This window comes from Myroides gitamensis, from assembly GCF_029894455.1.
Taxonomy (GTDB): domain Bacteria; phylum Bacteroidota; class Bacteroidia; order Flavobacteriales; family Flavobacteriaceae; genus Flavobacterium; species Flavobacterium odoratum.
The window spans coordinates 2,997,605-3,055,275 of sequence record NZ_JARYHN010000001.1; the positions used below are offsets into that span (position 1 = coordinate 2,997,605).

46 protein-coding genes, 2 tRNA genes and 1 pseudogene (2 of these 49 running past the window's edge) are annotated in these 57,671 nt (G+C 37.1%); 19 read left to right on the top strand and 30 right to left on the bottom strand.

Going from position 1 to position 57,671, the window contains the following annotated elements; genetic code table 11:
* A protein-coding gene (locus M2306_RS13360) for an SDR family oxidoreductase (protein ID WP_259187602.1) crosses the window boundary here: on the bottom strand, positions 1–316 show its beginning. 755 nt of this gene lie to the left of the window's left edge; the window shows 316 of its 1,071 coding nt (coding positions 1–316); its start codon is at positions 314–316; its stop codon lies off the left edge, out of view.
* Positions 317–404: 88 nt separating this feature from the next.
* Positions 405–983, bottom strand: a complete 579-nt coding sequence (locus M2306_RS13365) for a Crp/Fnr family transcriptional regulator (RefSeq protein WP_115092266.1) — start codon at positions 981–983, stop codon at positions 405–407.
* 146 nt (positions 984–1,129) lie between these two features.
* Here M2306_RS13365 and M2306_RS13370 point away from each other — a divergent pair, with 146 nt between their 5' ends.
* The 3 genes from M2306_RS13370 to M2306_RS13380 all read left to right on the top strand — a co-directional run bounded on the left by M2306_RS13370 (position 1,130) and on the right by M2306_RS13380 (position 4,031).
* Positions 1,130–1,600: an Lrp/AsnC family transcriptional regulator gene (locus tag M2306_RS13370; protein WP_002989261.1), complete on the top strand. Its 471-nt coding sequence runs from the start codon at positions 1,130–1,132 to the stop codon at positions 1,598–1,600.
* A gap of 191 nt (positions 1,601–1,791) precedes the next feature.
* A complete protein-coding gene (locus M2306_RS13375) occupies positions 1,792–2,547 on the top strand; it encodes a PdaC/SigV domain-containing protein (protein ID WP_115092265.1) in 756 nt (251 codons plus the stop codon).
* 26 nt (positions 2,548–2,573) lie between these two features.
* The gene (locus tag M2306_RS13380) at positions 2,574–4,031 is read left to right on the top strand and encodes an oligosaccharide flippase family protein (RefSeq protein WP_259187601.1); all 1,458 of its coding nucleotides are present in this window, start codon (positions 2,574–2,576) and stop codon (positions 4,029–4,031) included.
* Positions 4,032–4,067: 36 nt separating this feature from the next.
* Here M2306_RS13380 and M2306_RS13385 read toward each other — a convergent pair whose 3' ends face one another.
* From M2306_RS13385 to M2306_RS13410, 6 genes are all read right to left on the bottom strand, one after another.
* Positions 4,068–5,732: a DUF4139 domain-containing protein gene (locus M2306_RS13385; RefSeq protein WP_259187600.1), complete on the bottom strand. Its 1,665-nt coding sequence runs from the start codon at positions 5,730–5,732 to the stop codon at positions 4,068–4,070.
* Positions 5,733–5,751: 19 nt separating this feature from the next.
* Positions 5,752–7,122, bottom strand: coding sequence for a DNA repair protein RadA (gene radA / locus M2306_RS13390; RefSeq protein WP_115092262.1), 1,371 nt, complete (start codon positions 7,120–7,122; stop codon positions 5,752–5,754).
* A gap of 123 nt (positions 7,123–7,245) precedes the next feature.
* Complete coding sequence (locus M2306_RS13395; RefSeq protein ID WP_259187599.1) at positions 7,246–7,818, bottom strand: hypothetical protein; 573 nt, start codon at positions 7,816–7,818, stop codon at positions 7,246–7,248.
* Between the two features lie 19 nt (positions 7,819–7,837).
* Positions 7,838–8,434 (bottom strand): LytR/AlgR family response regulator transcription factor, encoded by a 597-nt coding sequence (locus tag M2306_RS13400; protein WP_498882885.1) that lies wholly within the window; start codon positions 8,432–8,434, stop codon positions 7,838–7,840.
* On the bottom strand, positions 8,415–8,567 hold the full coding sequence (locus tag M2306_RS13405) for a hypothetical protein (protein ID WP_498882886.1): 153 nt from the start codon (positions 8,565–8,567) through the stop codon (positions 8,415–8,417). Before M2306_RS13405 ends, M2306_RS13400 begins: the two co-directional genes overlap by 20 nt.
* Positions 8,564–9,610 carry a sensor histidine kinase gene (locus M2306_RS13410; protein WP_259187598.1) on the bottom strand — a complete coding sequence of 349 codons (1,047 nt, stop codon included), beginning with the start codon at positions 9,608–9,610 and terminating at the stop codon, positions 8,564–8,566. The genes M2306_RS13405 and M2306_RS13410 overlap by 4 nt, the downstream gene beginning before the upstream one ends.
* Before the next feature lie 174 nt (positions 9,611–9,784).
* Here M2306_RS13410 and M2306_RS13415 point away from each other — a divergent pair, with 174 nt between their 5' ends.
* Entirely contained in the window at positions 9,785–12,136 is a 2,352-nt protein-coding gene (locus M2306_RS13415; RefSeq protein ID WP_259187597.1) for a TonB-dependent receptor domain-containing protein, read from the top strand.
* Positions 12,137–12,138: 2 nt separating this feature from the next.
* Here M2306_RS13415 and M2306_RS13420 read toward each other — a convergent pair whose 3' ends face one another.
* From M2306_RS13420 to panC, 3 genes are read right to left on the bottom strand one after another with little or no spacing between them, the layout of a single operon-like run.
* Positions 12,139–13,056 (bottom strand): lysylphosphatidylglycerol synthase transmembrane domain-containing protein, encoded by a 918-nt coding sequence (locus M2306_RS13420; protein ID WP_374759758.1) that lies wholly within the window; start codon positions 13,054–13,056, stop codon positions 12,139–12,141.
* Positions 13,057–13,113: 57 nt separating this feature from the next.
* Positions 13,114–13,464 (bottom strand): aspartate 1-decarboxylase, encoded by a 351-nt coding sequence (gene panD / locus M2306_RS13425; RefSeq protein ID WP_002989232.1) that lies wholly within the window; start codon positions 13,462–13,464, stop codon positions 13,114–13,116.
* An 11-nt stretch (positions 13,465–13,475) separates the two neighbouring features.
* Complete coding sequence (panC, locus tag M2306_RS13430) at positions 13,476–14,324, bottom strand: pantoate--beta-alanine ligase (protein WP_259187596.1); 849 nt, start codon at positions 14,322–14,324, stop codon at positions 13,476–13,478.
* 109 nt (positions 14,325–14,433) lie between these two features.
* Here panC and M2306_RS13435 point away from each other — a divergent pair, with 109 nt between their 5' ends.
* From M2306_RS13435 to M2306_RS13455, 5 genes are all read left to right on the top strand, one after another.
* The gene (locus M2306_RS13435) at positions 14,434–15,237 is read left to right on the top strand and encodes a glycogen/starch synthase (RefSeq protein ID WP_036462935.1); all 804 of its coding nucleotides are present in this window, start codon (positions 14,434–14,436) and stop codon (positions 15,235–15,237) included.
* Positions 15,238–15,264: 27 nt separating this feature from the next.
* Positions 15,265–16,917 carry a DUF4270 domain-containing protein gene (locus M2306_RS13440; RefSeq protein WP_259187595.1) on the top strand — a complete coding sequence of 551 codons (1,653 nt, stop codon included), beginning with the start codon at positions 15,265–15,267 and terminating at the stop codon, positions 16,915–16,917.
* Between the two features lie 6 nt (positions 16,918–16,923).
* Positions 16,924–18,768: a glutamine--fructose-6-phosphate transaminase (isomerizing) gene (gene glmS / locus M2306_RS13445; protein WP_115092255.1), complete on the top strand. Its 1,845-nt coding sequence runs from the start codon at positions 16,924–16,926 to the stop codon at positions 18,766–18,768.
* A 153-nt stretch (positions 18,769–18,921) separates the two neighbouring features.
* Positions 18,922–20,433: a F0F1 ATP synthase subunit beta gene (atpD, locus tag M2306_RS13450; protein ID WP_115092254.1), complete on the top strand. Its 1,512-nt coding sequence runs from the start codon at positions 18,922–18,924 to the stop codon at positions 20,431–20,433.
* Positions 20,434–20,456: 23 nt separating this feature from the next.
* The gene (locus tag M2306_RS13455; RefSeq protein ID WP_002989214.1) at positions 20,457–20,738 is read left to right on the top strand and encodes a F0F1 ATP synthase subunit delta/epsilon; all 282 of its coding nucleotides are present in this window, start codon (positions 20,457–20,459) and stop codon (positions 20,736–20,738) included.
* Between the two features lie 644 nt (positions 20,739–21,382).
* On the opposite strand, the gene M2306_RS13460 is transcribed toward M2306_RS13455, so the two are convergent.
* The 4 genes from M2306_RS13460 to M2306_RS13475 form a co-directional block, all read right to left on the bottom strand.
* A tRNA-Asn gene (locus M2306_RS13460) sits at positions 21,383–21,456 on the bottom strand.
* 49 nt (positions 21,457–21,505) lie between these two features.
* A tRNA-Asn gene (locus tag M2306_RS13465) sits at positions 21,506–21,579 on the bottom strand.
* An 82-nt stretch (positions 21,580–21,661) separates the two neighbouring features.
* A complete protein-coding gene (locus M2306_RS13470; RefSeq protein WP_115092253.1) occupies positions 21,662–22,312 on the bottom strand; it encodes a trimeric intracellular cation channel family protein in 651 nt (216 codons plus the stop codon).
* Between the two features lie 23 nt (positions 22,313–22,335).
* On the bottom strand, positions 22,336–23,628 hold the full coding sequence (locus tag M2306_RS13475) for an aldehyde dehydrogenase family protein (RefSeq protein WP_259187594.1): 1,293 nt from the start codon (positions 23,626–23,628) through the stop codon (positions 22,336–22,338).
* A gap of 195 nt (positions 23,629–23,823) precedes the next feature.
* Here M2306_RS13475 and M2306_RS13480 point away from each other — a divergent pair, with 195 nt between their 5' ends.
* The gene (locus M2306_RS13480) at positions 23,824–24,000 is read left to right on the top strand and encodes a hypothetical protein (protein ID WP_181816749.1); all 177 of its coding nucleotides are present in this window, start codon (positions 23,824–23,826) and stop codon (positions 23,998–24,000) included.
* 145 nt (positions 24,001–24,145) lie between these two features.
* Here M2306_RS13480 and M2306_RS13485 read toward each other — a convergent pair whose 3' ends face one another.
* Entirely contained in the window at positions 24,146–25,099 is a 954-nt protein-coding gene (locus M2306_RS13485; protein ID WP_002989203.1) for an NAD-dependent epimerase/dehydratase family protein, read from the bottom strand.
* 196 nt (positions 25,100–25,295) lie between these two features.
* Between M2306_RS13485 and M2306_RS13490 the strand changes: the two genes are divergently transcribed.
* Together M2306_RS13490 and mfd are read left to right on the top strand one after the other, a co-directional pair.
* Complete coding sequence (locus M2306_RS13490) at positions 25,296–25,898, top strand: hypothetical protein (protein ID WP_115092252.1); 603 nt, start codon at positions 25,296–25,298, stop codon at positions 25,896–25,898.
* Positions 25,899–25,901: 3 nt separating this feature from the next.
* Entirely contained in the window at positions 25,902–29,261 is a 3,360-nt protein-coding gene (gene mfd / locus M2306_RS13495; RefSeq protein ID WP_259187593.1) for a transcription-repair coupling factor, read from the top strand.
* A gap of 512 nt (positions 29,262–29,773) precedes the next feature.
* Here mfd and M2306_RS13500 read toward each other — a convergent pair.
* Both M2306_RS13500 and pafA read right to left on the bottom strand, forming a co-directional pair.
* Positions 29,774–32,698, bottom strand: a complete 2,925-nt coding sequence (locus M2306_RS13500; protein WP_259187592.1) for a M16 family metallopeptidase — start codon at positions 32,696–32,698, stop codon at positions 29,774–29,776.
* 116 nt (positions 32,699–32,814) lie between these two features.
* Positions 32,815–34,461, bottom strand: coding sequence for an alkaline phosphatase PafA (gene pafA / locus M2306_RS13505; RefSeq protein WP_115092801.1), 1,647 nt, complete (start codon positions 34,459–34,461; stop codon positions 32,815–32,817).
* A gap of 304 nt (positions 34,462–34,765) precedes the next feature.
* Between pafA and M2306_RS13510 the strand changes: the two genes are divergently transcribed.
* The 3 genes from M2306_RS13510 to M2306_RS13520 all read left to right on the top strand — a co-directional run bounded on the left by M2306_RS13510 (position 34,766) and on the right by M2306_RS13520 (position 36,625).
* Positions 34,766–35,326: a Crp/Fnr family transcriptional regulator gene (locus tag M2306_RS13510; RefSeq protein ID WP_002989188.1), complete on the top strand. Its 561-nt coding sequence runs from the start codon at positions 34,766–34,768 to the stop codon at positions 35,324–35,326.
* Between the two features lie 84 nt (positions 35,327–35,410).
* Positions 35,411–36,097 carry an HAD family hydrolase gene (locus M2306_RS13515; protein WP_259187591.1) on the top strand — a complete coding sequence of 229 codons (687 nt, stop codon included), beginning with the start codon at positions 35,411–35,413 and terminating at the stop codon, positions 36,095–36,097.
* Positions 36,098–36,142: 45 nt separating this feature from the next.
* Entirely contained in the window at positions 36,143–36,625 is a 483-nt protein-coding gene (locus tag M2306_RS13520; RefSeq protein ID WP_259187590.1) for a hypothetical protein, read from the top strand.
* Between the two features lie 183 nt (positions 36,626–36,808).
* Here M2306_RS13520 and M2306_RS13525 read toward each other — a convergent pair whose 3' ends face one another.
* From M2306_RS13525 to M2306_RS13565, 9 genes and pseudogenes are all read right to left on the bottom strand, one after another.
* Positions 36,809–37,510: an outer membrane beta-barrel protein gene (locus M2306_RS13525; RefSeq protein ID WP_115092247.1), complete on the bottom strand. Its 702-nt coding sequence runs from the start codon at positions 37,508–37,510 to the stop codon at positions 36,809–36,811.
* A 10-nt stretch (positions 37,511–37,520) separates the two neighbouring features.
* On the bottom strand, positions 37,521–38,819 hold the full coding sequence (locus M2306_RS13530; protein ID WP_181816748.1) for a TolC family protein: 1,299 nt from the start codon (positions 38,817–38,819) through the stop codon (positions 37,521–37,523).
* 7 nt (positions 38,820–38,826) lie between these two features.
* Positions 38,827–41,941: pseudogene (locus tag M2306_RS13535) on the bottom strand (efflux RND transporter permease subunit).
* A 23-nt stretch (positions 41,942–41,964) separates the two neighbouring features.
* A complete protein-coding gene (locus tag M2306_RS13540; protein ID WP_259187588.1) occupies positions 41,965–43,080 on the bottom strand; it encodes an efflux RND transporter periplasmic adaptor subunit in 1,116 nt (371 codons plus the stop codon).
* 200 nt (positions 43,081–43,280) lie between these two features.
* A complete protein-coding gene (gene mgtE, locus M2306_RS13545; RefSeq protein ID WP_259187587.1) occupies positions 43,281–44,678 on the bottom strand; it encodes a magnesium transporter in 1,398 nt (465 codons plus the stop codon).
* Positions 44,679–44,696: 18 nt separating this feature from the next.
* Positions 44,697–45,392 carry an MgtC/SapB family protein gene (locus tag M2306_RS13550; protein ID WP_002989162.1) on the bottom strand — a complete coding sequence of 232 codons (696 nt, stop codon included), beginning with the start codon at positions 45,390–45,392 and terminating at the stop codon, positions 44,697–44,699.
* 228 nt (positions 45,393–45,620) lie between these two features.
* Complete coding sequence (locus tag M2306_RS13555) at positions 45,621–46,979, bottom strand: sensor histidine kinase (protein ID WP_002989159.1); 1,359 nt, start codon at positions 46,977–46,979, stop codon at positions 45,621–45,623.
* Entirely contained in the window at positions 46,969–47,670 is a 702-nt protein-coding gene (locus tag M2306_RS13560; RefSeq protein ID WP_259187586.1) for a response regulator transcription factor, read from the bottom strand. Before M2306_RS13560 ends, M2306_RS13555 begins: the two co-directional genes overlap by 11 nt.
* Positions 47,671–47,768: 98 nt before the next feature.
* Entirely contained in the window at positions 47,769–48,092 is a 324-nt protein-coding gene (locus tag M2306_RS13565; RefSeq protein ID WP_115092241.1) for a single-stranded DNA-binding protein, read from the bottom strand.
* A gap of 136 nt (positions 48,093–48,228) precedes the next feature.
* Between M2306_RS13565 and M2306_RS13570 the strand changes: the two genes are divergently transcribed.
* The 3 genes from M2306_RS13570 to M2306_RS13580 all read left to right on the top strand — a co-directional run bounded on the left by M2306_RS13570 (position 48,229) and on the right by M2306_RS13580 (position 51,669).
* A complete protein-coding gene (locus M2306_RS13570; RefSeq protein WP_259187585.1) occupies positions 48,229–49,755 on the top strand; it encodes a GNAT family N-acetyltransferase in 1,527 nt (508 codons plus the stop codon).
* 443 nt (positions 49,756–50,198) lie between these two features.
* Positions 50,199–51,074: a methylated-DNA--[protein]-cysteine S-methyltransferase gene (locus M2306_RS13575; protein WP_259187584.1), complete on the top strand. Its 876-nt coding sequence runs from the start codon at positions 50,199–50,201 to the stop codon at positions 51,072–51,074.
* A complete protein-coding gene (locus tag M2306_RS13580) occupies positions 51,061–51,669 on the top strand; it encodes an alpha-ketoglutarate-dependent dioxygenase AlkB family protein (RefSeq protein WP_115092239.1) in 609 nt (202 codons plus the stop codon). Before M2306_RS13575 ends, M2306_RS13580 begins: the two co-directional genes overlap by 14 nt.
* 112 nt (positions 51,670–51,781) lie before the next feature.
* Here M2306_RS13580 and M2306_RS13585 read toward each other — a convergent pair whose 3' ends face one another.
* Positions 51,782–53,200: an MBL fold metallo-hydrolase gene (locus M2306_RS13585; RefSeq protein WP_259187583.1), complete on the bottom strand. Its 1,419-nt coding sequence runs from the start codon at positions 53,198–53,200 to the stop codon at positions 51,782–51,784.
* A gap of 161 nt (positions 53,201–53,361) precedes the next feature.
* On the opposite strand from M2306_RS13585, the gene acnA reads away from it, so the two are divergent.
* On the top strand, positions 53,362–56,094 hold the full coding sequence (gene acnA, locus M2306_RS13590) for an aconitate hydratase AcnA (RefSeq protein ID WP_259187582.1): 2,733 nt from the start codon (positions 53,362–53,364) through the stop codon (positions 56,092–56,094).
* A gap of 34 nt (positions 56,095–56,128) precedes the next feature.
* On the opposite strand, the gene M2306_RS13595 is transcribed toward acnA, so the two are convergent.
* Complete coding sequence (locus tag M2306_RS13595; RefSeq protein ID WP_002989135.1) at positions 56,129–56,788, bottom strand: response regulator; 660 nt, start codon at positions 56,786–56,788, stop codon at positions 56,129–56,131.
* 267 nt (positions 56,789–57,055) lie between these two features.
* On the bottom strand, positions 57,056–57,671 hold the 3' portion of the coding sequence (locus M2306_RS13600; RefSeq protein ID WP_115092235.1) for an aspartate-semialdehyde dehydrogenase. The gene runs 374 nt beyond the window's last position; the window shows 616 of its 990 coding nt (coding positions 375–990); its start codon lies beyond the right edge, outside the window; it ends in the stop codon at positions 57,056–57,058.

Consider the following 57,671-nt stretch of genomic DNA (forward strand, 5'->3'; position numbering starts at 1 on the left):
CATGTTGTAGGGATTTTTTATGTGATAAAGCGGTTAGAACATGGCGAACTAATGCACTATTTCTTTGAATATTTTCTTCTTCTGAAGCACCGCGTACCCAAGAGGTAAAAAAGACATGTGTCGGTGCAAGATTAGCCAATGCTTCCTGTACTTGTGTTGCATCTAAAAGGTCTACTACCACGGGAATCACTCCAGCAATCCCCACATTTGGATTGCGTGCCAATCCATACGTTACCCATCCTTGAGTAACTAATTCTTCAGCCAAATTACTTCCCGCAATTCCGCTTACTCCTATTACTAAAGCACTTTTTTTCATCTGTTCCATATTTATAGAACAAAGCTAGCTCGACTTTTAGTGCTATCCTTTGATCTACAATAAGAACGTCCCTTGATCTAGATCAAGGTTATTCTCTTTTTTTATGCTTAATCCGGCTAAATGTTTCTGGGGTAAGACCTAAAAAAGAAGCGAGTAAACTCTGTGGAATTCGCTGTATCAATTCGGGATAGGTTTGGATTAAATGGTTGTACTTTTCTTCAGCAGAATAAGTTTGAGCAGTGACTAAGCGTTGATCTTTCGTTGCCAAACTCCTCTCATATACCAAGCGAAAATAGCGTTCCATTGCAGGAACTTCTTCTAACATTTGGTCATAATTTTCACGAGACAACAGTAATAATTCACAGTCTTCTATCGCTTCGATAGCCAGCGTAGCAGGTGATTGAAATAGAAAACTCTGAAAATCAGCAATCCACCACCCCTCCCATCCAAAGAGATTGATGTTTTCATTGCCTTTTTCATCCAATACATACGATTTTAAAAGCCCATGACTCACAAAGGCAAAGTCCTTACAAACATCTTCTTCCTGTAATAAAAACTGACGTTTTCTCAATTTCTTTACACGAAAAAAAGACGAAATCTGTTCCTTTTCTGTTGGAGTTAATCGAACTTTTTGTTCAATATGTGCAAATAGATTTTCATATATCATGATTCGTCCTATCGATAGTCAAAGATACAAATCCTTCTACTGAAATGCGATCTTTTTTGACCTTCCGTTATAAATCCTATGGCACTTTTTACCAATCCTATTCGTTTTCTCCTACCTTTGCATGACACTCTTAAAAACAAAACAGCATGCATAACTTAGACGACATAGATTTAAAGCTACTCAACTTATTATCAGAAAATTCCAATGTCACAACCAAGGAATTAGCTCAACAGGTAAATCTATCCTCTACCCCTGTTTTTGAGCGTGTAAAACGATTGGAACAAGAAGGCTTCATCAAAAAGTACATTGCATTAATTGATGCGGAAAAGCTGAATCGCGGTTTTGTTGTTTTTTGTAATGTCAAGCTCAAACAACATGAACGCATCATCAACAATAAGTTTATTGAAGATATTCTAAATATAGAGGAAGTAGTAGAATGTTATAATATTTCTGGTGAATACGACTTTTTATTAAAAGTATATGCCAATGATATGCGTCATTATCAAGACTTTGTATTCAATAAGTTGGCTATGGTGGACAGTATCGGAAGTACACATAGTTCTTTTGTGATGCGTGAAATTAAAAATGATCACAACATCAAAATCAGCTTGCTGTAACAAGATAAAACAACGGTGTAATAGCACAATTACCCTCGTTATAATAGCAAAAAAACATGGTGTTATTGGTACGATAAAAAAGTACATCACAATATGCGTGCTGACAGGATACTGAAATAAAAAACAAGCATTTTACAAATTCTCTTAACTTTCAGCACATTAATTCTTAGTTTTGTAAGAAAAGAAAGTCTATGAAAAAAGTTATTTATTTATCATTACTACTCGTTTTTATGATGAGTTGTAATACCAAAGACAAATCTTCAGAGGCACTCCAATTTGAACAAAAAGAATTTGTTCAATCCTCAGATAATTGTATAGCAGATGAATGCACAACAATTAAGCTGAGTCTTCCGGTGATGACCAATGAAGATCACGAAATTGCAGCAAAAATCAATCAACATCTTGTATCAGAAATTGACAATATTGTAGCGGTTGATGACACCACTGCAACCAGTGCTTCTCTAGAAGAACTCACGCAGAACTACATCCAAAACTACAACGCTTTTGTTGCTAAATATCCTGATGAAACACTTGCTTGGAAAGCAGAAGTAGAAGGAGATATTACTTTTTACAATGCAGATTTACTCTCTATTTCCTTAGAATACTACACTTTTGCAGGTGGAGCCTATGGTTTTAAGAGTGAAAAGGCTTTAAATTTCAACCCCAAAACAGGGGATTTATATCAGGTTGAAGATTTAATAGGCAATTGGGAGGAGCTGCAAAAACTGATGGCGCTTCAACTGAAAGATAAAATGGACATTTGGACAGCAAACAACCAATTGAAATACCCCGAAAGTATTTTCTTTTATGAAGATATGGTAGGATTTATCTACAATGCGGTTGATGATGATGCACATTACAATGGTCCAACAAAAATTGATTTCCCGAAAGACCGTGTTCTTCCTTTTTTAAAGATAAACTTGGATCCCGTAAAAGCCGAAAAATAAAGCATTGACCCTTAACGCTCGACACTGTGAGTATTTATAAAAAAATTTTTCAACAGACTGCTATCTATGGTTTAGCTGCTGTTTTCCCTAAAGTAATTGGTTTCTTTTTAGTTCCGTTTCACACGGATTTGATGAAAAATGACGCATACGGAGAATATAGCGTAATTTTTTCCATCATGATGTTGTTGAATGTGATTCTATCTTTTGGTATGGAAACCGCTTTCTTTCGATTTTATAATACTCGAGACAATAAGCAAGAAGTCATCAACAATAGTATGCTCTTTTTAGGGGCAACTACTGTTCTTTTTGCCGTATTCGGGTTCTCTTTCCTTGATTTTTGGTCGACGCTCCTCCATATTCCAACCAATATTCTACACTATGTACTGTGGATTTTGATATTGGATGCTTTGGTGATTGTACCTTTCGCCAAGTTAAGAGCTGATCAACGCCCCCTGTATTACAGCGCTATTCGAATTGGAAATGTTTGCATTTATTCAGTATTGAATGTGCTATTTTTATATTTCTTGCCACAATGGGCAGAACAGGCTCCTTCATCGATTTTTGCATCCCTCTATATTGAAAATTTTCAAGTAGAATATATTTTCATCGCCAATTTAGTGGCTAGTGCCGCTACGTTCTTCGTATTTACTAAGAATTATTGGCAGCTGAATTTTAATATCAACAAGGAATTATTACAGCAAATGTTGCGCTATAGTTTTCCTGTGATGGTTGCTGGATTGGCTTTTGCCATCAATGAAAGTTTTGACAAAATCTTATTACAGCGTTTATTACCCGCAGATATTGCTTCTGCTGAAGTTGGTAAATATGCCGCTTGTTACAAACTAGGTCTTTTTATGGTGCTCTTTAGACAGGCCTATACCTTAGGAATCGAGCCTTTCTTTTTTAACTACGCCAAAAATGACGATGCACCAACTAAATACGCCACTGTAACCAAATACTTTATTTTAATGGGAAGTGCTATTATGCTTGGGGTTGTAGTATTTTCGGATGTATTAAAAGTACTGTTTATTCGCAATGAGAGTTATTGGGATGCCATGATTGTGGTGCCACTTATTATCTTAGCCAATCTATGCATGGGTATTTACACCAACCTATCCGTTTGGTATAAATTGCGCGATAAAACCAGCATGGGGGCTTATATCTCCATTTTTGGAGCGGTATTGACTTTGATATTCAATTATGCATTAATTCCTTTATGGGGTTATATGGGATCCGCTATCGCTACCTTATTAGCTTATGGATCGATGATGTTAGTATCTTATGTATTAGGACAAAAATATTACCCCATTCCTTATGATAAAAAAGCCATTGGTTTATATATGGGGTTATCTATGCTCTTGTCGTATATCTATTTCTACCACTTTAGAGAAAACTATTTCGTAGGTTTCGCTGCGATTCTCCTTTTCGGTATAGTTGTGTTTAGCCAAGAGAAAAATACCCTAAAACGAATGCTTAAAAAATAAGAAAAGCCACGCTAAGCGTGGCTTTTATATTTTAACCTAATAGGCTGTTTCTAATTTTTTGTCTTTGCTATACTTGATGGTATAACTCATTCTCACTTTTTTCACTTCATTCGGTTGTAATTGAACATCCCACGTAACTAAACCTTTCTCTGCATCCAATTTTCCTTTTGGCGATTCATCTAACGTAATCTCAATTGAATTATCCGTACTGATTGGATATTGGTCTTCTACTTGAATAGCAACTGCTTCTTTTTTATTGTTTTTTATTGTAATCTCATACGTGAACGTTTGCTCTTTTTTCGATGATAATGTTTTCGTTCCTGATTTATCTGAAATCAACGTACGACTAATTGAAATATTAGGATCTTTTCCAATGTTCAGACGTAATTTCTCTTCTGTATTTTCAGTAGATAGATACGTTTGTCCGATATTCATACCATCATAAATCACATTGGCTTGTCCTGATAATAAATTGTGTTTCCCATAATCCTTTATTTCCGCAACTAAATACGCATTAGCATCTAATTTTGGTGCAGTATAAAACTTATAGTCTCCACTAATATCAAACGTATTCAAATCAACACTGTGGCGTTTGCCATTGCTTAAGATCGAATACGGGATTGCAATGTCAAAAGTTATATTTAATTCACTCTGATTTACTGTAGTATACTCTGCCAGTGTTTGTCTATTTTCATAAGACACCTCATCTAAAGCAGCGACATAACCTTGGTTTTTTCTTACATCTTTGCGACTCATAGAAGCTGTTTCATAACTAGCACTCACTCCTACATCACCTTGAGCCATTCTCTCCATGATACGTATTTCTCCCCTATCGTTTTCATACTGAACAAACCAAGTATTCCAAGTCGGAATGGTATAATTTTGGTTTAATTTACCTGAAGTCAAACTCAATCTTACATTACGCCAATCAATACCCGAAGTTTGCACCACTTGGGCTTTATACATCATCTTAATTGGCGCGTTTATTTTATCAATACGCAAATCATACGAAGGAACCCATTGCGCTTGATTGGTGGCATAGTTAATTCGGAAAGGAACATTTCCTTCTCTCCCATTCATCACTTGTACAATTAGTTTTCCGCGACTGATGCGTTCTGATTTATCCCCACCCAACGTTAATTGTCCCTTCAAATCATTCCATTTGGCTTCAATCACTACTTTCTCCTTTTTCTTTAAGAATAAAGCATTTTGCAGTTCTTGACGCTTCTTTCCGTAGTATTCTACCCATTTAGTCACATCAGTAAACCCAAAGCTTGTAAATGTTTCGCTTGCACTTGTGCGATCCAATAAATTAATGGTTTGAGTATCCGCATTTATTGCATTAGTTATTTTCTCCAATTTTAGTTCTGCTGCTGCAATACTATCGCGTAACGGTTTCATCAAAGGGGAATTATTCACATTGTCATATTCTTCAATATAGGCATTGGAAAATTGCACAGACATTACGGTTACCTCATTGATAGAACCTACTTTAATCGTATTTTCCATCAATTGATCTGAAACATTAGTGATTACTACTTCAGACAATCCCTTTGGTAAAGTCACTTGTGTATTTTGCGTTAATTCGGCACCATCATAATACACCCGCGCGCTTTCTAAATTCGCCTTAGTATAGACGGGTTTTTGCGCCCACACCGCTACGGCACTTAATGCCATCGCTAAAACAATTCCTTTTCTCATGCTACTTTTTTTTCAATTTTTATCCAAAGAGATGTTCTACCACATCCTCGATCTTCGTTACTAAAATAACTTTTATTCCTGTTCCCGTGTATGAAATCTTGTTGTATTTGGAAACAAGTATCTCCGAAAAACCTAATTTCTCCGCTTCTTGAATGCGTTGATCCACGCGATTAATCGGGCGGATCTCTCCTGAAAGCCCTACTTCTCCTGCAAATGTTACTCCTTTTTGAATGGATATATCTTGATCTGAAGAGAGAATTGCAGCGACTACTCCTAAATCAATAGCAGGGTCATCAACCGATATTCCTCCTGTAATATTTAAGAAAACGTCTTTCTGCCCTAAGCGGAATCCCGCTCTTTTTTCTAATACCGCCAACAACATATTCAATCGCTTCAGATTATATCCCGTAGCACTGCGTTGCGGCGTTCCATACACTGCTGTACTAACCAACGATTGTACCTCTACCATCAAGGGACGCATCCCCTCTAAAGTTGCAGCAATCGCTGTTCCCGATAATTCTTCGTCTTTATGAGAAATTAAAATTTCCGATGGATTAGAAACCTCTCTCAATCCACTGCCTTGCATTTCGTAAATACCTAATTCAGCCGTAGATCCAAAGCGGTTTTTATTGGCGCGTAAAATACGGTATACGTGATTGCGATCTCCTTCAAATTGCAGCACGGTATCGACCATATGCTCCAACATTTTCGGACCAGCAATACTTCCATCTTTGGTAATATGTCCAATAATCAACACGGGAGTACCGGTCTCTTTGGCAAACTTTGTCAGTTCTGCTGTACATTCTTTAATTTGAGAAACTGTTCCTGCAGAGGATTCAATATAATCCGTATGCAAAGTTTGAATAGAATCAATAATCAACACATCCGGTTGAATTTCTTCAATCTGACGAAAGATATTTTGGGTATTGGTTTCTGTTAAGATATAACAATTTTCATTATTGGGATTGATGCGTTCTGCACGCATTTTGATTTGCTTCTGGCTTTCTTCTCCAGAAACATAAAGTACTTTAAAAGGTAAACGCAAAGATATTTGCAAAAGCAACGTACTTTTTCCAATTCCGGGTTCTCCTCCTAATAAAACCATCGATCCAGGGACTAATCCACCGCCTAACACGCGATTCAATTCCCCATCTAAGGTATTCATGCGGATTTCCTCTGCGCTGTCAATTTCCTTTACTTTTAAAGGTTTTGCTATACGCTTTGAAGTGGATGCACTAGAACTAACGGCCTTCCATGCCGTTTTCTCTTCTTTTTGAATCACCTCCTCTACCAGCGTATTCCATTCCTTACAAGTAGGACATTGTCCCATCCATTTGGGAGATTGAGCACCACAACTTTGACAGAAAAAAGCGGTTTTTACTTTTGCCATACGACCTTCTACTTTTAAATTCTAAATCTCAAATTTACAATTAAAAGTTTAGATTTGAATTCCCTCTTTTTAGCTATAAATACAGCCGTAAAAAAGAAAAATTAGGCCTGTTGATGTAAAAAACTAAACAGATAAATCTTGAATACACTGTTCACGTATCGCCCAGATTTCAGTTGTAGCATAGGGAGTATCTTGATTTGCTTGAAGCCATTGAGTCATAAATTCCTGGTGAACTCGCACTTTATATGCTCCGATTTCATCGGCTTGTATTTCGTATTCAACTAATAAATCCGATTCAAAATCTGCTGGAGAAGCCCCCGTTCGAGTAAAGTCAAAACGCTGATTCTTGTATTTTAAATAGGTATGTGCCTCAGGAATATAATCGAGTTTGTATTGAGCCAAAGTACCTCCTACCAAAGGGGTATTTTGTCCATTCATCTTAAATATCCCAAGAATTAAGTGCAAATCGGTATAGCCATTTTCTTCAGCCACCTGTTTTAAAACCGCATGTTTAGTACTGCAAGTCCCTTTGCCATCAGTAAAAAAGGAAAGTAAATCATCTTTATTGGCGTTTCGACCATAAGGTAAATCGCAAATATAGGCGGTAGCTGCTTGAAAAGTATAGACTCCGACATGGAGAAATGCTTTCGATATCACTCCTTTGGGGTGAATGTCAAAATTAAATAGTGTGTTCATTGGTTTGGGGTTACTCTTCTCAATGATGTTCCTTCACCCATCGTTGAAAATGGTCCACATAGGTTTTGCCTATGGGAATAATTTTATCGTTGATAAAAATTCGATTGCGCTCAATGGTATCAATCTGATCCAAACGCACAACATACGATTTATGAACCCGCATAAAATCATCGGACGGCAATTTCTTTTCTAATTCGAGAAACGTATCGAGAATAATGATTTTTTCTTGTCTTAAATGTAAGCACAAATAGTCTTTTAATCCTTCGATAAAAAGTAAATCTTTCAAAAATATTTTAATCAATTTCCCATCCGTTTTGACAAATAAGAAATCGGCTTCTCCTTTTACTTGTGGCGCTGAAATAGCTGGAGCACTTGGTTGAACAACAGGTTGAAAATAGTCTTTCGCTTTTTGAACACTCTTGTAAAAACGCTCAAACGAAATGGGTTTCAACAAATAATCCAACACTTGATATTCATATCCTTTTAAAGCATATTCGCTATAAGCAGATGTAACAATATACTTGGTTCGATTGCCCAAAATATCCATGATTTGCAACCCTGTCAATTCCGGCATTTGAATATCAATGAACAACAGATCAATCGTCCTCTTCTTCAAACAACTTCAGAGCTTCCAAGGCCGAAGTGCTTGAACCCACCAATAACAATTGAGGAATCTTTTTAGCGTATTCCGTCAAAAGAGAAATCGCCATGGGTTCATCATCTAAAATAAAACAGCGGATTTGATTCATAATTCAATCGTTAGGTTACAAAAATACGATGTTTCCGTTTGTGTAATCGTCAAGGTGTGTTGCGCTGGAAAATGCAAAGCTAATCGCTTTTTTATATTCTCTATTCCAATTCCTTGCTGCTTATCTTTTTGATAACTATTCACTTTATTACTCGATTCAAAAATCAAGGTACGCTCCTTTTGGGTGATAGTAATTAAAAAAGGATGATTTGGATCAGTTACTTCCCCATGTTTAAAAGCATTTTCAACAAAAGGCAACAATAAAAGTGGCGGAATTTGCAATTGAGGTTGTTGAATTTCTTTTTTTATTTTAATATACTTCTCGCCTTGTATTCGCATACACTCCAACTCAATATAGTTTTCAATATACTCGATTTCCGCTTCTAAGGACACCGTTTGTTGCTGGCTTTCATAGGTTACATAACGCATCAAATGACTTAATTTTTCAATCGCACTCAATGCTAAATCCGATTTTTGATACACTAAATAATAAATATTATTCATGGTATTAAAGATAAAGTGAGGATTAACTTGAGACTTTAAAAAATTAATTTCCGCTTCTGTTTTCAATTGCACCGCTTCTGTTTTTTCCTTTTGAGATTGGACAAACTGCACAATCAACCAAATGGTAATCGAGGGAATAATACAAAGGCTCGCAAAGTATAAATTGTCAACAATATAAAACGAAGTGGGTAAAACGGGGCTGTAATTCGTAAATCCAAAAAAGAGATTCAAGAGATATTCTTCCACAAAATAACGCAATCCAATAAAACAGCTATAAATTAAAACGACTCCCAATACAATGCGCCCAAATTTTTTGGATCCAATGAATTTTGGAATTACATACCAATAATTAAAATAGAAAATAATGGCGCTTAACAACGTAAAAACGATAGGATAATATCGAAATACAGCCTGTTCACTCTCTTCTTTCCAAAAAGCAAATTCAAACTGCAACGTATCATAATCAAAACGCGTGGCAGTGCGAATAATAAAAATAACCCAAAACACAAGATGAATGGCACTAATTTGCTTCTTTGTCATAATTGATTTGCTAAAACATGCATTAAAGGTACACGTAAAAACAAAACGAAAAGCTATTCTTCGACCAACGTCCTAAAATATCCGACCAACTTCTCATCGGAAAAAAAGATTCGTTGGTCTAAAAAAAAACACTACGTAACAGCACTTTCGCATATTTGTCTCAAACAAATAAACATGAAATACACCATCCTCTTTTTTTTGATTTCTCTTTTCTCATTTAGTCAAACTGTTCAAGTAACAGGGCAGATTTATGAAGGAGAACAACCTACTGAATTTACAACCGTGCGATTCATCAATAAGCAATCACAAGAACTCGTTCAAACCTATACGGAAGACTCTGGCCGTTTTACTCTCGCCCTAACACCAGCTTCCTACCAATTGACACTACACCAATACAACCAAGAAGTCTATCAACTGGATATTGAACTTACCCAAGATACTGACTTAGGTAAAATTAGCATTGAGACGAATAAGCTTCTAGAAGAAGTGCAAATTGTTGCGCAGAAACGTTTAGTAGAACGCAAAATTGATCGTTTGGTTTTTAATCTAGAATCGGCGGTAGTCGGTACCGGTGGCAATGCATTAGAAGCATTAAAAGTAACCCCTGGCGTTCAGGTTTCTCCGTCTGGTATTTCCATTGTTGGCAAAAATCAGGTCTTGGTATTAATTGACGATCGACCAACCTATTTATCGGGAGATGAACTTACCCGTTATTTAGAAAGCATCAGTAGTGCTGATTTAAAAAGCATTGAAGTGATCACTACCCCTCCAGCTAAATATGAAGCGGAAGGAAATAGTGGTATCATCAATATTGTAACTAAAAAAACACCCAAAGACACCTGGAATGCAACGGTAGGTTCTACTTATCAACGTGGCAAGCGAAATACGCTGCGTTACAATGCGGGTTTTAATCTAAACCAAAAAAGGTGGAAAGCCAAAGCAACGGCCAATTTTGGCGATGCACGCTTTCTTCGAACTTGGAGTAATGATTTATTCTATACAGATGAAACTTGGGAAAGCAGAGCGACAACTGATGGTAAAAACAACTACAACAACCTCAATTTTGATCTCTCGTACCAATGGAGTAAAAACTGGGAAATGGGAATTAAATTAGCCAAAAACAACTATGATTTCAAAGGAATTATGGAAGGCAAAACCACGCGTTTAAATCCAAATGGGATTCATTCTTATATTACAGAAGATTCCAAGGAACAATCCAAATCAGACCGTTTTATTCTATCCTACTTTAATGAAATTAAACTAGATACTTTAGGAAAAAAACTGACGTTAGATTTAGATTACATCAGCAGTGATCAGCCGAGTTTCAGAAATTTCACATCTGAAACCCTCAATCCTTTGCATCAAAGTATTCCCAACAGTTTGCTACAAGGAGGAAATGACAATCAAAATACCATTGACAATTATATCGGAAAATTAGATGTAGATCTACCCTTTCAAGGTTTTACTTTTAATGTAGGGGCGAAACTTGCTACTTCAAAAACAAAAAATAAATTGCTGATTTACAATTCAACTCTTCCTTCTGGCGTGCAGAACAACCAATTTGATTATACCGAAAACAATCAGGCTGTTTATGTTTCTGGTACTAAAACCTGGTTAGATGCCTTGACACTTCAAGCGGGTTTACGCGTAGAAGCCACCCAAACGAAAGGATATGCTTCAGCATTAGATCAAACCAATAGAAATAACTATGTCAAATTCTTTCCGACGCTTTATATCCAATATCAATTGAAAGAAGACCAAACGTTGGGATTCAATTATGCGAGACGAATTAACCGACCTAATTTTGAGAGTTTAAATCCTACGCGTTCTACGTACAATGCGTACAGCTATCACGAGGGAAATCCTTTCTTAAAACCAGCCTATACCACTAATTTAGAATTCATTTATACCTATAAAAAATTAGAATCAAAGTTGTATTACAGCCAAATGAAAGATGGTATTTCACAAGTTTCTCAGATTGATGCCGAAACTAAAAACTACAATTACATTTGGATGAATTATGTAGATGTAAAAGAAATTGGTTTGTCAGAAAGTATCTACTTTAAGCCAACGTCCTGGTGGAGCAGCTCGAATGAATTCACCTTGACTTACTCTTCTGCAGTTCCTATTTTAGAAAATGAAGAACGAGTAAAAGGAACAGCCGCTTATTTTTCAACCTCCAATGATTTTATTCTGAATACTGCCCAAACTTTATTTGCTGGATTTAATTATACTCAGAGTTTTAAAGGGGTATCCGATAATTTTCATTCTAAGGCGTATGCAGATTTAAACTTGAATGTAAAATATCTCTTAGTTAACAAGAAACTGGAATTGTCCCTTCAATTGAGCAATGTGTTAAACAGCGTGTATTCTACGTATAAAGAAACGACAGAAGCCATGCAGCGCTTTCAAAATAATTGGGACAATCGTGCGATTCGCTTTTCAGCGAGTTATAAACTAGGGCATAGCACCTTGAAAGTGAAGCAAAGAGCAAATGCATACGAAGAAGAACTAGAAAGAATGTAATCTTATCTTCTTCTTGTGTGATATAGAGGTAGTAAAAAGAAAGACAACGCACCTAAAACAACGACAATCGCCGTTTGTGTTGTCCACAGAATCCAGCCAAAGGCGGTTCCTGCAACAGTAGAAATATGGTACAAGACCAATAACTCTGCTAGTAGTAAGGGGAAAGCTCCAAAACCGCCATTGGTAAAGGATACGGCAAAACTTCCCGCCACAAAGGCCGACATAATCATCGGAAAGGTCAATACACTCGTTTCTGCTAAGGCCAACGTACCAAAGTAAAACGTAGCGATATATCCAAACCAGATGACTAGCGTAAAAAATAAGAACTCTACTTTCGTCGGCATTTTAAAAATGCTATTTACTCCCTCAACCAACCCTTTAAGCTTCTGTTTAACAAAAGTAATGGGCTTCCAGGTTACATACATAAATACAACAACCACAAGTGCAAATCCGACAATAGCTAGAAGTCCTAACCACATCAATTGATCTACGGGAACATATTGCAATAAGAAGTCCTTGAGTACACCATACTGTAAAATAAGCGCAGTACATACACAAAGTAACAAGCAAATTAAATCAACTACGCGTTCAGAAACAATACTTCCAAAACTCTTGTCGAAGGGAATTTGCTGGTATTTTTGCAGTACTAATGCGCGAGAAACTTCTCCAGAACGAGGCACCGTAAGATTCATGAGATACCCAATGTTGATCGCCATGAAATTCGTCGCAGTTGAAGAGGTATACCCCATATAATTCAAGGCGTATTTCCAACGATGCGCACGTGCCCAAAGGCTAATAATAGAAAAGATTGAAGCGATGATAATATAGCTGTAATCCGCGCCTTTAAAGTGCATGACCATCTCTTCAATCTGTTCTTTTGTAAATTTAGCAAAAGCGTAATAAACTAAAAAAACTCCCAACGCAAGTGGGAGTATAATTGATATGAGTTTATTAACGGTTTTCTTCAATATGCTGGATTAAGTTAGACTATTGTTTTCTTCATTTGGAAAAACAATAGAAGGTCTAAATGTTTTAGCTTCCTCAAAATCCATTATTCCATATGAAATAATGATAACGATATCCCCTTGGTGTACCTTACGAGCTGCTGGCCCATTTAAAGTAATTTCCCCGCTATTACGAGGACCAGGAATCGCATATGTTTCAAAGCGTTCTCCATTGTTGATATTCACAATAGAAACTTTTTCACCCTCAATCATATTGGCCGCTTCCAATAGAGCTTCGTCTATGGTAATACTTCCAATATAATGTAAATCGGCACCTGTTACGGTTACACGATGAATTTTTGATTTTACTACTTCAACTTGCATGTCGCGATAGTTTAGTTAAAAGATAAATTGTCAATTAATCGAACCCCTTCAATATGCGCTACAAGGAAACCTCTGTACTTATGTCCTGCTTGTTTAGCAGTAGCCACCTTTAGCGTCTCCTCATCCGCAATTGTAAAGTATTCGAGGTCAAAGGTAGAATTATTTTTAAATTGAGACTCAACAAATTGATTAACTTTTTCAATCGATTCCGTTTTAAACAATTCTTGTGCTTGTTTCAAAACTTTATATAAAAAGGTTGATTGGTGCAATCCAGTTGTAGAAATACGTTCATTTCTAGAGCTCATTGCTAAGCCATCTGTCGCTCTAAAGATCGGAACACCGACAATTGTAACTGGTAGCTGTTCTTTTTCAACCAATTTTCGGATGATTTGGAGTTGTTGAAAATCCTTCTCTCCAAAATAAGCTTTAGTCGGCTCAACCAAGTCAAAAAGTTTTTTGACAATTGTACCAACACCATCAAAATGTCCAGGTCGTTGTGCCCCCTCCATTTCGAATTCTAATCCGTCATAATCGAACTTTTTAGCTACCGTTTCACCCGCGTAAATTTCCTCTACAGAAGGTGAAAAAACAACAATTTGTTCTGATAATGAGCGGATAATCTCTAAATCTCGCTCTAAAGTTCGAGGATATTTTGCTAAATCTTCTGCATTATTGAACTGCGTCGGATTAACAAAGATACTAACTACTGTACAACCATTTTCTTGTAGGGATTGTTCCATCAAAGAAAGGTGTCCACGGTGTATAGCCCCCATTGTAGGCACTAAACCAATTGATTGGTTCGTCTTGTGAAAAGTCTCTAAATAAGCTTGTAATTCGACTTTTGTATGAAAAAGAAACATCTGCTTCGCGTTTTAAATAATGGCAAAATTAGTTAATTCGAGAAATAACTCCATAAAATTTCGTAAATTTGCACAGTTTTATTTATTTCAACAGAAACTATTTTTGAAGATGAAAGATAAGAGGATATTGTACGTATCATCTGAAGTGGTACCTTATTTAGCAGAAAATGAAGTTTCATTAATGTCTTATGATGCGCCTAAAATGATTAATGAACAGGGAGGGCAAATAAGAATTTTTATGCCGAAATACGGTAGCATCAATGAAAGAAGACATCAATTACATGAAGTAATCCGCCTATCGGGGATGAATCTTGTCGTAAATGATATGGATATGCCTTTGATTATCAAGGTAGCTTCTATACCGAAAGAGCGAATTCAGGTTTACTTCATTGATAACGATGAATACTTTAAAAGAAAATCAACGTTTTCGGACGAGGATGGCGTTCTTTACCCAGATAATGATGAGAGAGCTATTTTCTTTACGAAAGGCGTAATAGAGACAATTAAAAAATTAAACTGGGTTCCGGATATCATCCACGTACAAGGTTGGATGGCTTCGCTATTGCCAACTTATTTAAAAAATTACTATAGAGATGAAGCGATTTTTGCTGACACAAAAATTGTAACTTCTATTTTTGATGAAGGATTTGAAGGTGCTTTAAGCACATCTATGCATACCAAAGTTGCCTTTGACAACTTGCCAAAAGAAGATATTGCTGATTTCGAAAAAGCAACGTATCACAACATAATGGTTAATGCGGTTAAGAATTCTGATGGAGTGATTCTTGCGTCTGAGAACATCCCTTTAGATTTAACAAAATATATAGAATCTTCTAATAAACCTTTCTTACCTTACGCTACTAAAGAAGCATTTGCTGAGGCATATACTACTTTTTATAACCAATTTTTATAATACTAACGCATATATTCGATTTAGTAGATGAATTATAAAAGCATCGTAAAAACATTCGTAATTCTAGCAGGTATGGCTAGTTTACAATCATGTGACAAAGATTTCAGTGAAGTTGGAGGAGATATCATCGGAGATAACAACTTAAATATTGACACCTATCAAGTTCAAAATATAACAGCTTACACCCAACCTTATGGTGCTTTGAGTACCAAAAATTTACCTAACGTTCCTTTTGGTTCAATTGACAATGGTGAATTTGGTCGAACAAACAGCAGTTTTGTAACACAAGTACTGTCTTCATCTACTTCTTTTGATTTGATGAAAAGCAATGCGGTTATTGACTCGGTTTATGTTTATATTCCTTACTATGCGCAATATGACAAGGTAGAAGATGAAATTACGTATTACAAATTATTAAACGTAACAGGAGATGGAAGCTTCAATTTAGAAGTATATGAGAACGGATATTATCTTAACAATGTGAATCCTGGTACAGGAAAAGATTTAGAATATTTTTCTGATGCTACAGCACAGTTTGAACAATTTAAGAAGCCAACCCTTCTAAATAATTCAAACGACACCAAGCAGAATACTGATTTTTCTTTTACTAAGCGAAACATTATCATTTACAAAAGAGATGACAAAGGGAATATTGTATATGATGAAAAGACAAATAAACCGACTGAACAAGAACGATTAGCTCCTGGAGTATGGTTAGACTTAAACAAGGATTATTTCAAGAAATTCGTAGACAATACAGACCTTTACAAAGATCAATCTCAGTTTAAAAACCACTTCCGCGGTTTGTATTTCAAAGCTACAGGAAATAGTTCAATAGGCGCTTTAGGCTTACTGAATATTGCCCAAGGTAAAATGGTGATTAAATACCACCAAGAAATTGAAGAAACAAATAACGAAGGAGAAAAAATCAAGAAAACACAACGTTTAAGTATCACACTTCCATTCACGAAAGATGCTGTAAGTGATAGTTCATTCGATTCTCATATCAATGTCAGTTTAACCACTACAGAAGGAAATACGCATACGCAAGAAGGAGACAAAATCAATGGGGACCCGTTTTTGTATATCAAAGGAAGTGAAGGAAATGTTGCCGTTATTGATTTATTCAGTGCCAATGGTTTTGAAGAATTAAAAGCGCTTAAAGAGAAAGAATACTTAATTAACGATGCAATTCTAACTGTTCATGTTGATCAAGCAACCATGAACAAGAATCAAATTCCTCAGCGTCTATATTTGTATAACTATGACAACGGAACGCCTGTTTCTGACTTCTTGAATGACAATAGTGCCAATGCAGATTACAGCAAATTGGTATATGGAGGAATTTACCAAACAGCGAATGAAGAAACGAAAGTAAAAGGAAACTTTTACAAGTTTAGAATCACAGAATATATTCGTACGCTATTAAAAAGCAAAGAATTAAAAAGTCCAAAATTAGCAATTGCTGCAACCTATAATTACAACGATGTTTTATTAAACACCGTTACAAAAGGAATCAATAGCAAATTAAAGACAGAAATACCTAACACACCTGAAAACGTAACTTACGTGCCTACACTGTCGGCAGCATACCCTATGGGTACCGTAGTTTACGGAACGAATACTAACTCAGACAAAAAAATGACACTGCAAATATTTTATACTAAAACTAAAAACTAATTATTTATGTGTGGAATCGTTGGATACATAGGGCATAGAGATGCATATCCGGTAATCATCAAAGGACTAACTAGACTAGAATATCGTGGATACGATAGTGCTGGATTAGCTGTTTTTGATGGAGAAACGATTAATCTTTGCAAAACAAAAGGAAAAGTTGCTGATTTAGAAGAAAAAGCTACAGATGCAATTAAGAAAGGGACAATAGGAATTGGTCATACACGTTGGGCAACACACGGTGTACCTAATGATGTAAATTCGCACCCTCATTTTTCCAACTCAGGTGAATTAGTCATTATACACAATGGAATCATTGAAAACTATGATTCATTAAAACAAGAATTAATCAAACGCGGTTATATCTTTCATTCAGAAACAGATACCGAAGTATTAATTAACTTGATAGAAGACGTTCAAAAAACGCAAAAAGTAAAACTAGGAAAAGCAGTTCAAATTGCATTAAACCAAGTTATTGGGGCTTACGCAATTGCTGTAATGGATATCAAAAAACCCAATGAAATTGTAGCGGCTCGTTTAGGTAGCCCCTTAGCTATTGGAATTGGTGAAAATGAGTACTTCATTACCTCTGACGCTTCTCCTTTTATCGAATACACGAATAATGCTATCTATTTAGAAGACGAAGAAATGGCTATTATTCGCTTACACAAGCCATTAAATATCCGCAAAATCAAAGATGACTCTTTGGTTAATCATTATGCTCAAGAGCTTCAATTGAACTTAGAGCAAATTGAGAAAAACGGATACGATCACTTTATGTTGAAAGAGATTTACGAACAACCAGACGTAATCCGCGATACATTTAGAGGGCGTTTACTTGCTGATCAGGGCTTAATTAAAATGGCGGGTATCGAAGACAACCTAGATAAATTCCTCAATGCAAAACGCATCGTTATTGTTGCTTGTGGAACATCTTGGCATGCTGGATTAGTAGCAGAATACATCATTGAGGAGTTTGCAAGAATCCCTGTTGAAGTAGAATATGCTTCTGAATTCCGCTACAGAAATCCAATCATCAGTAGTGATGATGTCATCATTGCAATCTCACAATCAGGAGAAACAGCAGATACCTTAGCAGCTATTAAATTGGCAAAAACTAAAGGTGCTTTCGTTTTTGGTGTTTGTAATGTAGTAGGGTCTTCAATATCAAGAGAAACACACGCAGGAGCTTATACACATGCGGGTCCAGAAATTGGAGTTGCATCAACTAAAGCATTCACTACGCAAATTACAGTGCTAACTTTAATTGCTTTGCGTTTAGCTAAATCCAAAGGATCTTTATCTAATTCAGAGTATTTAAAATATTTACACGAATTAGAACTAATCCCTGAACGCGTAAAAGAAGCATTAGTACAAAACCAAGAAGTTTTAAAGATTGCAGAAGTCTATAAAGACGCTACAAACTGTTTATATCTTGGAAGAGGGTACAACTATCCAGTTGCCTTAGAAGGAGCTTTAAAACTAAAGGAAATATCATATATCCATGCAGAAGGTTATCCAGCTGCAGAGATGAAACACGGTCCAATTGCATTAATTGACGAGCATATGCCTGTTATTGTAATTGCACCCGATCAAATGCACTATGACAAAGTGGTAAGTAACATCCAAGAAATTAAAGCGCGCAGTGGAAAAATCATTGCCGTTGTAACCAAAGGAGATAGACAAGTGAGAGAATTAGCGGATCACGTAATTGAAGTACCAGGTATTTCAGAAGCGTTAACGCCTATTTTAACAACAATTTCACTACAATTATTGTCGTATCACATTGCAGTTTTAAGAGCGTGTAACGTTGATCAGCCTCGTAATTTAGCGAAGTCTGTAACGGTTGAATAACTATAAAATGCGAACCCAAATCGGGCTCGCATTTTTTTATATATAAATAAATTTTTAATCATTTTCATATTAAGAGAAAAAAACTATCTTTGCACTCTGAAAAAGTAGTTTTTTTCACTAAACGTAAATAGCTGTTAAATAAATACATAAGCAATGTCTAAAGTTACAGGAAAAGTTGCGCAAGTTATCGGACCAGTAGTTGACGTAGTCTTCAACACTGAGAATGCCGAACTTCCAAAAATTTATGATTCATTAGAAATCACTAAACCAGATGGTTCTAAATTAGTACTTGAAGTACAATCACACATTGGAGAAGATACAGTTCGTACAATTTCAATGGACTCAACAGACGGATTAAGTAGAGGTTACGCAGTAGCTGCTACAGGATCTCCTATTCAAGTTCCAGTTGGAAAAGAGGTATTTGGTAGATTGTTTAATGTTGTTGGAGACGCTATTGACGGTCTTGGTAACTTACCAAAAGCAGGAGCGAACGGATTACCAATCCACAGACCTGCACCGAAATTCGAAGATTTATCTACATCTACAGAAGTATTATTCACTGGAATTAAAGTAATCGATTTAATTGAGCCTTATGCAAAAGGGGGTAAAATTGGATTATTCGGTGGAGCTGGAGTAGGTAAAACAGTATTGATTCAAGAGTTAATTAACAATATCGCAAAAGGTCACGGTGGACTTTCTGTATTCGCAGGAGTTGGAGAGCGTACACGTGAAGGAAACGACTTACTACGTGAGATGTTAGAGTCAGGAATTATCAAGTATGGTGATGACTTTATGCATTCTATGGAAAATGGAGGTTGGGACTTATCAAAAGTTGACCGTGAATTAATGAAAGACTCTAAATGTACTTTCTTATTCGGTCAGATGAATGAGCCACCAGGAGCACGTGCACGTGTTGCCTTATCAGGATTAACAATTGCTGAGTTCTTCCGTGATGGTGCTGGAGACGACCAAGGAAAAGACGTACTTTTCTTCGTTGACAACATCTTCCGTTTTACACAAGCAGGATCTGAGGTATCAGCGTTATTAGGACGTATGCCATCAGCAGTAGGATACCAACCGACATTAGCAACAGAAATGGGTGCAATGCAAGAGCGTATTACATCTACTACAAAAGGATCTATTACATCAGTTCAGGCGGTTTATGTACCTGCGGATGACTTAACTGACCCGGCGCCAGCTACAACTTTCGCCCACTTAGATGCTACAACAGTATTGTCTCGTAAAATTGCTGAGTTAGGTATTTACCCTGCAGTAGATCCATTAGATTCTACTTCTCGTATCTTATCTCCAGAAATTTTAGGAAATGAGCACTACGCTTGTGCACAACGTGTAAAAGAAATCTTACAGAAATACAAAGAATTACAAGATATTATTGCAATTTTAGGTATGGAAGAGTTATCTGAAGAAGATAAATTAGCAGTACACAGAGCACGTCGTGTTCAACGTTTCTTATCTCAACCATTCCACGTTGCTGAGCAATTTACAGGTATCCCAGGAGTTCTTGTAGATATTAAAGATACAATCAAAGGTTTCAATATGATTATTGATGGTGAATTAGACCATTTACCAGAAGCAGCTTTCAACTTAAAAGGTTCAATCGAAGAAGCGATTGCAGCTGGAGAGAAAATGCTTGCTGAAGTTTAATAATCACTTAAAAAACAACTATTATGAGATTAGAAATTGTATCACCTGAAGCGACCTTATTTGCTGGAGAAGTTACTTCTGTATCGGTTCCAGGTGTTAATGGTGAGTTTCAAATGTTAAACAATCACGCGGCTATTGTCTCTTTATTGACAAAAGGAAACGTGAAGTTTACAGGAACTAACATTTCTATTAAAGAACCATTTAATTCGAAGTTCGTTAAAGTTAGCAACGATACCTACCACTTACCTATCAACATGGGTACAGTTGAATTAAGTGATAACAAGATTATTATTTTAGCTAATTAATTAGCGAATAACCCATAAAAAAAGCCCGATTCTAACGAATCGGGCTTTTTTATTATAAATCCAAATTAGCGAATACCTTTTTTCTTACGTTTTAGCCCATTATTGTAATCCTTAGCAATTATCTACAACTTACTAGTGAAGTATCAAATTAAGCCCTATAAAGCTAAAAAAGAGAGCCTATTGCAGACTCCCTATGACAGCTACATAGTCTTTCTTACCTAAAAAGTAATATTAATTCACCTAGCTACTTAAAGAACAACGTGATTTCGTAGTTTTTTGAATACAATCTACATGTACAATAGGATTTCCTTGACATCTCACTGCATCAACTTCATTTACTCCTCGAAGTTTAGTATCATCAATATACTTCGTACTTCCATCACAACTTAAACTAAAAGGCTCTTGCCTTTAGCTATCACTTAATAATTTCCAACTGCCTTAAAAACTTATATAAATTGATTAAAATTATTTACCCATAGCATTGCATGTACAAGACAACACACGCTAACCAAATAAAAAAAGAAGAAGGAGACTAGATTATGAAAATTATAAATCCGATTTTTCACTACATTCAGCATAGCACGGATTAATTACAGGCAATAAAAAAAGCCTTACAAGATATCTTGTAAGGCTTTTTTTATTTGCTCCCCCTCTTGGGCTCGAACCAAGGACCCTCTGATTAACAGTCAGATGCTCTAACCAACTGAGCTAAGGAGGAAGGTATTTTATACCTACCTAAAGGTTACACGTTTAAAGCTTTTGCTTTGCTCCCCCTCTTGGGCTCGAACCAAGGACCCTCTGATTAACAGTCAGATGCTCTAACCAACTGAGCTAAGGAGGAAGGTGTGTTACCTTTATTGCGATGCAAATATAGTGTGTTTTCTGCTTTCTGCAAATATTTTGCACAAAAAAACTTACTTTTTTCAGCTCTCTCCTTTGAGTGTGGGCAATCCCAAACGATAACGAGTTGCTATCAAACGAATTACAAAAACAGAGGCTGCAGTAGAAATTTGAACAATTACAGCATCTAAACCGATAGCTTGTAGCATATAGTAAATAAATACCCCAAAAATACAAGCTAACGCATACCATTCTTGTCTAAAAATAGCCGGAATCTCATTGATTAAGATATCGCGAATCATACCTCCTACAACACCTGTTATTGTTGCCATAATAACGACTACCCAAAAAGGATATCCCAATGCTAATGTCTTTTCAGCTCCTACCACCACGAATAACCCCAACCCTATACTATCAAACCATAGAAACGTATTATTTAAACGAATCAACTTCTGTGGAAACATAATCACGAGCATCAAGGCAACAATGGTACACCAGATATAGACACTAGTAAGCATCCAAAAGGGAGTAACCCCCAATAATATGTCTCGTAAGGTACCTCCTCCAGTTGCGGTAACAAACCCAACCACAAAAGCTCCGAACCAATCCACATTCTTAGCAGAAGCTAAACGAATTCCCGAAATGGCAAACGCAATAGTTCCAAAAAATTCAATCACATCGACAAACTTAATTGTCAACCAAAACTCCACAAAGGTGTCCACTAACTCATTCATAGACCAAACCGTATTTCACGCTATTACTTAATTACAACGGTCTTCTTGTTGACAAAAGCAAGCAATCCTTCTACCGACATTTCTCTTCCTATTCCTGAAAATTTATTCCCACCAAAAGGCACACGAGGATCAGAGATGACCATTTCATTAATAAAGACTGCACCATCATCAAATAGATGTACCCATTTTTTTAACTCCTCAATATCTTTGCCAAAAATAGATACTCCTAAACCAAAACGAGAATCATTGCTCAAGGCTATTGCTTCTTCAATAGTATCAAATCCAACTACTACCGCTAACGGGCCAAAAGTTTCTTGCGTAAAAGCAGGCATTTGATCCGTAACATCCGTTAAAACTGTAGGCTCAAACCAATTCTTATCGCGCTTTCCTCCACAAACCACATGAGCACCCAAGCGAACCGATTCATTTAAGATTGTTTCTAGCTCAATTGCAAGATCTTCTCTTGCCATGAGACCTATTCCTGTAGAAAGATTCATGACGTCTCCCTGCTTTAGTTTTTTGGCTTCTTTGGCTAATCGCGTTGTAAATTCTTCACGTAAAGATTCATGTACTAAGAAACGCTTAGCGGCAATACAACTTTGTCCTGTATTCTGAAAACGCGCATTTACGGCAAGTGGAATAATCTCATCCAAATCAACATCTGCTGTCACAATAAAAGCATTGCTTCCACCTAACTCTAACAACACCGGTTTAATTAAACTCCCTGCTTTCTGTGCCACCGCACTTCCTGCAGGTTCACTTCCTGTAAGGGACACGCCTTTTACCGCAGGATGTGCAATGACTTCCTCCACTTCTTTGCCTGGCAGCGTCAAGTTGAAATAAACTTGCTCGAAACCTTCTACAGCAAAGCAAGATTCTAATGCCTTCGCCGAAAAAGGCACATTACTCGCATGCTTAAGCAAAACGGTATTTCCAGCTAATAGTGTAGGAATAGCAAAGCGAAATACTTGCCAAAACGGATAATTCCAAGGCATTACGCCTAAGATAACACCCATTGGATCATGTACAATATAAGTTTCAGACCATTTCGTTTGGATGTGACGTCCTTGCAAAATCTCTTTTCCTTCTTCAATATAATAATCAATCAGGGTTGCACTTTTTTCTACTTCAGCAATCGCTTGACTCAAAGGCTTGAACATATCTTGCGTAATCACCGCACCATATCGCTCTTTGTTAAGCAACAGCTTTTCTTTTACTTTTTTGAGGTATTCTATGCGCTCCTCTAAGGCAATTTTGCTCCATCTTTGATAAGCATTTTCCGCCTGTTCTATTCTAATTTCTACTTCTTTTTTCATATTAATGCGTCTTTTATCTCCTAAATTTACAACATCATCTACACTAATCTTACTTCTTACTAAAAAAAAGACAAGATTCTTTTTCAAATTCACTTTTGATCTACTCCACAGAAAAAAAATCTATACAGCGATCAAAATTAGAAAAGTCATCCTTTCAATATAACGCTTATCTTTGTAGAAACAAATTATACAATCATGGATAAAAATGTAAAACTCTTAGCCTTCGGACTCGTACTTTTTGCTTTAAGCTTGGTTTTAAAAGCCACACAAATCATCACCACGGGAATCAGCACCGCAGTTATCTTAATTGGATTCGCTTTTATCGTTGTTTCTTTATATCATTTAGTATTCACAAAACTGCGCAAGAAATAGGTTGACAGTGGACAGTGGACGGTTTTATAAAGTACGAGAAACGTAGCCTTACAAAAATCAAAACACAAAAAAACAGCAATAAGCTACTGCTTATCACTGTTTCTGTATCTATACATCAACTACTCTTTTCAAAGTAGTTCGCGTTCTATTTCTTTAAAACTTTACTTAGGTTTTCAAGCATTACTTCCGTCATAGAAGATAAGTCATACTTGTGTTTCCAGTTCCAATCTTGTTGCGCACGGCTGTCATCAATACTCGCTGGCCAGCTGTCTGCAATAGCTTGACGGAAATCTGGTTCATAAGCAATTGTAAAATCAGGAATATGCTTCGTAATCTCTGCAGCAATTTCTTCAGGCGTAAATGAGATTCCACCTAAATTGTATGAAGAGCGAATTTTAATTGCTTCTTTTGGTGCTTGCATGATTCCCACTGTCGCATCTAAAGCATCATCCATATACATCATTGGCAATCCTGTTTGCTCTGATAGGAAACAGTTGTAGTGTTTATCTTCAATTGCTTTATAAAAAATATCCACTGCATAATCTGTCGTTCCACCACCTGGAGGAGTTGTCCATGAAATCAAACCTGGGTAACGGATACTGCGTACATCTACTCCGTATTTATTGAAGTAATATTCACACCAACGCTCTCCAGTTTGTTTTGAGATTCCATATACTGTACTTGGTTCCATTACTGTGTACTGCGGAGTATTCTCTCTTGGAGTAGTTGGTCCAAATACAGCGATTGAAGATGGCCAAAATATTTTTTTAATTTTTCCTTCTTTCGCTAAATTTAAAACGTGAAATAGAGAGTTCATGTTTAATTCCCAAGCAAAAGCTGGATTTTTCTCTGCAGTTGCAGAAAGCAAAGCAGCCATTAAATAAACCTCTTCTACTTGATGCTTCTCAATCACCTGCGCAACGGCATCAAACTCCATTGCATTGACAATTTCAAAAGGTCCTGAGCTCATCAAAGCTTCATTTCCTTCTCTAATATCTGAAGCGATAACGTTCTCATTTCCATAGATACCACGCAACTTTAACGTAAGTTCAGAGCCAATTTGTCCACAAGCTCCAATAATTAATATTTTGGTTCCCATTTGTTTTGTATTTAGTTGCACAAATATAGCCGTTGCTAGACAATAAATCAACGTAAAAAAGGACATTTCTATCAGAGAACAAATAAAATATTGCCTTATTCTGCTATCAATTGGTTGAAATTCGCTATGGTTTATCGCAAAGCAAGTCGAATAAATTCAATAACATTCGTAAATTTGAGGTTTGAAATTCAAGGATATGAAAAACATTTGGACGATTATACTGGTGGTACTTAGTTTGAATCTTACTTCTTGTAAGAAAGAAGTGGATCAAAGTGCCATAGAGCAAACCAAATTACAACAATACAACGATAGTGTATTTACGCATTTAATGAAAGAATGGAAGTTTAAAATTCCTAAAGCTTCGAAAGAGCTAACTCCCATTCTCGAAGATTGGAAAGCGTGGACAAATCTAATCAATGAATTAAAATTACGCCCTGTATCAACGATTGGTGCCTTCCAAAAAAAGGCGATTACCCTTAGTGAAATAGCAGAAAACCTTCCGTACCAAGGGTATCCTTCTGCCTTAGACACTCCGGATATCAAAATCAGATACTCAACGCTTCTGACATCTTTCCAGAATCTGGATATGTATATCAATCTAAATCCTGTAGACATTGAAAAAGTCGACAAGTGGCTAGACAATATTCAGCTTAATTTAGATGATATCGTGCGTATGATGGACGAAAATTTAGTTCGTCAAAACTATGCAAAAGAAGCAGGAGAAGATGCGATGTTGGAGGAAATGGAAGAATTTAGAAATGATATGCGAAAAGCAAATCCCGAAGAAGAATTAGAATAACCTATGGAATTAAAACAATATTTTAATGAGGCTGTACAAACCCAACAAGTTGTACAAGATTTATTAAATAGTCGACAACCCATACTTTTTAAAGGTATACTAGGATCTGCCCTATCTTTTCAGCTGGAGAGTCTCTTTCGTCAGACTGAACTTCCCTTTTTATTAGTTTTCAACGACAAAGAAGAAGCGGCATACTACCTCAATGATTTAGAACACTTGATCAACAAGCAGGATGTACTCTTCTACCCAGGGTCATATCGCCGTCCTTATCAAATTGAAGAGACAGACAATGCGAATGTCCTCTTGCGTGCAGAAGTATTAAATCGCATTAGCTCTCGCAAAAAACCAGCGATTATTGTTTCTTATGCGGAAGCCATTTTTGAAAAAGTAGTTACCAAAAAGGTATTAGAAAAAAATACGCTAAAAGTACAGGTTGGAGATCAGTTGTCGATTGATTTCGTAAATGAAACCCTATTCGAATATAACTTCAAACGCGTAGACTTCGTTGCTGAACCTGGAGAGTTTTCTCTCCGCGGAGGAATCATCGATGTCTTTTCTTTTTCCAATGACAACCCGTATCGTATTGAATTTTTTGGGGATGAGATTGACAGTATTCGAACCTTTGATGTAGAAACGCAATTATCTGTTGATAAGCAGAAGAAAATCACCATTATTCCCAATGTTGAGAATAAATTCACTGCTGAAACAAGAGAAAGTTTCTTGGAATATGTTTCCGAAAAAACAGTTGTTTTCGCACAAAACACGGCTTTTATTGTGGATCAATTGAATCACAATTTTGAAAAAGCCCAGACCATTTTTGCAAAATTAAATAAAGAGCTCAAGTATTCTAATCCGAATGAGATGTTCCTTCATGGAGACACTTTTTTACGTCAGGCGGAATTATTCAATTACATTGAGCTCACAGATAGCAAACACATTACGCCTAAAAAACAGTATGTGTTTCACACCAAACCGCAACCGTCTTTCAATAAGCAATTTGATTTACTGGTACGCAACCTGAATGATAATTCGGATCATGGTTATACCAATTATTTATTCTGTGCCAATGAAAATCAAGCGCGTCGATTCAAGGATATTTTTGATGCTATGCGCGATGAAAACCAGAATCAAGTGGTACAACAATATAAAACCATTGTTAACCCTATTTATCAAGGGTTCATTGATGAAGAGAAGCAAATTGCCTGTTATACAGATCATCAAATTTTTGAGCGATACCACAAGTTCACCCTCAAAAATGGCTACACCAAAAAACAGACCATTACGCTGAAAGAAATCTCTTCCCTTACGGTTGGTGATTATGTAACGCATATTGATCATGGAATTGGAAAATTTGGTGGCTTACAAAAAATTCAAGTAGAAGGCAAAACACAAGAGGCTATCAAATTAGTGTATGCGGATAATGATATTGTCTATGTGAGTATTCACTCTTTACACAAGATTGCCAAGTACAATGGAAAAGATGGTGCTGTTCCTAAAATTCACAAATTAGGTTCTTCTGCTTGGAAAAACTTAAAAACAAAAACGAAAGCACGAGTTAAAAATATTGCGTTTAACTTGATTCAATTATACGCCAAGAGACGAACACAAAAAGGGTTTGCTTGTGCGCCAGATAGCTATTTGCAACATGAGTTGGAAAGTTCGTTTATCTATGAAGATACGCCAGATCAATTAAAAGCGACACAGGAAGTAAAAGCCGATATGGAACTGGATCGTCCTATGGACCGTTTAGTTTGTGGAGATGTAGGATTTGGGAAAACAGAGGTTGCCATTCGCGCAGCCTTCAAAATGGTTGATAATGGTAAACAAGTTGCTATTCTTGTACCGACGACAATCTTAGCCTTTCAGCATTTTAAAACGTTTTCTGAGCGTTTGAAAGACATGCCTGTTCGCGTGAGTTATATTAATCGCTTCCGAACAGCTAAGCAAAAAAGCGATATCCTACGTGATTTGGAAGCAGGACAAATCGACATAATCATTGGAACGCATCAATTGGTAAACAAAAATGTAGTTTTCAAAGATTTAGGACTACTTATCATTGATGAGGAACAAAAGTTTGGTGTAGCTGTAAAAGATAAATTAAAGACGATTTCTGAGAATGTGGATACGCTTACTTTAACCGCAACCCCTATTCCGAGAACACTTCAATTTTCATTAATGGCAGCACGTGATTTATCTGTTATCACAACACCTCCACCCAATCGTTATCCAATTGACACCAATGTTGTTGGATTTAATGAGGAGATTATACGCGATGCTGTTGCGTATGAATTGGAACGTGGCGGACAAGTGTATTTCATCAATAATCGAATTGAGAATATACGCGAAGTAGCGGGGATGATTCAACGTTTAGTTCCTGATGCAAAAGTGGGTGTTGGTCATGGACAAATGGATGGCAAGAAACTGGAAGAATTGATGCTCGCTTTTATGGATGGTGAATTTGATGTGCTCGTCGCTACTACAATTATTGAAAGTGGTTTGGACGTTCCCAATGCGAATACGATTTTAATCAACAATGCGAATAATTTCGGTTTGTCTGATTTACATCAGATGCGTGGGCGCGTTGGACGAAGCAATAAGAAAGCCTTCTGTTACTTCATCTGCCCTCCGTATTCTGCTATGACGGAAGAAGCCCGCAAACGAATCCAAGCTTTAGAGCAGTTTAGCGACCTAGGTAGTGGATTCAATATTGCAATGAAAGATTTAGAAATTCGAGGAGCTGGGGATATTTTAGGTGGTGAACAAAGTGGTTTCATCAATGAGATTGGTTTTGAAACCTACCAAAAAATCATGCAAGAGGCGATTGAAGAATTAAAAGAAAATGAATTCAAAGATTTATACCTCGAAGATAAAAAAGAAGAAAACAAGGTATTTGTACGCGATTGTCAAATTGATACTGATTTTGAAATCTTATTTCCAGATGAGTATGTCAACAATATTTCAGAGCGCCTAAACTTATACAATGAATTGAGCACCATTGCTACAGAACCCGTATTAAAAGCATACGAACAACGCTTGATTGACCGTTTTGGACCTCTTCCAAGACAAGCTGTTGCGCTTTTAGACAGTTTGCGTATCAAATGGCATGCTAGTAACCTTGGGATTGAGAAAGTGATCTTAAAACAAGGGAAAATGATTTGCTATTTTATTGGCGATCAAAAATCGGGATACTATACCTCGCCTAAGTTTAGACAAGTCTTGACCTTTGTACAGCAAAGTTCTCACGTGTGTAAAATGCGAGAAAAAGAAACGAAAAATGGCTTGCGCTTGATGTTGTCTTTTGAACAAGTCAAATCGATTAAAAAAGCGTTGGAATATTTAGCGGGAATTGATGAAATGGGTTAGGAGTTATGGATTATGGGGTGTGAGTTAAGGGTTAAGGGTTAAGGTTATGGGTGAATGAAAACAGAGTTCCTTCTTTAATCGATAAATCTTACAACTTCACGAAAAAGCAAAAAAGCCTCTTGCAAAAAACAAACTGTGGGTTAGACATTGGCATTTAATAAACTCCTCTATATTTCCATTCCGCTTATCACACCCAGTATGTCGCCCTGAGGCTACGAAGGGTCGCATCCAGCGCTCACAGCATGCTGGACGAATGGTTAGTGTTGAGTGACGGATGCGATCCCTCCTTCGTCGGGATGACATACTGGGTGTGAATGGTGAGATTGTGAGGTGGTGAGACGATGAGGTAAATTATCCAGCTAAAGATAATTATTCTTCTTTAATCGGCAATTCTCACGATTTTGCGAAAAAACAACTTCACAAAGAGCAAACCTCACAAAGTACAAACCCCTCTACAATTTCCCCTCTACAATAAAAAAAAACACCAACTTTTCAGTTGGTGTTTTTTTTTATTAATATCCGAATAAATCTTCTAAAGTTAATTCTTTGATGGTACCGAATTTTTTAACGGCTTCCCAATCTAAGTTTTCTTTTTTACCTAATAGACCTACGTTAAACGTTTTCCCTTTTACGTGTTGGTTAAAGAAGTTTACCAAATCAGACAATTGCATCTCTTGGGTTTGTTTGTAAATATCTTTGTTGATATCATAATCAATTCCTCTTTCCTGCAATCCTAACCAGTAGAAGAAAATCTGTGCTTTTGTATAACGTTGTGTTGCAATGTTTTTCAATGCTGAATTCTTCGCATTTTCAAACTGATTTTGTGCTTGAGGCATATCATTCATCAAGTCCATCATCGCATCAACGGCTTGTGGTAATTTGTTTGCTTGTGTACCCACATACGCCATTACGTAGTTAAACTTATCTGATTTACCCGCATTTGCATAAGCTGCATAAGCAGAATAAGCCAATGATTTTGATTCTCTAATTTCTTGGAAAACAACAGATGCCATTCCTCCGCCAAAGTAGCTATTGAATACACTTGATGTTGCTAATAAGTCTTTGTTGAACTTACTTTCTCTACCACGGTACGAGATTTCTGCTTGTACCATATCATAAGGAGCAAAATAAACCGTTCCGTCTGTCATTGGTTCAGCATACACTTTTTGCACTGGTCTAACTTTTCCTTTTCCTAAGTTGTGATTCGCTACGATTGCTTTTTTCACCGTTGCTAAGTCATTTCCGTAGTAGAATACTTCTTGATTATAATCAAAGAATTTATGTAACAACCCTACTAATTCTGTTGGATTGATTGCTTGTAATTCTGATTCGCTCAAAATATCCTTGAATCTACTTAACTGATTTCCAGACATGATATAGCTATTCAATGCACGTTGAATTCCACCTTTACTCGATTTTGCATCAAAACGAGACTTCAAAATTTGGTCCACTAAATTTTCGTATGCCTCTTGATCTGCTTTTGCATCCGTCAATAAGTGCTCTAACAATTTAATTCCTGCAGGGATATTCTCTTTTAATCCAGCAATTGTGATATATGATTTATCTGTTCCTGTATTCAACGAATAATCAACCCCTAATTTGTAAAACTCTTTGCGAATATCTGCTGGAGAATACTTGTTAGTTCCAATATAATCCAAGTACTCTAAAGCTAAACTTAATTTTTTGTCGTGATCAGATCCTACTGGTGTGATATACGTTACAGTTGCTAAGTCATTCGTTACATTTTCAATGCTGTATAACGTTGTTTTGATTTTGCCAATTTTCTCTCTTTTCAACGCTTTGTTGAAATCAACGAATTCTGGTTGAATATCTTTAACAGTCACTTGATTTAATGCTTTATAGAATGCTGATTCGCTATCTCTATTTAAATCAATGGGTGTAATTCCAGGGTTTTCAACGCGAACTAAATCTTTGTTTTCTCCTTGGCGTTTATACACAATCGCATAGTTATCTTTGTAGTTCTCATTAGCAAAACGCACGATATCCGCTTTGGTAATTTTCTCCATGCGGTCGATTTCGCTCACTGCATCTTCCCAAGATCTACCTTGAATAAAGGCTTGATACATCTCAGTAGCCATCGAATCATTATCTTCTAATGCTTTCATTGAATTCTTTCTCAATTCATTGATAACAGCTTGTAATAACCAATCGTCAAATTCTCCTTTTTTGATTTTTTCGATTTGCTCTAACATGATATCTCTCACCTCTTCTAAGGTTTGTCCTTCGTTAGGCATACCTGTTAGTTCATGAACCGAATAATCTTTCATGATCATAGATGAACTACCTGCGTATAACGTTTTTTGTTTTTGGTTAATATCTAAGTCAATCAAACCTGCTTGACCATTGCTCAATAGCATGTCAATCATCGTTACAAATAAAGCATCTTGTGTTTTTGCACCACCTAAACGGAAGCCCATCTCTACGCGTTCCGCTTGTGGGCTAAATACCTCAGCCGATTTAATTCCTTGAATTGGTTGCTCAACCGCTACATATTCTTTCGGCTGAACTCCTTTTTTCATCGCACCGAAATACTTGTTTACCATTTGAATCGTCTCATCAAACTGGATATCTCCCACTAATACTACCGCAATATTATTTGGTACATAATATTGATCAAAGTAATTGTGGATTGCTACCATAGAAGGATTTTTCAAATGCTCTGACGTTCCAATTGTCGTTTGCGTTCCATAGTGTGTCGTTGGAAACAACATCGCCATCATCTTCTCATTTGACGCCCAGAAGTCATTATCTTGACCGCGGTTGAACTCTTCGTATACAGCCTCTAATTCGGTATGGAATAAACGCAATACCAATTGAGAAAAACGCTCTTTTTCAATGATTAAGAATTTTTCTAATTCATTTGAAGGAATGACATTTTTATATACCGTTTCCTCAAACCAAGTATGCGCATTCGTTCCTGTTGCTCCAATAGAAGCTACCGATTTATCATACTCATTAGCAACCGCATATTGAGAAGCTTCTTTCGAAATTTCATCAATCTTTTTATAGATTGCTTTTTTCTTTTCTACATCCTTTTCATTTTTATGTTGCTCATACAAGTCAGAGATTTTTTTAATCATTGCTTGCTCTACTTCCCAATTAACCGTTCCTAATTTAGAAGTTCCTTTGAACAACATGTGTTCCAAGTAGTGTGCTAAACCTGTACTGTCTTCTGGATCATTATTTGAACCTGTACGAACAGGAATATACGTTTGGATTCTTGGCTCATCGTGATTCTGTGCTAAGTATACTTTTAGCCCATTATTTAAGGTATAAATTCGAGCATTTGCTGGATCATTTTCTACATATTCATAGGTAAATCCGTTGGCATCCGTTTTTGTAAGTGTTTTATATTGAGCGTGTAATACACTACTCATTGAAAATATAAAACCGTACAATAGGTATCTTTTTTTCATAAATAGTAATTTGTAAGTCCAAAGCTAAACATAATTCTCTTTTCTTACACAAAAATAACATAGGCTTAAAAAAGAAAACGCCTTCAGTTTTTCACTAAAGGCGTTTTTTTTACTTCTTATTGTTCAATTGCTTCTTGGATTGGTGTTCCAATGTTTCCATTAGGGAACTCTATTTTCAAGATTTGTGCTATTGTTGGTGCAATATCTGTCATATGTGTTTGACGGGTTGTTTTTCCTGGTTTAACCCCCCATCCTAAGAATACTGCTGGAATATGCGCATCGTATGAATTCCAACTACCATGTGTCGTTCCTTTTCCATCTTTCGATCCACTAAACCATTGTGGTTCTAGAATAAGCTGAATCGCTCCACTGCGTTTGAAATTGTATCCATTGATGATGCGTTCTCTCAATATCTGCGGTACTGATGATTCCGCAGCTTCATTCATATCCACCACGAAAGCTACACCGTCAACTTTTTTCAATAGTTTGATGGCAGCAGCAATAACCTCATCCTCTTCTACATCATTCGCTTCAATCACTTCATAGTTCAAGTGTACTTGATAATTGGCTAAGCTTTTTACCAAATCCGCTACCCCAAACTTACTTGCTAACTTTTCATTCAAGTCTTTTCGAATCGCCTTTGTGTCAAAATATCCTGAGTTTCCTTTTTGATCCGCAAAAAACTTAGGATTATGAGCTGCTCCATGGTCAGCACTTAAAAATAACGTATAGTTACCTTTTCCAATATTTTGATCTAAATACGCTAAAAAATCAGCGATATCGCGATCTAAACGCAAATAGGTATCTTCGATTTCAATTGAATTAATGGCAAATTGATGTCCAATATAATCCGTTGATGATAAACTTACAGCTAAGAAATCCGTTACTTGTAAAGGATTATTCCCCAATTGTTCGTTTTCAATTGCACGTTTAGCAAAATCCAACGTTAACGTATTTCCTTGCGGTGTACTTTTAATTAACTCATACCCATTTTCTTTCTTTAGCTTCACTAAATCACGAGGGAATGTTGGTGTTTTTTCTCCTTTAAACGTTTCTTCATACAAATTGTCATCCGCCGTACTCAACACATACGTATCTATCGGATACAACGTCTTCCATCCTTGTTTATAGTATTGATCTACTACTTTCTCTTTATTGAATCCCTTTACCCATTTTGGTAAATCCTTCATATAATACGTACTCGTAATCCAATCGCCTGTTTTACCATCTAACCAATATGCAGCATTAGCAAAATGCCCAGCAGGAAGAATTCCTCCTCTATCTTTAATTGCAATTCCAATTACTTTCGATTGGAAATTAGTCGCTAATTTCAATTGATCGGTAATTGTAGACACCAATAAATTCTTTGGTGATTGCTGTCCTACTTTCCCTTCACCACCAACTGCCTGAACGCTATCATCTTGGGTACAGTACATATTTTGTCCTGTTGCTTGGATGATAAAATCATTTCCTGCAATCCCGTGTATTGCCGGTACACTTCCTGTATAAATGGTACTATGTCCAATTGCGGTATACGTTGGTACATAATCAATTAATGTATTTTCGCTGGAGAATCCTTCGTTTAACAAGCGCTTAAATCCATTTTCACTATATCGATCATAATAACGATATAAATAATCCCAGCGCATTTGATCAACTACAAGACCCACCACTAATTTTGGTTTTTCTAATTTTTCACTTGCTAAAACAGCAAAGGAAAAGAAGCAGCACATGGCTGTAATTACCGTTGACTTAAAATTCATTTTTTTCTTTATTTGGGTGTTATTTAAGTATTTAATAAGGTTTAACAAAGCTATTAAAGACATTCTACATAGAAAACATCTTGTATCATAAAGTTTGTTAGCATATTCAACGACCTAAAAAATTCATTTTGACAAATAAAGGCTTTTTGACCTAATTTCATATTATCTCAATATTAAATAACAATAATACACTCGATAAATTAAAAATTTTATTCTTTCACACTCCTGTAATTCCTCCACTCCCTTTCTTTGAGAATTCCTATCTTTGTGTATTCACAACTCAATCAATTTCATTCCTTTTATCATGGATATCGATCAAATTCTTACGGCTATTTATCCTCTACCTGAGCCTTCCCTGACGGCGCTAAAGAGTTTGTGTAGTGAATTACACCTACCGAAAGGCCATATTATACTTGAAGCAGATCGCATTGAACACAACATCTACTTCATCAAGCAAGGGGTTGTTCGTGCATTTTCCTCTCATGAAGATGGGGAAATCACCTTTTGGTTTGGCGAAGAGGGAAGCACTATTTTATCCATGAATAACTATGTAGAAAATCAAAAGAGCTATGAGAGTATTGAACTTTTGGTTGATTGTGAACTCTATCAGGTAAATGTTCATGAGCTAAGTGACTATTATTTAACGGACATCCACATTGCTAACTTTGGACGCAAATTGGCAGAAAAGGAACTCATGCGTTTAGAAAAGCGTATTATCTCTCGCGATTTACTATCCGCTACAGCCCGTTATAAAGATTTAATTTCCAACTATCCGACGATTATTCAGCGCGTACCACTCAAACATATTGCTTCCTATTTGGGAATTACCCAAGTTAGCTTGAGCCGTATACGCAAAGATGTTTAATCCAAGATTGCGTTAAATTTAGTCTCTTTATACCAGAAGGCCCTGAATGTTTACTTACCTTTAGGCTAATTATAACAGCATAACATGAATAAAATTAAAGTTGTTGCATTTGATGCAGACGATACGCTTTGGATTAATGAACCTTTTTTCAGAGAAGCCGAACAACAATTTTGTATTTTGATGGAAGATTACCTTACGCATCAAAGTATTTCTCAGATTCTCTTCAAAACACAAGTAGATAATTTACCACTTTATGGTTACGGAATCAAGGGATTTACACTTTCCATGATTGAATCCGCTGAAATTATCTCTAAGGGAACTTTAAACGTAAAAATTATTGATAAGATTGTCAAAATAGGAAAGGGATTATTGACGAAACCCGTTGAATTGATTGACGATGTAGAAGCGATTCTCCAAGAACTACAAACAAAATACCGTTTAGTCGTTGCTACCAAAGGGGATTTAAAAGACCAACATCGCAAATTACACAAATCGGGATTGGGTTCTTATTTTCATCATATTGAAGTAATGACGGATAAAGAAAAGATCGATTATGAAAAATTACTTTTGCGACTAGATGTACAACCAGATGAATTTATCATGATTGGAAATTCGTTGCGCTCTGATGTGTTGCCAGTCTTGGAACTAGGTGGCTATGCTGTACATGTTCCCTTTCACACGACTTGGTTACACGAGCACATTGAGCACCCTGTTATTCACGATAACTTTACCTCCATTAAAAAGCTATCTGAAATTAAAGGCCTATTGTAATAGGTTTGATATACACAAAAAATAAAAACAAAAAATAAACAAGCGATGAAAACAAGAATTTTAATCTTAGCAGCCCTAACCTTAACTTCAGGTTACCTTTTGACAAGCTGCAAAGAAAACACCAAAGAAGCCACTACAACTGTTTCAGAAGCAACGGAAGCGAGTCAAGTTACAGAAGCAACAAAAGCTGAACCTGTTAACCTAACTTTTGTTTCAGAAGGATATGCAACAAAAGAAGATGGATCGGATTGGGTAAAAATCAACATAACAAGTTTAGAAAAAGATCAAGTTACTATTCTAGTGACTTCAAGAGAAGACATTAAAAAACCTACTTGCTCTTTAGAAACCGTAGCAACCCAATTAAATGACCACACGTATCAAGCCATCTTGCAAGAAGTTCCTGTAAACTTTACTTTAAAAGAAGGAGAATTAAGCATTGATACGGTGAATGAAAGTAATAGAGGAGTTTTATCGTACTACTGTTCTGGTGGAGGTTCTTTAGTGGGAAGTTATAAAACACTAAACTAAGGTTTTCATCCTCCTTACCCTTGATGTAGTTCACTGGTTTTATGAGGATGTAAAGCGTATACAAAATAGAAAAAGGAAACCGTTGGGTTTCCTTTTTCTATTTCATAAACAATTTTATTCTATATCGCGCTTGTTCATCGATCGATTGGGTATTCTAGGAATCTCCATTTCGTTTCGATTTCACTAAAAGCGATAGCCTACATAAACACCAAAATTCTGATTGTAGATTTTGAGATCATTGGCTCCTGTATTTTCTTCTACCCCAAACGTATTGGAATTGTCAAAAATGGAAGCAAATCCTCGGGTATATTGTGCACCTACGATTAACCCAAATTTAAATTGATATTCTATCCCTGCTGTAACCCCATAATCCATCTTTTGCAGGTATTTACTATCCTCTTGGTCATCTTCTGTTGAACCAAAGATACCGTGATCTTTATATGTTTTTCCTTCTTCATCTACAGCCGTAATCGAAGAGTACAACAACATATTGATATAAGGACCTGCATACACTTGCAGTCCCCCTATTTTAAACGTAGGGCTAATGGGATTCAAACGCAAACTGTGCATCTCTAACGTGGCATCAAACGTATGCTCCTCTAGCGATCGTTTAAAATCTGCACCGTAATTCTGATAGTACAATTCGTGTTTTAATCCAAAATAAGTTCCGATACTATTATCTACACTTACGCCTACAAAAAAGTTATTGCGTTTATCTATTTTGCCGTCTACGGCTAATTCGTTCACATCACCACCTTTTAGGGTAGATTGTAACCAACCCGCTTTTACACTAAAAGAGGTTCTTCCTTTTAGATCTTCATTGAAGTCCTGTGCTTTCATAGAAAGCCCAGTTAATACTATTAAACTGAATATAATGTGTTTCATCCTACGCTTCTTAAAAATCAATATCCCAAATTCCCACCGCTTTTTCTAACTCTACCAACGATTCTGCATAACCGAATAAAGTCTCTGCATACGCTTGTTGGGTTTCGTTATACGTACGTTGTGCATCTAACACTTCCAATAAGCTACTAGCACCACGTTGATAGCTATACTTAATTCCTTCAAATACCTGTTTAGCTTCATCTAACATGCCATTCTCAAAACGTTGAATTTGCTTTTGTTTGGTTAGATAATTGCGATACGCCTGTGTAATTTCTTTTTCCAACTCCAATTCGACCATGTCGTATTCCAACTCTGCTTGTCTTTCTTCATACAAAGCGGTTTTCAACCCCGCATCACGTCGATTGGAAAATTTCAAAGGAACTGAAATACCCGCTTTCACTACGGTATTCCCAGGTGTAGGAGCCACTGCATTTTTGACAAATGAGTTATTTTCAACCCCTAAATTCAACCCTAAATCAATCACGCGTTCTGCTCTCGCTAATGCAACTTGACGTCCTGCAACTACTTTATTTTGTTGAGCAACTAGAAAATCTGCACGATTATTCTGAGCGGTTACAATAAGATCCTCTAAGGCAAACAGTCGAACGAATTGATTAAAATCCCCTACGGGTAGATAAATCGAATCAATTCGACGTGCACTAATGATATTACGCACTTCAATCAAACTATTTTCCCAAGCATCATCCGCATCTTGCAAATCATTGAGCATCGACTTGGCTTCCAACTTACTTTGGATCGCATCGACTTTGCTAATTTGTCCCAAAGAATAGCGAATACTATCCGATTGGGCTACTTGACGCATTGATTCGTATGAATCCTTTTGAATATCATACAACATCTTATTTTGCATGGCCTCCAAAAAGGTAACCGTTGATTCTGCACGCAGCGTGTGAAAGAATTCTTGCAATTCTAATTCTGCTAATACTTTCTGATCGTGTGCTAAGTTCTTTCTTGCTTTTCGCTTTCCTCCAAGCTCTAAATCCCAAGATAATTCCGCTTCAAATCCATACCCCATTTGCATGCGCTTCTGCTGATTATCTGCCCAACCAAAACTCAATTCTGGATCGGGAAATGCTTTAGCTGCTTGTACTTCTGCCTCTGCAATGTTGATATTATACTTTTCCGCAGCATAGCTCAAGTTGTTTACTACCATTTTGGATAGAAACTCCTTATAGGTCAGTGTGCTTTTATTTGTCGCTTCCTCCGTATGCCCATTTTGCGCATACATCGTACCACCACAAACGATTGACATCACACTTATACTTATATATTTCTTTACAATATTCATCTCAATGCTAGTTTTCTTCTGTTTCTTCTACTTTCACAAAGTCACTGTCTTTTCCCCATTTGCGTTCTACTAAATAATACAAAGCAGGTAATACAAAAAGGGTTAAAATAGTAGCGAATAACAATCCATATACAATTACTGTTGCCAGTGGACGTTGAACATCTGAACCGATTCCCGTTGCCATAGAAGCAGGGAATAATCCTAAAATTGCTACAGTTGCGGTCATTAATACCGGTCTAAATCGCTGTTCTGCTCCCATCAATACAGCTTCTAACAGTGCATGTCCTTTCTTGCGCAAGTCATTAATATGGGAAATCATAATCACTCCATTCTGAATTGCGACCCCAAAGAGTGCAATAAATCCAACGGCTGAAGACACGTTCAAGGACATCCCTCTCACATTCAAGGCTAACATTCCTCCAAAAAGAGCCAAAGGAACTACAACCATCAATAATCCTGCTTGTCTGAACTGACCAAATGCTCCGTAGAGTAACACAAACATCAAACACAAAGTAAGCGGAACGATAATCGCCAAACGGTTGTATGCACGGTGTTGATTTTCAAATTGTCCTCCCCACTCAATGTGGAATTTATTGTGGTCATACGTAATGTTGTCCTCTATTTTTTGTTGCGCCTCTTTCAATAAAGAACCCAAGTCGCGGTTACGAACGTTTAATTTCACTGTTAAATGACGTCTGTTCATCTCACGGGTAATGGTACTTTCTCCTGTACTTGTTTTTACATCCGCCACTTGTGACAAGGGAATCTTCGCTCCACTACTCGAAGTCAACATTAGATTAGCAATCTTTTCTGGTGTATTTCTACTCTCTTCCGTATAACGCGCACTAATATCATACACCTTATTTCCGATAAAGATTTGAGAAATCGCTTTTCCACCAATCGCCACTTCAATCAATTCCGCTACATCCGCTACATTCAATCCGTATTGTGCAATTTTATCTCGATTCGCGTGAATTTGCAATTGTGGTAAAGGTGGTTCTTGATCAATCGCTAAATCTACTGCGCCATCTACTGTTTTCAATGTTCCTAGCACTTCATTGGCAATACGTCTAGTTTCGTGGAAATCTTCTCCATACACTTTAACCACTAACTCACTATGTGCCCCAGAAATCTTATCCATTACACCGTCAATCATTGGCTGTGCGAATCCTACTGTAAATCCAGGAAGCGATTCATATTCTGCAGCCAACTCTTCAATTAGGTCATTTTTCGTTTTGCCTCTTGGCCATTCTTTATAAGGTTTAATCCCAATAGAACACTCAAAATGGGAAGGCGTAAATGGATCCGTACCATCGTCATTTCGTCCAGCTTGCACCATAACATAAGTCACCTCTTCATACTTCATTGTTCTCGCACGTAGTGTATCACTCATCTCTTTGGATTTCTCCAAGGAAATTCCCGGAGGCAAAGTCACCTGTAACCAAATGGATCCTTCATCTAGAGGCGGTAAAAAGTCTTTCCCCACTTTTACCGTTAATCCAACTGTAATCGCCAATACAATAACGATAGGTAAAAACACTTGTTTCGGTCTTTTCATAATCTTTTCAATGCGATTATGATACAATCCCGTTAGTTTTTCCAACCACTTATTGTGGTATATTTTTCTTGGTTTTTTATACACCGCATAAGCCAACCCAGGAATTAAGAATAGCGCTACTAAAAGAGCCCCCAACAAAGCAAATCCTACGGTGAATGCCATTGGCGTAAATAGTTTCTTTTCTACGCGCTCAAAAGCAAAAAGAGGTAAATAGGCCGTGATAATAATAATCGTTGCGAAAAACACAGGTTTTGCTACTTCTTTCGTACGTTGTGCAATTGATTTCTCCTTCAGTTCTTCATTCGGATTATCTTCTCGCTTCTTGAGGATGGACTCCATCATTACAATAGCTCCATCGACAATGATACCAAAGTCAATCGCTCCTAAAGACAATAAGTTTGCTGGAATATCTGTGAAATGCATTAAGATAAAGGCAAATAAAAGCGATACAGGAATGGTGATTGCTACCAATAAAGCCCCTCTCCAACTACCCAAGAACACAATTAATATGATAATCACTAAGCTAATTCCTTCAATCAACGTAAGTTGATACGGTATGTAGTGTCGTATCTACTAATTCTGTACGATCTAAAAACGTGTGAATCTTAACGCCTTCTGGCAGTAATTCGTTGTTTAATTCATCCACATATTGGTGAATTTTATCTAGTACTACTGATGGGTTTTCTCCTTTCAATAAAAGGACAATTCCTTCAATACTATCGGAGTAATTACGCTCTTTATCAGAATAACCTAAAACTCCTTTGCGCTCGACATTTCCATATTTTAAACGACCTAAATCTTTTAAGAAAATGGGAATACCATTATCCGCTTTTACAACGATTTTTCCTAAGTCTTCTAAATCCTTCACCAACCCAATTCCGCGAACAACATACCCTAAATCTCCACGTGTTAACACACTTCCTCCAGAGTTTACGTTGTTTTCTTCAATTGTTTCCGTTACATCACTTAAGGATAAATCGTATTGTTCTAATTTATGTGGATCTAATTCAATTTGAAATTGAGTCGTAATCCCTCCAAAATTCGTTACTTCTGCTACACCTGAAACTTGATTTAATTTCGGAATAATCACAAAGTTTTGAATATCCGTAAGCTCGCGCAAACTATACCCATCCCCTTCGATAATATAGCGATATACTTCTCCAATTGGCGAGGTTAAGGGATCTAATTCAGGAACAGCTTCATAAGGCAATTCCACTGCATTTAGGCGTTCTTGAATACGTTGACGAGCAAAATAATCATCGACTCCATCCTCAAAAACAAGCGTAATCATGGATAGTCCGAACGTACTATTACTACGCATCACGTGCATCCCTGGCATTCCATTTAGTGCACGCTCAATAGGAATTGTAATCTGTAATTCAATTTCTTCAGCAGCTAAGCCTGGTACTTGCGTCACTACTTGTGAGGTTGTATCTGCAATATCGGGATAAGCTTCTATGGATAATTGTTTCCAAGAATAATAACCGAAGATACACAGTAAGCCAAACAAAGCAGCAACAAGCCATCTTTTGTGTATAGCTGTATCTATTATATTTTTTTTCATTTTTTTGCTGTTTTATAGGATTACTACAGTTGTGGTAAGTAAATACCTCCTTCGCTTACAATTTTGTCTCCTTTTTCTAAACCAGATAAGATCACGGTCTGATTGCCTGATACTCCACCGATGACTACATTTTTACGAATGTATTCGTTTGGTGCTACTTCAACAAAAACGAAAGAATCATCTTCTCCCTGTAATACGGCTCTTGAAGGAACTAAAATCACTTTTTCCGGTTGATCAATGAAACGTACATTCACATACATACCTGGTTTTAACTTGCGATCGTTGTTATTCACTTCGATTAACACATCGATACTTCTCGTTTCTTCATCTACAATTTCATTCACATGGTAAATGGTTCCCTCGATAGGCTCACCTGGATAAGCAGATAACTCAATTTGAACTTTATTCAACTTGGTCAAATGTTGGATGTCTTTTTCTTTGACTTTTCCTACAATCCAAATTTTGTTCAATGCAGCAATTTTAATTACTGGATCTGCATCATCATTGATATACTGCCCTAATACAATATTGTTTTCCAATACTTCCCCCTCAATAGGAGAACGCACAATTAGCGGCTGTCCTAAAACCAAAGAGGTCGGTTGAACATTGTATATTTTGATGGCGGCTGTAGCATTGTCAAAAGCAGCTTTTGCCATTGAGTTTTCCGTTTCAGCTTCTTCATACTCTTGGCGAACTCCAACTCCGTTCGCTAATAAGTCTGCTTGTCTTTTTAAATTCAAAGACGCCTGCTTGTATTCTTGTTTGGAATCGAAGTAATCCTTTTGTGCTTCGAAATAATCTGGTGAAGACACTTCGAATAAAGGTTGGTTCACACTTACTTTTTGACCCAATTTGATAAACGATTTGATAATTCTCCCCGAAAAAGGAGAGGCAATCTCCGCATAATGGTTCGGTATTGCTTTTACTAAACCTGCAGTTACTAAATCAAAAGTAAAATCTTCTACTCCTACTTCTGTTACTTTAATTCTGCCTTTGAGGTTTGAATTTTCTGTTAAGGAAATGACCTGATTATTCACTTGGTATGGTGCAACGTCACTGGTTTGTTCCTTTTTATCAGAGCAAAAACTCAATAAGATACTCAAGCCTAGAACTCCTGCTATTTGTACTTTTTTTGCCATTATGATTGTTTTAAATTTTAACTTTATAATATTTTCTTAATTTACGAAATTTTACGCTATATTTTTTACCGTAAAAATAAAACATTACGTTTATTTAACAATAAAAACAATTATCTATTACCCATAGGGAGTCAAATCACAGCGAAAACGACACTTTTTCATTCTTTTTATCTTTATAGTATGGTTTATCTATCTTTTAATTAGTGTAAATCGAAGATGTAAGCCGCTAATCCGAAATAGATTAACAATCCAAGAATATTGACAATGGTTCGAATTGCTGGACTCGCTACTACAGCTGGATCAGCTCCCATTTTCTTCACAAGGAGCGGCAAGGCAGCCCCAATGACAGTAGAAAATATCACTTGTAAAAACAAAGCCACTGCAATCACTCCGCCAATAATCCACAGGCTAAACACTTCTGGCGATTCTGTTTCCCAACTCAACAAGACGACTTTACTAAAGGCTAATACGCCCAAGCACAAGGCTAACATCAATCCGATTTTCATTTCTTTCCACAGCACAAGCATCCAGGACTTTACTGTTATTTGCCCTAGTGCGATTGCTCGTACAACAACCGTTGCGGACTGACTTCCAGCGTTTCCTCCTGCATCAGCCACCATAGGCATATAGATGGCTAGAATGACCATTTGCGCAAGAGCTCCTTCAAAATTGTGAATGATTAACCCTGATACTAAACCAACAATAGCTAAAGTCACCAACCAAAACACGCGTTTTTTAAAGTGATCGAAAACAGAAGTTTGCTCATAATCCGCATCCTCACTACTTCCCATCACCCCCATAAACTTTTGCATGTCTTCGGTGTGTTCTGCCTGAATAATATCTAAAGCATCATCATGGGTTACTATCCCCACCAGCTGTTTCTTGCGATTGAGAATAGGCAAGGCTACTAATTCGTATTTATCAATCTTAGCCGCAACTTCTTCATTATCTTCATCAACATAGCCAAAAACAAAATCGCGGTGTAATTCTTCTTCTACTAATTGATGTGGTTCTGCTATAATGAGATCTTTTAGGGTAATGAATCCCAATAAGGTTTGGTCTTCATTTACCACATAGATATAGTAAATCGTTTTCTTTGATGGTGCATCTTGACGTACCTTGTGAATCGCTTCAAAACAAGTCATATCCTTACCAACCGTAGCAAAATCCGTACTCATAATTCCACCTGCCGTATCTTCAGGATAAGAGCTCAACGCCAATACATTCTCTCGTACTTGCTTGGTCAAAAACGGCAACAAATCAATTTGTTCCTGTTGTGTTAGAATTTGAAATAAATCAGCGCGATCTTCAGATGGCATTTGCTCAAATAATCGAGCAAAGCGCTTCATGCTCAACTGCTGAAAGACAGAAAGCTGTTTCACCAAAGGAAAGGCAGCAAAGATTTCAGCTTGATGTTCTAGTGGAAATTCGCGTAAAATAACAAACAGTTCTTTTGTTTCCATCAAAGAAAGCGCCTCACTCACATCAATAATGGGCATCTTTTTCAATACCGGAAGCATCTTCATCATTTGATCTAATCCTTGAAAATCTTGTGCTATTTTGCGTAAACTGCTGTGTTCGTACTTCATTGTTCTCATGCCTTTTCTCTTTAAAGATTAGTATGTAATTAACTCCCATGAAACTTCAGATACACCAAATTCTAAAGAAACTTTTTGTGTGATCTGTTCTAAAATATCATCCTTACGTCCGATACAGTACACCTCAAATTTGAGGTAGGAAAAGGCAGGGTTGCCATTATCTGAACTTTTTAGCGAACGCATTTGCAATTCTTTTTGTGCTTTCAGGTGCTTCAGCACCATCACTCGAATATCATTCTCTACTTGCTCTTTACATCCTACAATGATTTCGTAGAATACTTCGGCGGAATCGCTTTCTGTTTCAAAAGACAGCTTATTCATTAAATTCCCAATGGGACGTAATAACAAGTGAGCCCCTACAATTAAAATCGTCATTGCGATTGCCTCTTGCCATAAACCTACTCCACACATAGAGCCAACTGAAGCTGAGCACCAAATTGTTGCTGCTGTATTCAAACCGCGGATGCTGAATCCATCCTTCATAATCACGCCAGCTCCTAGAAAACCAATTCCACTTACAACATAAGAAGCTACTCGCCCTACAGCGGTTCCTCCAATTTGATACGACATTAATACAAATCCCGCTGCTCCAATACAAACCAACGTATTGGTTCTCAATCCTGCACTTTTTTGTCTTACTTGACGCTCAGCACCAATTAACGCTCCTAAAACAAAAGCAAGTAATAATCTTAAAATAAATACTGTAATTGCCATAACTTCATTTTTTTTGCTCCTACTTCGTGCATACAAACTCCGTTATAAACAAGCAGCAGGACAGTTAACATTCTTTTCTTCGAAAGGATTCTGTGTCCATCATTTATTTTTTTTGATGGGACAAAAGTAGATGTTATGAGGCTTGGCGGCTATTAGAAAGCCTTTAGAAAAAAATTAGAATTCTATTAGAAAAAGAAAGCGCCTACTGTACAGTAAGCGCTTGATGAGTTAAAATTGAATCGTAAATGTCGTTCCTTCTCCTACTTGAGAGTCGACACGCAACGTTCCTTTATGTAGTTTGATAATTTTATTTGTCAAAGGAAGACCAATGCCATTTCCCTCTTTGTAGTTTTGGTTTTTACCGCGATAAAAAGGTACAAAAATAGATTCCAAATCCTCCTCCGCTATACCAATTCCCTTGTCGATCACCTGAACGACTAAGTGATAATCTTCGTATTTCACTTGAATGGTACAAGCCTTCTGTTCTGAAAACTTACACGCATTTTCGAGTAAATTAACCAAGGCAACCTCTAATAAATAAGGATTAGCATGTACCATCATCATTTCTTCCTTGGTTACCGATTCGTCAATGACAAAGTTAAATTTGTATGATGCATCCATTTTCTGCAACTTCTGACAAGCATCTAAAATCACTTCATCCACGCGAATTGATTTAAACACAATTTCCGTTGGATCATAGCTTGCTTTCGCAAAATCTAATAAGCTGTTGGATAAACGCACGATTTTTTGTGAATCGTTTAGGGCATTCTCAATCGTCTGAATATAATACGCCTGATTTTGTTCTTTACTTAGGGCTAATTCCAGTTCTGCAATAATAGCTGCTAGTGGCGTTCGAAGCTCATGTGAAATATTGGACACAAATTGCTTTTGAGAATCAAAAGAATTCTCTAGGCGATTCAGCATCTCATTAAATGTATTAGCCAAAGCTCCAAGTTCGTCTTTATTTTTTTCTGTGCTAATGCGCAAATCTAAATTTGTAGCTGTGATTTGATTCACCTCATCATTCATCTTCTTAATGGGTAACAATACTTTATCTGCGAAAAATAACCCCACAAAATAAATGACTAACAACGAGATTACCACGAGTACTACAATAGTTACAAATAAGTTTTGCAACTTGGTGTAACCGTATTCATCATACGCTGTAGCTGTAACGATATAGTTTTGGTCATTGAATGAATACGTCATCCCAATAACTTGCCAATCTTCTTGTGTATAGTGTAAACTTCCTTTATCAATGATGCTTCCGATCATTTCTTTGGTTTCCTTTACGCGATCAATCTCTTCTGCATCGTGATACAATAAGTTGAAATTATAATCGTAAACGGCGACCTCAACCTCATTGATAATTTCACTATTGTTGAGGTAAATTTTGTGTAAGGTTGTTGGCTTTACTTGCGCTTCTAAAAAGAGTTTGGCTTTCGTAATCGCTTCTTTTTCCAATTCTTCATAAAACTCAACTTCTCTGCTTTTGGAGGAAGACCAATAAATAACACTGGCGAAAACCAATAGTATAGAGGCCACCAACAAGGTAAACAGCAGTGTCAGTCTCGTTTTAATTCTCATGGCTTTGCAGGATAAAACCCATACCTGATTTTGTATGAATCAATTTGTTATTCGCATCGAGTTCAATCTTCTTTCTCAGATAATTGATGTAAACATCAATAAAGTTCGTTCCTGTATCAAAATGGGTATCCCATACTTTTTCAGAAATCTCCGTTCGCGATAAAACGCGCTCTGGGTTTTCCATCATGAATTGCATCAGGTTAAATTCTTTGGGAGTCAGGTGAATTTCTTGTCCTGCACGCTTGAATTTCTTCTGATTCAAATCAATCTCTAAATCGGCATATTTTAAAATTGGATTGCTTGTTTCTGTAGCATTTTCAAAGCGCTTCAATAAGGCGCGAATGCGTACATAAAGTTCGCGTAATTCAAAAGGTTTCACCAAATAATCATCTGCACCAGCATCAAATCCTTCCACCTTATCATCGGTTGTTCCTAAGGCAGTCAACATAATAATGGGGGTATTAGGCAAGCTATGTTTGAGTTCCTTACACAAATCAATACCATTAATCTTTGGTAGGATGACATCGGTAATAATCAATTGGTACTTTTTCTGTAGGGCTAATTTCTTTCCCATATAGCCATCATAGGCCACATCTACAGCAAAGTTCTGATCTTGCAAGCTGCGTTGAAGCAATTCTGCAACGCGAATATCGTCTTCTATTACTAATATTTGACTCAAAAGATTTTCCATTTAAATTAATCTTGAGCAAGATAAGTCTTTTTGCAAAAAAAGAGGTTATTTATCCAGTAAAACAACCTCTAATTCCTTTTTAATCCTTTCTTCATCAGCTAAAAAAGCAGTTCCGAAACGACGATTTCAGTGATGTATCTCTTGTTGTTTTCCTTGTCCTCATAGGAGCGATTCACCAACTTTCCTTCAATAGCTACCTCTTTGCCTTTTAAGACATATTTTTCAGCAATATCTGCTAGTTTGCCCCAAGCGACAACATTATGCCATTGCACATTTTCAATCTTTTCGCCTTTGTCATTGTAGTAAAATTCATTGACCGCAATAGAAAAAGTAGCTCGTTTTTTATCTGAACTAAAAACGATAATTTCTGCATTTTGCCCTGCTCGTCCAATTAGTTGAACGCGGTTTCGTAGTGAACTCATAGTATGTCCTTTTAAATTAAATAATCTCGTATTATTTTTTAGCAAAAAACACACCAAACTCAAGGGGTTATCCCCATTTACCTTCTAAAATATTTACTTATTACAAGTATTATTTGTAATTTGCAATAAAAAATTCATGGATACTACAATTAACAAGATTGAACTTCGCAACCTCCAGCTTGACGATTATTTGGAGCTTAAAAATTCAATGCTTGAATCCTATACGGGTATGGAAGACCCTTATTGGGATAAAAGTGAGATAGAGAACCTACTGAGTATTTTCCCAGAAGGACAGTTGGTCGTTTTGGTGGATGATATTGTTGTAGGATCGGCGCTTTCTATTATCATTGATGAGAAAAAAGCCATGTCCGCCCATAATTACGATCAGATTACGGGTTATTCTTCTTTTAGTACACACAACCCGAAAGGGAATATTTTATACGGGATTGACGTTTTTATTCACCCAAAATATAGAGGATTACGTCTAGGGCGTCGTTTATACGATGCGCGTAAAGAATTGTGTGAACAACTCAACTTAAAATCGATTGTATTTGCAGGAAGAATCCCGAAATACGCGAAATATGCGAATGAACTTACGCCAAAACAATACTTAGATAAAGTAAAGGCGAAAGAAATTAACGACCCGGTGATGTCCTTCCAAATGTCGAATGACTTCCACATGGTTCGCTTGATGCGCAATTACCTAGATGGAGATAAAGAATCGAAAGATTATGCTGTATTATTAGAGTGGAATAACATCTACTACGAAAAAGAGGTACAGCTTATCAACACCAAAAAGAGTGTGGTCCGCTTGGGGCTAATTCAATGGCAAATGCGTCCCTTTAATGATTTGGAAGAATTCTTTGATCAAGCGGAGTTTTTCATCAATGCGGTATCGGATTATGAAAGTGACTTTGCCATGTTCCCGGAGTTGTTTACAGCGCCTTTAATGGCAGCGTATAACCACTTATCGGAGGCCGACTCCATTCGTGAACTTGCACGTTACACCACGCCAATCCGCAAGCGATTCCAAGAATATGCTATTTCATACAACATCAATATTATTTCTGGTAGTATGCCATATATCATTGATGGAACCTTATACAATGTTGGTTTCCTTTGCAAACGCGACGGTACGTATGAAATGTATTCGAAAATTCACATTACTCCAAATGAGGTTCACTATTGGGGAATGCAAGGGGGCTCAGCCATCCAAACCTTCGATACCGATTGTGGAAAAATCGGAATTATCGTTTGTTATGATGTTGAATTCCCAGAATTACCACGCTTACTTGCCGAAGACGGAATGGAAATCTTGTTTGTCCCTTTCTTAACGGATACACAAAACGGATATACCCGTGTTCGCAACTGTGCTGCTGCTCGTGCCATTGAAAATGAGTGTTATGTAGCCATTGCAGGATGTGTGGGTAACTTACCAAAAGTAAATAACATGGATATCCAGTTTGCGCAAGCTGCTGTATTCACGCCTTCTGATTTTGCCTTCCCTACCAATGGAGTCAAAGCAGAAGCAACTCCAAATACAGAGATGACGTTAATTGTCGATGTCAATCTAGACTTATTGAAGGAATTACACGAACACGGAAGTGTCCGTATCATGAAAGATAGACGTTTAGATTTATACAATTTACAGAAAAAGAAATAATTTATTTTTCTTCAACTTATAGAAAAGCTTGAGTAACCCTCAAGCTTTTTTCTTTTTAATATCCTGCCGTCTAGTACGTCATTTTGCGCTAAAAATTAGCATGTTTCGGATTTTATAACTGATAAAACCTAGCGATATTTGTTGTGGGTTGACAGCGTATAAAAAGTAAAGGGTTAGAAGCACATTAGGAAAGGGTTTATAGTCGTTTTGTTGGACATTCCTTGGACAATGCTTGGAGTATACTAGGAAAATACCCCCTTTTGTCGAAGGAAAGTCGAAGGAATCTCCAAGGAAAGTCCAAGAAGTGTTGAAGGAAACTCGAAAGAACCTTATTCAATTCCCTAAGCGATCTCCTTATATTCCTAGTTTTGAAGTAAAGTTGGGAAGTGAGTAGTGAAAAAATGAATTAAAAAACTGTAAACGTAAACTGTCAACCGTACACTATGAAAGAAGCGGCCTTAAACTATACTCGTATTGCGGAAGCGATTGAATATATTCATACCAATTTCAAAAGACAACCTCGTTTAGATGAAGTTGCGAATGCTTTACATTTAAGTCCGGCGCATTTTCAGCGTTTATTTACAGAATGGGCAGGTACTAGTCCGAAGAAATTCTTGCAATTTACGAGTTTAGAATATGCAAAATGGCTACTCAAAGATCAACAAGTGACCTTATTTGATGCCACCTTTGAAACAGGGTTATCCAGTACCAGCCGTTTGCATGATTTGTTTATTACCCTCGAAGGAATGACCCCTGCAGAGTATCAGCATGGAGGGCAGCAACTGACGATTAACTACAGCTTTGCCTCTAGTTTTTTTGGTCCTATTCTAATTGCTTCAACGGCAAAAGGCATTTGTCACCTCGTCTTTGTTACAGCAGAAGCGGTAGCCTTACAAGAGTTAAAAGCTAAATTTCCGCAAGCCACCTTTCAAGCACAAACCGATCAACTACAACTACAAGCGCTAAAAATATTTCAACAGCCTAAACCCGACTTGAATCAGATCAAACTGCATTTAAAAGGAACTGAGTTCCAGCTCAAAGTTTGGCAAAGCTTACTTGCAGTTCCCATGGGCGAATTGACCACCTATGGAGCCATTGCACAAGCAATAGATAATCCCAAAGCATCAAGAGCTGTGGGCACAGCGATTGGAAACAACCCGATAGCCTTTTTAATCCCGTGTCATCGCGTTATTCAGTCCTCGGGTGTCTTTGGTAACTATATGTGGGGAGCGACGCGTAAAACGGCTATTATAGGCTGGGAAGGCGCACAAGTATATGGAAATAATGAATCAAAAAATACAGCTGATGGACTTATTTAATTCTTTGGAAGATACACAACACAATTACTTGCCCTATGATGGGACCGTTCATTTCTATGGCTTTCTTTTAACGGCTGAAGAAGCTTCGTTCTATTTTGAGCATTTACTCCACCATATTGAATGGAAAAATGATGAAGCCATTATCTTTGGCAAAAAGGTAATTACAAAACGCAAAGTGGCTTGGTATGGATCACAAACCTTTCCGTACACCTATTCTAACGTAACCAAACTTGCTTTACCGTGGACACCTGAATTATTGGAATTGAAGACACGTATTGAACAAGCAACAGGAGAAACGTATAACTCTTGTTTGTTAAACCTATATCACGATGGAAGTGAAGGCATGGCTTGGCATAGCGATGGAGAAAAGGATTTAAAGAAGAATGGAGCTATTGCTTCTTTGAGTTTAGGGGCAACGCGAAAATTTCTATTCAAACACAAATCCACAGCAGAAAAAGTTGAATTTACCTTAGCTAGTGGACACCTGCTCGTCATGAAAGATGAAACACAAACCTTTTGGTTGCATCGATTACCTCCGACGAAAGTTGTCCATCACCCAAGAGTCAACTTGACGTTCCGCACCATTGAAAAATAAAAAAAACAGCTCCCAAACACAGAGAGAGCTGTCTTAAACTAAAAACATAATAACTATTCTTACGATCCACTGAAGAGAATCGTAAGAACGTATAAACAACTGAATTACTACTTTATAACAAGGAAGTAGGACATACAAAAGCCGTCTTATCTACGGTTGTTACGGGTGCAATCGCTTGAAAGCCTCCAACAACATCAACTACTTTTAAAAATCCTTGTGCTCGTAACATGGAAGCCGCAATCATACTGCGGTATCCTCCTGCACAATACACGACTTGTGTTTTATCTTTATCTAAGGTGTTCATTTTTTCTTCCAATGTATTCAAGGAAACAAAAACGGAAGGAACCAAATGTTCTGCTTCGTACTCGCTTTCTTTTCGAACATCAACAAGCACAGGTTTTTCACTTTCGATATAAGCATCTAATTGCTGCGCTTCCAAACGCGGAATCTGATGTAAAGATCTATTGGCTTTTTTCCAAGTATCGATCCCTCCTTCTAGGAATCCAACCGTATGATCATATCCCACACGAGACAAGCGAATCATACTTTCTTCTTCTTTTCCAGGATCGGTAATCAAGACAAGAGGTTGTTGAATATTTTTAATCAACTCCCCTACCCATACAGCAAAAGGACCATTCAATCCGATATTGATACTTTGGGGAATAAATCCTGAAGCAAAGTCTTGAGGTGATCGGGTATCCAAAAGGAACACCTCTCCTGTGGCGAGCATCTCGTCAAACATAGCCAAGGTCAATGGTTTATAAGCGCGGTCTAATACCTCATCCAATTGCTCATAACCCCCTATATTAAGCAAGACATTTTTCGGAAAATATTGCGGCGGTGTTGCCAACCCTGTCAATACCTCATCTACAAACTCATCTTCCGACATATCAGCGCGAAGCGCATAATTCGTTTTCTTCTGATTGCCTAATATATCTGTTGTTTCCTTACTCATATTTTTACCACATGCACTTCCCGCTCCATGATTTGGATAGACGATAAGATGATCGGGTAACGGCATAATTTTATGGCGTAGCGACTGATATAAATGTCTTGCTAATTTTTCTTGCGTTAGTTCTGATTTGACCAACTGCACCAAATCAGGTCGTCCTACATCTCCAATAAACAACGTATCTCCCGTAATAATAGCATGCGGTTCTCCTGCTTCATCAAAAATCAAATACGTACTACTTTCCATGGTATGCCCTGGTGTATGCAGTACTTGGATTTTTACTCCTCCTACTTGAAAAACTTGATTATCTGTTGCAATAATCGCCTCATAATTGGGTGATGCCGTCGGGCCAAATACAATTTGCGCTCCCGTTTTTTGCATCAAGTCCAAATGACCACTAACAAAATCCGCGTGAAAATGCGTTTCAAAAACATACTTGATTGAAGCTTTATCTTGTGTAGCTCGATCGATATACGGTTGTACATCGCGCAAAGGGTCAAAAATAGCTGCTTCTCCTTGACTAGAAAGATAGTAGGCAGCATGTGCTATACATCCTGTATAAATTTGTTCGATTTTCATGGTTCACTATTTTGTTAAGTAAAAATAATTCATCCTCAGGGGTTTAAAAATGACAATTATCATGAATCCTTCAGTAATTTTAGATTTATTTTAAGATTAAATCCCCCATACTACGGGAGGTAATCCATTATTTTTTTGTAAATTGGGAAAAACTAACAATTATGAAGAATTACAAAATAGCTTCGCTTAAAAAGCTACAAGATGAGGGCAAAGACATTCATCGTTTGCCTTTTTCAATTCGTATTCTATTGGAGAACGTATTGCGAAATCACGACGGATTTGCCATTACAGATGAGCACATCGATACGTTAGTCAATTGGCAACCTCAACCTACAGATAAAGACATCCCTTTTAAACCTGCGCGTGTATTGATGCAAGATTTTACGGGTGTTCCTGGTGTAGTGGATTTAGCTTCTTTACGTGCGGAATATGTACGTCAAGGAAAGAATGGAGAGAAAATTACTCCGGCTATTCCTGTTGATTTAGTCATTGACCACTCGGTACAAGTGGATTATTTTGGAACAGATTATGCTTATAAAGAAAATGTAACCAAAGAATATGAGCGCAATGCCGAGCGTTATGAATTACTGAAATGGGCACAACAAGAATTAAAAGGATTTACTGTTGTACCTCCAGGAATGGGTATTTGCCACCAAGTGAACTTAGAATACCTTGCAAAAGGGGTTATCAATAGAGACGGTTGGTTATTCCCGGATACTTTAGTAGGAACAGATTCTCATACCCCGATGGTCAATGGAATAGGAGTAATTGCATGGGGTGTTGGAGGAATTGAGGCAGAAGCTGCTATGTTAGGTCAACCGATTTACTTTACTTGTCCAGAGGTTGTAGGACTTAAATTAACTGGAAAAATACCAGAAGGAGCCACCGCTACCGATATGGTATTATCCATTACTAAAATACTGCGTAAACAAGGAGTTGTAGGTAAATTCGTAGAAGTTTTTGGAGATGGTTTAGATCATCTTTCTGTAACGGATCGCGCGACAATTTCGAATATGTCTCCTGAATTTGGATGTACAGTTACCTATTTCCCTATCGACAATCAGACGTTGCATTATATGCGTCAAACGAATCGCGAGGAAGACCACGTGCAATTAGTAGAAGAATACTGTAAAGAAAATCTTTTATGGCGTACGGGTAAAGAAGACATTACCTATTCTGCTGTTGTAGAATTAGATTTAAATACTTTAGAACCGACGGTATCGGGTCCTAAACGTCCACAAGATAAAATCTTAGTGCGCGAATTAGACCAAACCTTCTCTACCTTATTAGAAGAAGAATACAACCGCGCTTATGTATCTGTAAAAGACAGACGTGAATCTGCTTGGTTATCTGAAGGGGGTTCTGGAACTGAATTTGTCTACAAACAGGCGGAGAAACCAACAAGTGAACCGACTGAAGTAGTCAAAGAAAATATGCGTGCGGTTCGCATCAAACAAAAAAACAAAGAATATGTATTAAGCGACGGTAGCATCGTGCTTGCAGCCATTACCAGCTGTACCAATACGTCCAATCCGGAAGTTATGATTGGTGCTGGATTGGTTGCTCGAAAAGCCATACAACGTGGATTGCGTACAAAATCATGGGTAAAAACCAGTTTGGCTCCAGGGTCCAAAGTAGTTACGCATTACTTGGATCGTTCAGGTCTATCAGAAGATTTAGAAGCTTTGCGCTTCCATACGGTAGGCTATGGTTGTACATCTTGTATTGGAAATAGTGGACCATTACCTGCTCCTATTGCAGAAGCCGTAACCCAAGGTGATTTAGTTGTAGCTTCTGTACTATCTGGAAATAGAAACTTTGAAGCAAGGGTTCATCCTCAAGTGAAAATGAACTTTTTGATGTCGCCTATGCTTGTGGTTGCGTATGCCTTAGTAGGACGTGTGGACATCAACTTAATAACGGATCCTTTGGATTATGATCCAAATGGAGAGCCGGTGTATTTAAGAGATATTTGGCCAACGCATGAAGAAATTAGAGCTGTAATCAATGACTCCTTAAAACGAGAAGACTTTAAAGAAGTGTACGATCAAATCTTTGAAGGGGAAGAAAACTGGAAGAATCTTCATGCTCCGAAAGGTGCAAGTTTTGAATGGAATCCTGCATCTACCTATATTCGTCATGCTCCATTCTTTGAAAACCTGCCGAAAGAGCCTAAACCTCTAACAGATATCGCTGGAGCACGTGTGTTGCTTTACTTAGGTGATTCTGTAACGACGGATCATATTTCGCCTGCAGGTTCTTTTAATGAAGAATCAGCAGCAGGAAAATACTTATTGTCGCAAGGAGTGAAACCCGAAGACTTTAACTCATACGGATCTAGACGTGGAAATCACGAGGTGATGATGAGAGGAACATTTGCCAATGTTCGCATCAAGAATAAAGTAGCACAACGCGAAGGAGGATATAGTACCTATTTACCAACAAATGAATCTTTGACGGTATATGATACTGCAATGAAGTACAAAGAAACAGAAACACCGCTTATTGTACTTGCTGGAAAAGAATATGGTAGTGGTTCTTCTCGTGACTGGGCTGCAAAAGGGGCTTATCTATTGGGAATCAAAGCGGTTATTGCAGAAAGCTTTGAGCGTATTCACCGCAGTAACTTGATTGGAATGGGAATTGCTCCGTTGCAGTTCTTACCTAATCAATCGGCAGAAAGCTTAGGATTAACCGGAAAAGAGACCTATACTATTACGGGATTAGCAGAAAATCTAACGCCGCATAAAATAGTAGAAGTAACTGCTGTTAATGAAGCAAACCAAACGATTAAATTCCAAGCTTTAGCTCGATTTGATTCACTTATTGAAATTGAATACTATAAAAATGATGGAATTCTTCAATATGTATTGAGAGATTTCTTGAAACACTAAATAGCAAAAGGCTGTTCCGAGGAACAGCCTTTTTTTATACAAAACCTTGTTTAATTGCTTCTTGTACGAGGGTTGCTGAATCTGGCACACCAAAAGCCGCTTTCATTTTAGCTAAGCGCTTTTTAATTGTAGGTGCAGATAAAGGCACATAATGTTCTAAATCAATCAACTTATGTCCTTTGGCCAATAGCAGCAAAATTGCTCGATTGTAATCGTCATACATCACTTCCTTACAAACCATTTCTTCTAAGCACTTTTTCACTAATGGGCTTTGATAATCATGTCCCATAATAACCAAGTGAACAACGTCAATTAACACTTGAGGTGTAATTTCCTTTTTGCCAATAATACTTGTAGGTCTAATGTTTTTTACGATATCGTAAATGGTCAATATCTCCGTGTGTCCCGTGATGGTAATGGTTCTACACGTAGGCATTTCTTTTTTAATGTAGCGGATAATATCCCCTCCATCTTCCCATGTTGATTCTTCTCCTTTGGGTAATGAAAAGTCCACAAGTGCGAGATCATAAGGTTCTTTATGAGCAATTGCTTGGTCAATTTTTTGTTTTGCTTCGGTACAATCAAATGCTTTTTCAAAAATAAAACCTTGAGCAAATTCAGCATGATTCAACAATGCCATTCGATATCCTTCTAAAATCAGAGGATGATCATCTACTAACAAAATTCTTTTCATACGACAATCTTTACTATCTTAACTTGCGTTTTTGAAACGCTGTGCTGTATGCCCCTTAATCAATTCCCCAAAAAGATTAAAAGTTCAAATAGACTTCAGGCCTATTCCCCGCTAATGTAATAAAAAACGCCCTTCCTTTTCTATCCGTTGTTCACATTTGGTCATTTTTATCCTAAAAGGATAACCAACTTCAACAATACCTTCATTAAACGAATAAAAAAAGCCAATTAGCGAGCTAATTGGCCTACAACTAAGTTGCCTTATTCTTTATACTAATCCGTTGGCTACTAGATATTCTGCAATTTGAATCGTATTTGTAGCAGCCCCTTTTCTTAAGTTATCGGATACGATCCACATATTTAAGGTATTCGGTTGTGTTTCATCACGGCGGATACGTCCAACAAAAACGTCATCTTTTCCTTGCGCATAAAGTGGCATTGGATACGTATTGGTATCTGTATTATCCTGGACTACAATTCCTGGTGTTCCATGCAAAATACGGCGTACCTCATCGATGGCGAAATCCTGTTCAAAAGCGACATTCACCGCCTCACTATGTCCACCTACAACTGGAATACGCACAGCCGTTGCCGTTACTAATACTGTATCGTCTTCTAAAATCTTCTTAGTTTCATTCACCAATTTCATTTCTTCTTTTGTGTACCCATTATCTTCAAATACATCACAATGAGGTAAAGCATTGCGGTGAATTGGATAAGGATACGCCATTTCTCCAGCCTCTCCTGTATATTCATTCTCCAATTGTCTGACCGCTTTAACTCCGGTTCCCGTAATGGATTGGTACGTAGAAACAACGACGCGTTTCACGTTGTATTTTTTATTTAAAGGCGCCAAAGCCATCACCAATTGAATGGTGGAACAA

Bases quoted from the DNA above. Each gene is read 5' to 3' on its own strand.
- M2306_RS13415 (WP_259187597.1), top strand. From the start codon at position 9,785: ATGAAATACACCATCCTCTTTTTTTTGATTTCTCTTTTCTCATTTAGT.
- M2306_RS13440 (WP_259187595.1), top strand. From the start codon at position 15,265: ATGAATTATAAAAGCATCGTAAAAACATTCGTAATTCTAGCAGGTATG.
- M2306_RS13455 (WP_002989214.1), top strand. From the start codon at position 20,457: ATGAGATTAGAAATTGTATCACCTGAAGCGACCTTATTTGCTGGAGAA.
- atpD (WP_115092254.1), top strand. From the start codon at position 18,922: ATGTCTAAAGTTACAGGAAAAGTTGCGCAAGTTATCGGACCAGTAGTT.
- mfd (WP_259187593.1), top strand. From the start codon at position 25,902: ATGGAATTAAAACAATATTTTAATGAGGCTGTACAAACCCAACAAGTT.
- M2306_RS13595 (WP_002989135.1), bottom strand. From the start codon at position 56,788: ATGAAAAGAATTTTGTTAGTAGATGATCATCCTCTGATTTTAGAAGGA.
- M2306_RS13470 (WP_115092253.1), bottom strand. From the start codon at position 22,312: ATGAATGAGTTAGTGGACACCTTTGTGGAGTTTTGGTTGACAATTAAG.
- M2306_RS13435 (WP_036462935.1), top strand. From the start codon at position 14,434: ATGAAAGATAAGAGGATATTGTACGTATCATCTGAAGTGGTACCTTAT.
- M2306_RS13365 (WP_115092266.1), bottom strand. From the start codon at position 983: ATGATATATGAAAATCTATTTGCACATATTGAACAAAAAGTTCGATTA.
- M2306_RS13515 (WP_259187591.1), top strand. From the start codon at position 35,411: ATGAATAAAATTAAAGTTGTTGCATTTGATGCAGACGATACGCTTTGG.
- M2306_RS13500 (WP_259187592.1), bottom strand. From the start codon at position 32,698: ATGAAAAAAAGATACCTATTGTACGGTTTTATATTTTCAATGAGTAGT.
- M2306_RS13550 (WP_002989162.1), bottom strand. From the start codon at position 45,392: ATGGCAATTACAGTATTTATTTTAAGATTATTACTTGCTTTTGTTTTA.
- M2306_RS13480 (WP_181816749.1), top strand. From the start codon at position 23,824: ATGGATAAAAATGTAAAACTCTTAGCCTTCGGACTCGTACTTTTTGCT.
- M2306_RS13475 (WP_259187594.1), bottom strand. From the start codon at position 23,628: ATGAAAAAAGAAGTAGAAATTAGAATAGAACAGGCGGAAAATGCTTAT.
- M2306_RS13510 (WP_002989188.1), top strand. From the start codon at position 34,766: ATGGATATCGATCAAATTCTTACGGCTATTTATCCTCTACCTGAGCCT.
- pafA (WP_115092801.1), bottom strand. From the start codon at position 34,461: ATGAATTTTAAGTCAACGGTAATTACAGCCATGTGCTGCTTCTTTTCC.
- mgtE (WP_259187587.1), bottom strand. From the start codon at position 44,678: ATGAGAACAATGAAGTACGAACACAGCAGTTTACGCAAAATAGCACAA.
- M2306_RS13565 (WP_115092241.1), bottom strand. From the start codon at position 48,092: ATGAGTTCACTACGAAACCGCGTTCAACTAATTGGACGAGCAGGGCAA.
- M2306_RS13395 (WP_259187599.1), bottom strand. From the start codon at position 7,818: ATGAACACACTATTTAATTTTGACATTCACCCCAAAGGAGTGATATCG.
- M2306_RS13520 (WP_259187590.1), top strand. From the start codon at position 36,143: ATGAAAACAAGAATTTTAATCTTAGCAGCCCTAACCTTAACTTCAGGT.
- M2306_RS13410 (WP_259187598.1), bottom strand. From the start codon at position 9,610: ATGACAAAGAAGCAAATTAGTGCCATTCATCTTGTGTTTTGGGTTATT.
- M2306_RS13575 (WP_259187584.1), top strand. From the start codon at position 50,199: ATGAAAGAAGCGGCCTTAAACTATACTCGTATTGCGGAAGCGATTGAA.
- M2306_RS13555 (WP_002989159.1), bottom strand. From the start codon at position 46,979: ATGAGAATTAAAACGAGACTGACACTGCTGTTTACCTTGTTGGTGGCC.
- M2306_RS13385 (WP_259187600.1), bottom strand. From the start codon at position 5,732: ATGAGAAAAGGAATTGTTTTAGCGATGGCATTAAGTGCCGTAGCGGTG.
- M2306_RS13525 (WP_115092247.1), bottom strand. From the start codon at position 37,510: ATGAAACACATTATATTCAGTTTAATAGTATTAACTGGGCTTTCTATG.
- M2306_RS13560 (WP_259187586.1), bottom strand. From the start codon at position 47,670: ATGGAAAATCTTTTGAGTCAAATATTAGTAATAGAAGACGATATTCGC.
- M2306_RS13530 (WP_181816748.1), bottom strand. From the start codon at position 38,819: ATGAATATTGTAAAGAAATATATAAGTATAAGTGTGATGTCAATCGTT.
- M2306_RS13585 (WP_259187583.1), bottom strand. From the start codon at position 53,200: ATGAAAATCGAACAAATTTATACAGGATGTATAGCACATGCTGCCTAC.
- glmS (WP_115092255.1), top strand. From the start codon at position 16,924: ATGTGTGGAATCGTTGGATACATAGGGCATAGAGATGCATATCCGGTA.
- M2306_RS13485 (WP_002989203.1), bottom strand. From the start codon at position 25,099: ATGGGAACCAAAATATTAATTATTGGAGCTTGTGGACAAATTGGCTCT.
- M2306_RS13375 (WP_115092265.1), top strand. From the start codon at position 1,792: ATGAAAAAAGTTATTTATTTATCATTACTACTCGTTTTTATGATGAGT.
- acnA (WP_259187582.1), top strand. From the start codon at position 53,362: ATGAAGAATTACAAAATAGCTTCGCTTAAAAAGCTACAAGATGAGGGC.
- M2306_RS13580 (WP_115092239.1), top strand. From the start codon at position 51,061: ATGGACTTATTTAATTCTTTGGAAGATACACAACACAATTACTTGCCC.
- M2306_RS13370 (WP_002989261.1), top strand. From the start codon at position 1,130: ATGCATAACTTAGACGACATAGATTTAAAGCTACTCAACTTATTATCA.
- panD (WP_002989232.1), bottom strand. From the start codon at position 13,464: ATGCAAGTTGAAGTAGTAAAATCAAAAATTCATCGTGTAACCGTAACA.
- M2306_RS13570 (WP_259187585.1), top strand. From the start codon at position 48,229: ATGGATACTACAATTAACAAGATTGAACTTCGCAACCTCCAGCTTGAC.
- M2306_RS13540 (WP_259187588.1), bottom strand. From the start codon at position 43,080: ATGGCAAAAAAAGTACAAATAGCAGGAGTTCTAGGCTTGAGTATCTTA.
- M2306_RS13405 (WP_498882886.1), bottom strand. From the start codon at position 8,567: ATGAATCAAATCCGCTGTTTTATTTTAGATGATGAACCCATGGCGATT.
- M2306_RS13490 (WP_115092252.1), top strand. From the start codon at position 25,296: ATGAAAAACATTTGGACGATTATACTGGTGGTACTTAGTTTGAATCTT.
- radA (WP_115092262.1), bottom strand. From the start codon at position 7,122: ATGGCAAAAGTAAAAACCGCTTTTTTCTGTCAAAGTTGTGGTGCTCAA.
- panC (WP_259187596.1), bottom strand. From the start codon at position 14,324: ATGTTTCTTTTTCATACAAAAGTCGAATTACAAGCTTATTTAGAGACT.